At 28.2% G+C, this 57,671-nt stretch carries 41 protein-coding genes (2 of these 41 only partly in view); 20 read left to right on the forward strand and 21 right to left on the reverse strand.

Going from position 1 to position 57,671, the window contains the following annotated elements; translation table 4 throughout:
* Positions 1–274 carry the final stretch of a hypothetical protein gene (locus JM47_RS00635; RefSeq protein WP_208895092.1) on the forward strand. 1,436 nt of this gene lie to the left of the window's left edge, so 274 of the gene's 1,710 nt are visible here — the last part of the coding sequence; the start codon falls outside the window, past its left edge; its stop codon occupies positions 272–274.
* 70 nt (positions 275–344) lie between these two features.
* On the opposite strand, the gene JM47_RS00640 is transcribed toward JM47_RS00635, so the two are convergent.
* Positions 345–1,763: an IS3 family transposase gene (locus tag JM47_RS00640; protein ID WP_318023472.1), complete on the reverse strand. Its 1,419-nt coding sequence runs from the start codon at positions 1,761–1,763 to the stop codon at positions 345–347.
* 188 nt (positions 1,764–1,951) lie between these two features.
* Here JM47_RS00640 and JM47_RS00645 point away from each other — a divergent pair, with 188 nt between their 5' ends.
* Positions 1,952–3,145 (forward strand): hypothetical protein, encoded by a 1,194-nt coding sequence (locus JM47_RS00645; protein ID WP_208895093.1) that lies wholly within the window; start codon positions 1,952–1,954, stop codon positions 3,143–3,145.
* 53 nt (positions 3,146–3,198) lie between these two features.
* On the opposite strand, the gene JM47_RS00650 is transcribed toward JM47_RS00645, so the two are convergent.
* The 7 genes from JM47_RS00650 to eno form a co-directional block, all read right to left on the reverse strand.
* Positions 3,199–4,077: a hypothetical protein gene (locus JM47_RS00650; RefSeq protein ID WP_208895094.1), complete on the reverse strand. Its 879-nt coding sequence runs from the start codon at positions 4,075–4,077 to the stop codon at positions 3,199–3,201.
* Positions 4,078–4,212: 135 nt separating this feature from the next.
* Positions 4,213–4,689 (reverse strand): hypothetical protein, encoded by a 477-nt coding sequence (locus JM47_RS00655; protein ID WP_208895095.1) that lies wholly within the window; start codon positions 4,687–4,689, stop codon positions 4,213–4,215.
* Between the two features lie 9 nt (positions 4,690–4,698).
* Entirely contained in the window at positions 4,699–8,607 is a 3,909-nt protein-coding gene (gene rpoC, locus JM47_RS00660; protein ID WP_208895096.1) for a DNA-directed RNA polymerase subunit beta', read from the reverse strand.
* Positions 8,608–8,626: 19 nt separating this feature from the next.
* Entirely contained in the window at positions 8,627–12,907 is a 4,281-nt protein-coding gene (rpoB, locus tag JM47_RS00665; RefSeq protein WP_208895097.1) for a DNA-directed RNA polymerase subunit beta, read from the reverse strand.
* A 97-nt stretch (positions 12,908–13,004) separates the two neighbouring features.
* A complete protein-coding gene (gene pyk, locus JM47_RS00670) occupies positions 13,005–14,447 on the reverse strand; it encodes a pyruvate kinase (RefSeq protein ID WP_208895098.1) in 1,443 nt (480 codons plus the stop codon).
* A gap of 8 nt (positions 14,448–14,455) precedes the next feature.
* Entirely contained in the window at positions 14,456–15,400 is a 945-nt protein-coding gene (locus JM47_RS00675) for a 6-phosphofructokinase (RefSeq protein WP_208895099.1), read from the reverse strand.
* Entirely contained in the window at positions 15,384–16,670 is a 1,287-nt protein-coding gene (gene eno / locus JM47_RS00680; RefSeq protein ID WP_208895100.1) for a phosphopyruvate hydratase, read from the reverse strand. The genes JM47_RS00675 and eno overlap by 17 nt, the downstream gene beginning before the upstream one ends.
* Positions 16,671–16,841: 171 nt before the next feature.
* On the opposite strand from eno, the gene JM47_RS00685 reads away from it, so the two are divergent.
* The 3 genes from JM47_RS00685 (at position 16,842) to JM47_RS00695 (ending at position 21,314) form a co-directional block, all read left to right on the forward strand.
* Complete coding sequence (locus JM47_RS00685) at positions 16,842–18,857, forward strand: DUF2779 domain-containing protein (RefSeq protein WP_208895101.1); 2,016 nt, start codon at positions 16,842–16,844, stop codon at positions 18,855–18,857.
* The gene (locus JM47_RS00690) at positions 18,850–20,301 is read left to right on the forward strand and encodes a DUF2130 domain-containing protein (protein ID WP_208895102.1); all 1,452 of its coding nucleotides are present in this window, start codon (positions 18,850–18,852) and stop codon (positions 20,299–20,301) included. Before JM47_RS00685 ends, JM47_RS00690 begins: the two co-directional genes overlap by 8 nt.
* A gap of 344 nt (positions 20,302–20,645) precedes the next feature.
* The gene (locus JM47_RS00695) at positions 20,646–21,314 is read left to right on the forward strand and encodes a hypothetical protein (RefSeq protein WP_038103756.1); all 669 of its coding nucleotides are present in this window, start codon (positions 20,646–20,648) and stop codon (positions 21,312–21,314) included.
* A gap of 162 nt (positions 21,315–21,476) precedes the next feature.
* On the opposite strand, the gene JM47_RS00700 is transcribed toward JM47_RS00695, so the two are convergent.
* Positions 21,477–22,172, reverse strand: a complete 696-nt coding sequence (locus JM47_RS00700; protein ID WP_208895103.1) for a restriction endonuclease subunit S — start codon at positions 22,170–22,172, stop codon at positions 21,477–21,479.
* 111 nt (positions 22,173–22,283) lie between these two features.
* On the opposite strand from JM47_RS00700, the gene xerA reads away from it, so the two are divergent.
* Positions 22,284–23,261, forward strand: coding sequence for a site-specific tyrosine recombinase/integron integrase (xerA, locus tag JM47_RS00705; protein WP_208895104.1), 978 nt, complete (start codon positions 22,284–22,286; stop codon positions 23,259–23,261).
* 12 nt (positions 23,262–23,273) lie between these two features.
* Positions 23,274–23,813 carry a restriction endonuclease subunit S gene (locus tag JM47_RS00710; RefSeq protein ID WP_208895105.1) on the forward strand — a complete coding sequence of 180 codons (540 nt, stop codon included), beginning with the start codon at positions 23,274–23,276 and terminating at the stop codon, positions 23,811–23,813.
* Here JM47_RS00710 and JM47_RS00715 read toward each other — a convergent pair.
* The 5 genes from JM47_RS00715 to JM47_RS00735 are packed head-to-tail and all read right to left on the reverse strand — an operon-like array spanning position 23,810 to position 30,318.
* The gene (locus tag JM47_RS00715; RefSeq protein ID WP_208895106.1) at positions 23,810–25,009 is read right to left on the reverse strand and encodes a restriction endonuclease subunit S; all 1,200 of its coding nucleotides are present in this window, start codon (positions 25,007–25,009) and stop codon (positions 23,810–23,812) included. The genes JM47_RS00710 and JM47_RS00715 overlap by 4 nt on opposite strands.
* Positions 24,999–25,340, reverse strand: coding sequence for an N-6 DNA methylase (locus tag JM47_RS00720; protein WP_222702329.1), 342 nt, complete (start codon positions 25,338–25,340; stop codon positions 24,999–25,001). The genes JM47_RS00715 and JM47_RS00720 overlap by 11 nt, the downstream gene beginning before the upstream one ends.
* Positions 25,333–25,548, reverse strand: a complete 216-nt coding sequence (locus JM47_RS00725; RefSeq protein WP_208895107.1) for a restriction endonuclease subunit S domain-containing protein — start codon at positions 25,546–25,548, stop codon at positions 25,333–25,335. Before JM47_RS00725 ends, JM47_RS00720 begins: the two co-directional genes overlap by 8 nt.
* Positions 25,535–27,172, reverse strand: coding sequence for an HsdM family class I SAM-dependent methyltransferase (locus JM47_RS00730; RefSeq protein WP_208895108.1), 1,638 nt, complete (start codon positions 27,170–27,172; stop codon positions 25,535–25,537). Before JM47_RS00730 ends, JM47_RS00725 begins: the two co-directional genes overlap by 14 nt.
* 29 nt (positions 27,173–27,201) lie before the next feature.
* On the reverse strand, positions 27,202–30,318 hold the full coding sequence (locus JM47_RS00735; RefSeq protein WP_208895109.1) for a type I restriction endonuclease: 3,117 nt from the start codon (positions 30,316–30,318) through the stop codon (positions 27,202–27,204).
* A 669-nt stretch (positions 30,319–30,987) separates the two neighbouring features.
* Between JM47_RS00735 and JM47_RS00740 the strand changes: the two genes are divergently transcribed.
* The 6 genes from JM47_RS00740 (at position 30,988) to mip (ending at position 41,578) form a co-directional block, all read left to right on the forward strand.
* Positions 30,988–32,406 carry an IS3 family transposase gene (locus JM47_RS00740; protein WP_318023472.1) on the forward strand — a complete coding sequence of 473 codons (1,419 nt, stop codon included), beginning with the start codon at positions 30,988–30,990 and terminating at the stop codon, positions 32,404–32,406.
* 184 nt (positions 32,407–32,590) lie between these two features.
* Positions 32,591–34,402: a GA module-containing protein gene (locus tag JM47_RS00745; protein WP_208895110.1), complete on the forward strand. Its 1,812-nt coding sequence runs from the start codon at positions 32,591–32,593 to the stop codon at positions 34,400–34,402.
* 656 nt (positions 34,403–35,058) lie between these two features.
* On the forward strand, positions 35,059–35,469 hold the full coding sequence (locus JM47_RS00750) for a Vmc-like lipoprotein signal peptide domain-containing protein (protein ID WP_208895111.1): 411 nt from the start codon (positions 35,059–35,061) through the stop codon (positions 35,467–35,469).
* A 340-nt stretch (positions 35,470–35,809) separates the two neighbouring features.
* The gene (locus JM47_RS00755; RefSeq protein WP_208895112.1) at positions 35,810–36,391 is read left to right on the forward strand and encodes a hypothetical protein; all 582 of its coding nucleotides are present in this window, start codon (positions 35,810–35,812) and stop codon (positions 36,389–36,391) included.
* Positions 36,392–36,657: 266 nt separating this feature from the next.
* Positions 36,658–39,141, forward strand: coding sequence for a putative immunoglobulin-blocking virulence protein (locus JM47_RS00760; RefSeq protein ID WP_208895113.1), 2,484 nt, complete (start codon positions 36,658–36,660; stop codon positions 39,139–39,141).
* Positions 39,142–39,178: 37 nt separating this feature from the next.
* Positions 39,179–41,578 (forward strand): Ig-specific serine endopeptidase MIP, encoded by a 2,400-nt coding sequence (gene mip, locus JM47_RS00765; RefSeq protein WP_208895114.1) that lies wholly within the window; start codon positions 39,179–39,181, stop codon positions 41,576–41,578.
* Positions 41,579–41,664: 86 nt separating this feature from the next.
* Here mip and JM47_RS00770 read toward each other — a convergent pair whose 3' ends face one another.
* From JM47_RS00770 to efp, 7 genes are all read right to left on the reverse strand, one after another.
* Positions 41,665–45,222, reverse strand: coding sequence for an MGA_1079 family surface serine endopeptidase (locus tag JM47_RS00770; RefSeq protein ID WP_208895115.1), 3,558 nt, complete (start codon positions 45,220–45,222; stop codon positions 41,665–41,667).
* A 98-nt stretch (positions 45,223–45,320) separates the two neighbouring features.
* Positions 45,321–46,163 carry a hypothetical protein gene (locus tag JM47_RS00775; protein ID WP_208895116.1) on the reverse strand — a complete coding sequence of 281 codons (843 nt, stop codon included), beginning with the start codon at positions 46,161–46,163 and terminating at the stop codon, positions 45,321–45,323.
* Positions 46,164–46,350: 187 nt separating this feature from the next.
* Positions 46,351–47,358: a hypothetical protein gene (locus tag JM47_RS00780; RefSeq protein WP_208895117.1), complete on the reverse strand. Its 1,008-nt coding sequence runs from the start codon at positions 47,356–47,358 to the stop codon at positions 46,351–46,353.
* Between the two features lie 11 nt (positions 47,359–47,369).
* Positions 47,370–48,074 carry an RsmE family RNA methyltransferase gene (locus JM47_RS00785; RefSeq protein ID WP_208895118.1) on the reverse strand — a complete coding sequence of 235 codons (705 nt, stop codon included), beginning with the start codon at positions 48,072–48,074 and terminating at the stop codon, positions 47,370–47,372.
* Positions 48,074–48,457 (reverse strand): transcription antitermination protein NusB, encoded by a 384-nt coding sequence (locus JM47_RS00790; RefSeq protein WP_208895119.1) that lies wholly within the window; start codon positions 48,455–48,457, stop codon positions 48,074–48,076. The genes JM47_RS00785 and JM47_RS00790 overlap by 1 nt, the downstream gene beginning before the upstream one ends.
* Positions 48,458–48,760, reverse strand: a complete 303-nt coding sequence (locus tag JM47_RS00795; RefSeq protein WP_038101646.1) for a hypothetical protein — start codon at positions 48,758–48,760, stop codon at positions 48,458–48,460.
* Between the two features lie 2 nt (positions 48,761–48,762).
* Positions 48,763–49,329, reverse strand: coding sequence for an elongation factor P (gene efp, locus JM47_RS00800; protein ID WP_038101649.1), 567 nt, complete (start codon positions 49,327–49,329; stop codon positions 48,763–48,765).
* Positions 49,330–49,475: 146 nt separating this feature from the next.
* Here efp and JM47_RS00805 point away from each other — a divergent pair, with 146 nt between their 5' ends.
* The 7 genes from JM47_RS00805 to lon all read left to right on the forward strand — a co-directional run.
* On the forward strand, positions 49,476–49,976 hold the full coding sequence (locus JM47_RS00805; RefSeq protein WP_208895120.1) for a Holliday junction resolvase RecU: 501 nt from the start codon (positions 49,476–49,478) through the stop codon (positions 49,974–49,976).
* A gap of 46 nt (positions 49,977–50,022) precedes the next feature.
* Positions 50,023–51,702 carry a hypothetical protein gene (locus JM47_RS00810; RefSeq protein WP_208895121.1) on the forward strand — a complete coding sequence of 560 codons (1,680 nt, stop codon included), beginning with the start codon at positions 50,023–50,025 and terminating at the stop codon, positions 51,700–51,702.
* Between the two features lie 106 nt (positions 51,703–51,808).
* Complete coding sequence (locus tag JM47_RS00815; protein WP_208895122.1) at positions 51,809–52,618, forward strand: lysophospholipid acyltransferase family protein; 810 nt, start codon at positions 51,809–51,811, stop codon at positions 52,616–52,618.
* A 14-nt stretch (positions 52,619–52,632) separates the two neighbouring features.
* Positions 52,633–53,529: a segregation and condensation protein A gene (locus tag JM47_RS00820; RefSeq protein ID WP_208895123.1), complete on the forward strand. Its 897-nt coding sequence runs from the start codon at positions 52,633–52,635 to the stop codon at positions 53,527–53,529.
* Positions 53,522–54,718 (forward strand): SMC-Scp complex subunit ScpB, long form, encoded by a 1,197-nt coding sequence (locus JM47_RS00825; RefSeq protein WP_208895124.1) that lies wholly within the window; start codon positions 53,522–53,524, stop codon positions 54,716–54,718. Before JM47_RS00820 ends, JM47_RS00825 begins: the two co-directional genes overlap by 8 nt.
* Before the next feature lie 91 nt (positions 54,719–54,809).
* Positions 54,810–56,291, forward strand: a complete 1,482-nt coding sequence (gene tig, locus JM47_RS00830; protein WP_208895125.1) for a trigger factor — start codon at positions 54,810–54,812, stop codon at positions 56,289–56,291.
* A 275-nt stretch (positions 56,292–56,566) separates the two neighbouring features.
* Positions 56,567–57,671, forward strand: partial view of an endopeptidase La gene (gene lon, locus JM47_RS00835; protein ID WP_208895126.1) — the 5' end (the start) only. 1,340 nt of this gene lie beyond the right edge of the window; only the first 1,105 of its 2,445 coding nucleotides appear in the window; it begins with the start codon at positions 56,567–56,569; its stop codon lies off the right edge, out of view.

Below are 57,671 nucleotides of genomic sequence, written 5' to 3' on the forward strand. Positions count from 1 at the left end.
TAATCATCGGGTTTGTGAATTAATTAATCAACGATTTAGTATGATTATTAATTTAATTCATTACCAAACCCATTTATATAAACGGTTTTATAATGAATTAATCAATGCTTTAATAATAGCTGGATCTGATTTAGATTACATTAAAAATAAATATCCTATTAATAATTGATCTGAACTAATTAATGTTCAAGCAACATTAGTTAAAATGGCTGATGATCTATTTTATGATAAATCAAAGAAACAACAAACTAAAGTTTTTAGTTCATCAAATTAATTAAAAAACAACCAAGCATGATAGTATGTAGTGAACCCGATTTTTTGGACAAATTAATTCTTGTCTATTGTTATAAGGATTGATGCCTGTATTGTACAGGAGTCAATCCTTTTAATTTTACTTGTATTCTTTCGTTATTATAGTAATGAATGTAGTTTGTTATAGCTTGGATTAATTCTTCAACCGTTTTAAATTCAGATTCATGACCATAAAACATTTCGTTTTTTAGTTTACCGAAGAAATTTTCCATAGGCGAATTATCAAGACAATTACCTTTTCGCGACATTGATTGAATAATATTTTTCTCAGCTAGCATTTGGCGGTATTGGCGCATTTGATATTGTCAGCCTTGATCTGAATGCAATATTAACCCACTTAAGTCTTCAAACTTTTGAAAAGCTTCACCAATCATCTTAACTGTCTGTTGAAAGTTAGGGCTTGTTGAAATATTAAAAGCAATAATTTCTCTATTGTGCATATCCATAATTGGTGATAAGTATACTTTGCTATTAGTGATGCGAAATTCAGTAACATCAGTTGTTCATTTTTGATTACAAGAAGTGGTTGAAAAATCTCGTTGATAATAAGTTTTATGAGCAACTTGATCTTGAATCTTGATTAATAGATGACTCTTCACTACCCCATTTAAATCGCCTTTGTATGATCGATATTTAGCTTTAGGAGTTAGAGCAAATAATCCCATTAGTTTCATTAAACGTTTCACTTTTTTATGATTAATTAAAATCCCTCTATTTGCTAATTCTAGTGTGATTCTACGGTATCCATAGCGTTTTTTGTGGTGGTAATAAATTTCAGTGATAAGGCTCATTATTTCCTTGTTTTTCAGATCCTTACTTACCTTTTTAAGGTGGTAATAATAATCACTTCTTGAAATGCCTGGACAATTTGGATTGCTATTAATTACTTCTAAAATGAATCTCAAACTACATAACAATTCTTGCCTTAGTTCTGTGATAGCTTGAGCTATTTCTTCTTTTGTTGGTTTTCTCTTTTCTGAACTAAGGCATCTAATTTTTTTAAGTATTCGTTCTCTATGGTAAGGCGTAAATTCTGCTTTCGTAAAAGTTCATTTTCTTGCTTCAATGAGATGTTCGTCTTGTTTTCTTGCTTTTTGTTCATATGGTTTACGGCCCCTCTTTTTCTCTACAACATTATACCCGTTTTCAAGAAAAGATTTAATTCATGAGTGTAATAAACCAACATTAGATAATCCTAATTCTATCGATACCCTTACATAAGTTTCACCGTTAAGCAAAACACGATCAATTGCTGCTTTTTTGAATTCTTTAGAATATTTTTTATTCCTAGAACGATAAACAATCTTAGTTCCATGCCTTTCTATTAACCGAATAATGTATCAAACAACGGTTCTGTTTAAATTGTATTTCTTTGCAATTTTATTAAATGAAAAATCTTTTTCTTTGTACAAAGAGTAGATCTCTAACTTATCTTTGTATGTTAATTTCATGAAAAATGAATCCTTTCGTTGGTTGTCCAACTTTTAGGGTTCATTTCAACATCCAACTCCAAAAGTCTTTTTTTTTTTTTTTTTTGCAAAAGAAGAAAAAGTTTTTAAAATCACTCCATATTTCAAATAAATCCAAGCTTTGATAAAAGGAATTTTAGACATAATTTACTATCAAAGGATTTATAAATATGAGTAAATTCAAAAACAAAAAAGCACTAGCTTTATCAGTTAGTGCTATTATGGCAGGGGTTAGTGTTATTGGAGTGGTTGCAGCTTGTGCACCAACAAAGGCGAAACCAAATAAACCTTCTCAGGGTACTCAAAACCCATCTCAATCTACAAACCCAGGAAGTGGTTCTACAACAAATCCAAGTGGTCAAGGTTCGGAAAATAATACAACTAATCCATCTAATCCTGATTCATCAACTCAAAAAGACCCTAAAGGAACTGATCAAACTAACCAAACTCAACCAGGAAATCCTAATAATTCTGGTGGTGAAGCCAATTCTAAACAAAATGGGGAAGGCGAACAAAATAAACCAAATGTAGGTTCTGGTGCTAACCCTGATTCTGAAAAGAAAAATGATGATGGTACAACTCAACAAGGTAATACAGAATCGCCAGGCTCAGGTGATGGAGCTGGTAAAGAAGCAGAGAAAAAAGATCAAGCAGCACCAAATGTAGAAAAACAAGGTGGCGGATCTGGCGAGCAAGCTGAACAACCAATGAAAAAAGAAGGAGAAACACCATCAGATACTGATAAGACTTCTGAAGATCAGAATAAAAATAAAATGGATGAAAATAAGGATGGCGATTCTGCCGGCGGACAAAATTCTATGTCAGAAGATATGAAAAAAGATGGATCTGATAAGAAAGCAGAAGGATCTGATAATTTAGCTGGAAGTGGCGAATCGTCAGGTTCATCTAGCCAAACTGAAAATGGTTCTGCTCAAGGTATGACATCTCCACAAACACAAACTCAACCTACAACTAAAGAAGATGAAAAAGTTGTTAAATTTAGTAGTGTTCAAACTATTGTACCTAACAATGAAAACTATGTAGTTCTTCGTGTTAAAACAACTCCAAAGAATTATGAAAAAGTTAAAGATAAGAAATTTGTCTTTGAAGTTTATGAACCAAACAATAGCTATATTCCAGCAGAAAGTACTCCAATACAGGTTAACAAAAAATGGGTAGCAACTGCTGAAATCTCAAAAACTAATGAAGAAGTTATTTTTGATATTTATAGTCTAGATACATTCCCAAATAATACATACAGAATCAAAACTCTTTGAACAAAAGATGATCAAAAAAATAATCTTCTTCCTGTAAGTGAAGTTACATTTAAAATAAACAAAACAGCAGCACCTAAAGCAGCTTAACATCATTTTATCAAACCAAAAAAACCAGTGGACGCCCGCTGGTTTTTTTGTCTCTATAAATCCAACTCTCTGAAAATAACTTCTAAGCTTGGGTCAGGAGCTACAATTTCCTGTTTCTTATTTTTCTTAGATCGATCAATGTTTAAATCTTTTTTACGCGGTTTAATCTTGATCTTTCAATTATCATTAACAATCATTGATAATTGGATACAAATTATTAAATAATAAATAAAAGTAATAATAAATACTAAACTAGCAAAAGTAATGGTTCAATAAATTAATCCATACTTATTAAAGTTTACATAATCATAACTATAACTTAAATTAAAACGAACATTACTTAAAGGAATATTATGTTCACTAACATATAATAAAGTTAAACTTTTATCTTCAGCATTAATAATATTAAAATGATTAATATAAGGTAATAATAAATCAACTTTTTGATTAGTGCTTAAAGCACTATTAGCTAATACTTGACTCTTTAAATAACTATAATAACTGTTTTCTATAATTGTTGATGCATTTAATCCAGCAAAGATAATAATGAATAAATAAACAATACAAATAGCTATCACACTATTAATAATGATGTTAGTCATACTTCCTTTTCAAAACTTAAGCATTCCTACCATTATTAAGTAATAAATTCATGAAATGATTCAAGCACCTAAAACTGCAATTGATCCAATCCCATTTGCACTAAGTACAATTTCATAAACTAATTGATAGTTTAAATAGTCAAAGACATTTGGATCAATATAGTATTGATATGCAAAACTTAAAGGAGCAAATCTTTCAGTATGATTAGCTAAAAAACCAACTTGTGATGGTGTAGTTATACTACCAATAAAGAAATAACATAAGCTAACTGCACTCATTACAAATAATAAAATTAAAGCTGTATGATAACTAATAAGTTTTTTATTCATATTTATCCCTTATGATTAATATCTTTATATTTTAACATTATTAAAAAGTTATAGATGATAATATAAATATTTATTTATCTGTTAATTAAGATCAAAACAAAAACTAGCCATTGAAGCTAGTTTTATTGTTTTTAATTAACTGTTCTTTTTATTACATCCACAAGGAACATCTTCTAGTATTTGATTAGCTAAGAATTGTTCATTTATTACAAAATTAATGCTTGAAATAGTGTGTTCAAAATTAATATTAATTGTGTAATTAAGTTTTAAATAATCTTTATTAACTCTAACAAATAAGATGTTATTGTTTTGATCATAAACATTATAAACACTTCTTGCTTGCATAATTGGTTTACTTTTATCATCTAAAACAGTTAAACGAACAACCATCTTATTTAATTTAGTTTGATTCTTATCACTTAATATAGATGGATCTAATTTAAGAGCTAAGAATTCTTGTTTAAATTGATCTTGGTGTAATTGTTCTAAAACCGTTGGTTTGATTTTATATTGATAATTAGTTGCTGCAGCAACACTAATAAAGGTTGCTGTTAGTGCAATTGTTGTTAAACTTAAAGCAATAAAGCGTTTTGATTTTCATCATTTAAACATAACTTAATACTAGTATTGTTTAGCGTACATTTCTTCCCCATAAGCAATTACTTCAGCTGGATCTTTTAATCCTGTACCTGCAGGAATTAAACTTCCTACGATTACATTTTCTTTTAATCCAAGTAATAAATCTTTTTGAGAACGAGCAGCAGCATCTGTTAATGTTTTCTTTGTGTCTTGGAATGAAGCAGCTGATAAGAATGAACCAGATTTAGCTGGAGCTTGGTCTAATCCAAATACTTGATTAATTGCAATTGGTGGTTTTTTGTTTGCAATTAACATATCATGAGAAGCTTTAGTAAACTCATTAATACTAATTGTTTCACCCACAAATAAGTTTGAATCACCAGGGTTAGTAATTGTAACTTTGTTTGTTAATTGAGAGATAATAACTTCAATATATTTATCTGAAATTTCAATACCTTGTAAACGATAAACTTTTTGAACTTCTTTAATGATGTAGTGACGAACTTTTTCAATACCAGCTCATTTCAATAATTCGTTGATATCGATTGAACCTTCTGTAATCTTTTGACCAGGTTCAACATTATCACCTTTTTTAATACGAAGTACAGAGTTTGCTCTAATTGGATAAGTTATTTCATTATCTTCGCCATAACTAATAGTTACACTAATACTGTTGTTAAGGTCTTTATCAATTGATTTAACTTTACCTTTAACTTGTGAAATTGTTGCTTTTTCATTATCTTGTGGTTGGATACAGTCAAATAATTGTTTGATCCGTTCAAAACCTTGAGTAATGTTAGTATCCCCAGCAACACCCCCTGTATGGAATGTACGCATGGTTAGCTGAGTACCAGGTTCACCAATTGATTGAGCAGCAATAACTCCAATTGCAGTTCCTGTTTCAATTAATTTGTTTGTTGATAGATCAATACCAAAACATTTTTGACATAGACCATGAGTTCGTTTACAGTGAAGTGGACTACGAACTTCAACTTCTTTAATGCCAGCATTTTGAATACTTTCTGCTTTTTCAGCAGTAATTAATTCATCAGCTTCACAATAAACTTTATTAGAACTATCAACAATTGGGTTTAATGTATAACGACCAACGATACGATCTTTTAAAGCCTCAATTGAAGTGTTGTCTTTTGTGTTACGAATTTCACGAACAACAATTCCTGTATTTGTATTACAGTCATTACCATGAATAACAACACTTTGAGTTGAATCAACAAGCTTACGAGTCATGTAACCAGATTTAGCTGTTTTCATCGCTGTATCGGTCATCCCTTTACGAGCACCGAATGATGAGTTGAAGTATTCGAAGTTTGATAACCCTTCTCTAAATGAGTGGATAATTGGAGTTTCAATTGTATCACGAATAACATTTGATTGACGTTTTTGGTCATAGTTATATGACTTACTCATTAACCCACGCATCCCTGCTAACTGTGTAAAGTTAGAAGTATTACCACGAGCTCCTGATTTAGCCATAATCACAATTGGATTATCGTTATATTCTTCTGAATTAATTAATTCTTCAATATCTTGAGTAACTTTATCTTTAGTTTCGGATCATGCACGAATTACTTTTGTATATCGTTCATCATCAGTTAATTTACCATCAAGATAGAATTCTTTATACATTGCAACTTTTTCATCAGTTTCTCTAAAGTATTCATATTTCTTTTCATATAAAGGAATATCAAAAGCAGAAATACTTGTTGCTGAAATTGTTGAGTATTTAAAACCTAATTCTTTAATATTATCCATTGTCGCTGGCACTACTTCAATTTCTGAAGTCTTATATAAGTGATCAATTACATTAGATAACATCTTTTTATTTAATGGTGCATTTAAGTTATAAGCATTTAAGAATTTAGCTAATGATTCATGATATTCAACAATATCGTTGAAGTTATTATCATATAAATTCTTAACTGTATTAATGTAAGGGAAATTATCTGGGAATGCTTGGTTGAAAATAATCTTTCCAACTGTTGTAATTAATAACCCTTCTTTAGCAAATTGTTTGTTTGCAAAAGCTCTTGTTGTAATTGCAATTAAGTCATTAATTCGAACAGATTTTAATTTATAAGCACGAATTGCTTCTTCTTGTGTTCTAAAGATGTGGAAATTAGCTATTAATTCCTCACGAGCTTTACTTGGATCTGTTTTCATTAAAGCTTCTGCTTTTTCATTAAATCGTTCTTTTGTTAAATAATAAATCCCTAAAATCATATCCTGTGTAGGAGTAATGATTGGTTTTCCATCTTTAGGTCCAAGAATGTGTCATGAAGCTAATAAAATTGAACGAGCTTCAGCAACCGCTTCTTTTGATAAAGGAATATGCACAGCCATTTGGTCCCCGTCAAAGTCCGCGTTAAACGCAGTGGTTACTAATGGGTGTAATTTAATCGCTTTTCCATCAACCATTTTTGGTTCAAAAGCTTGAATCCCTAAACGGTGAAGTGTAGGAGCACGGTTTAGAATAACTGGTCTTTGTTTAATAACTTTTTCAATTACTGGTCAAATATCTTTGTGTTGAGCAATAATCTTTTGTTCAGCCACTTTAATGTTTGAACACATTGGTTGAATTTCATTACCATTATCATCATATTTACGAATCAATTCAGCAATAATAAATGGCCTGAATAATTTTAAAATCATTAAAGCTGGAATCCCGACTTCATACATTTTAAGTTCAGGACCAACAACAATTACTGAACGACCAGAATAGTCAACACGCTTACCTAAAAGGTTTTGACGGAATAGTCCTTGTTTACCTTTTAAGTGGTTAGATAATGATTTAAGTGGACGCTTATCTTTACCAGTAACTGGTTTTTTACGTGAGTTATTATCAATTAATGAGTCAACAGCTTCTTGAAGTAGACGCTTTTCATTATCTAACATAATTTCAGGAGCATCTGTTTCCTTCATTTGTTTTAAACGTTCATTACGGATAATAATTTTACGGTAGAAGTTATTGATATCTGAAGTTGTAAATCTTCCCCCATCAAGTGAGATAATTGGACGAATTTCACTTGGTGTAACCGGAATTCTTTTTAGTACCATTCATTCTGGTTTAGAACCAGAATCTTTGATTCATCTTACACATTCTAAACGACGTAATAATCTTCTTGTTTTTTGATCATAAGCGTTCTGTGAGCTTTGGATTTCTTCTTTGATTTTACGGTGTTCTTCTTCAAGATCAAGGTTTTGAAGTAATTCGCGAATCGCTCCAGCCCCAATTCCAAATCTAACTCCAGTGTGTTTGTTAATAAAGTCCATCACATCTTTTACAGAGAAAGGAATGTTTGAATCTTTTAACATTTGATCATAAGTCACAGCTAATCTAAACTCATAGTTTTGCATTAACTCTTCACGACTTAAACCCTCAGCTAATTTGTCTTGAATATTTCTAAGTGTTCGACGTAATTTGTTTCTTGAACGAATTGAATTCTTCTGTGAAGTTAAATCAAGTACTTCTTTTTTATTAAAGATAGATTTTCCTTCATAAGTGTTATCCCCTTCATCAAGTACAATGTAGTTAACATAATAAACTACTTGATCAACTTCTTTATATGTAACATCTAATAATAAAGAAATTTTAGAAGGTGATGGAAGTTCTTTAGTAAATCAGATATGAGCAACAGGTGAAGTTAATTCAATGTGTCCCATTCGTTCTCTACGAACGATTGATTCAGTAATTTCAACCCCACACTTTTCACAAATTTTACCTTTGTGTTTAACTTTACGATACTTACCACAGTAACATTCATAATCTTTTGATGGACCAAAGATTTTTTCATCAAATAAACCATCTGGTTCTGGCTTAAATGATTTATAGTTGATTGTTTCAGGTTTAGTAATTTCCCCTTTTGATCAACTTAGAATTTGTTCAGGTGATGCAATCCCCAATTTTAGTGATTTAATACCTTTATGTTTCATAAATGTTCACCTTTACTTTCTAGAAATTCTCTTCATCTTCATCATAGTATTGACTAGTGAATGTTTGAGTAATAGTTGGTTGATCAACATCTTCTTGATCTTTTTCAAGTTGTTCTTTCATCTTGTAGTCATTAATTGTGTAGTCGTTGATATCAACTTCTTCACCATCAGTTGTTTCTACAGTGATACATAAACCTAAACCTTGAATTTGTTTTGTTAATAACTTGAATGATTCAGGCATTCCGCTTGTAATAATTTCTTTGTTTTTGATAATTGCATTATAAGCTTGGTTACGCCCTTGAACATCATCAGATTTAATCGTTAAAATTTCTAATAAGTTATAAGCAGCACCATAAGCTTCAAGTGCTCAAACTTCCATTTCCCCAAAACGTTGACCCCCATTTTGTGACTTACCACCTAATGGTTGTTGAGTAATCTTAGAGTATGGACCAACTGAACGGCTGTGGATCTTATCATCAACCATGTGGTCAAGTTTTAACATATATGATTTACCAACAGAAATTAAACCATCAAATGGTTCGCCAGTTCTTCCATCATATAAAACTTGTTTTCCTTTAAGTGTTTGAGTATCAATACCAGCTTCATCCATAATTGATACTAAATCGTTATGGTTAACCCCATCGAACACAGGTGTTGAAACCTTAATACTAATATCATCAAAACTTAAACCTAATCGGTTAAGAATAATTGAAATATCAATTAAATCAACTTGATCATTGCTTGTAATATTCTTTTCTTTAATTAAGTCTTGAACATATTTATATAATTGTTCAGCTACATTAAGATCTAAACCATAAAGGCTTACATATTCAGAAGCATCTTTATTATCAAGTACAATTTGAATTAATTGTTTCTTACCAATTTCAGAAGCTGCATATCCTAAGTGAAGTTCAAGAATTTGTCCAATGTTCATACGGCTAGGTACACCAAGTGGGTTTAACATAATATCAATTGGTGTTCCATCTTTTAAGAATGGCATATCTTGAATTGGAACAACTTTAGAAACAATACCTTTGTTTCCGTGACGTCCAGCCATCTTATCACCGACTTGGATTTTACGTTTTTGAACAATATATACTTTAATGATTTCTAATACATCATCTGGTAATTCGTTTCCGCTCTTATCAGCTGATGTAATTCTTTTAACTGCAGCAACAATCCCTTCTTGTCCATGACGAACTTTAAGTGAAGAATCTTTAACAGTTTTTGCTTTATCTCCAAAAATTGTTTGAAGTAATTTATCTTCAGGAATCGCATCAACATTACCACGTGGAGTTGTTTTACCAACTAATACATCACCTTCACGAACTTCAGCTCCTACTAAAACAATTCCATCTGCATCTAAGAATCGTTTAGCATTATCTGATACGTTTGGCATATCACGAGTAATTTCTTCGTCTCCATTTTTAGTTTTCATACATTGAACAGTATGTTCATCAATATGAATAGAAGTAAATACATCTTGGTGAACAAGACGCTCTGAAATAATGATGGCGTCTTCAAAGTTGTATCCACGTCATGTTGTATAAGCAGCTAAAATGTTTCTACCTAAAGCTAACTCACCATTGTTCATCGCAGGACCATCAGCTAATGTTTGATTAGCTTTAACTTGTTCATTTAATTTAACAATTGGTGTTTGGTTATTACATGTATCTTGGTTTGATTTACGATATTTGATTAATTTATATTGATCTTTTTTACCATCATCTGTTGTAACTTCGATTTTTTCAGAGTCAACATAACTTACAACCCCATCATTTTTAGAAACTACTGCCATTCCAGAGTCATGAGCAATTTTATATTCAGTTCCTGTACCAACAATTGGTGCGTAAGGTTTGATTAATGGTGTTGCTTGACGTTGCATGTTTGATCCCATTAAAGCACGCGCCCCATCATCGTTTTCAATGAATGGGATTGCTGATGCTGCAATCGATACAATTTGTTTTGGATCAATATCAATGTAATCAAGTTCTTGTGGACTAAAGATCCCTGTTGAACCACGATAACGTGCTACTACTTGATCATTTAAAATCTTTTTATTTTCATCAACAGTTACACTTGATTCAGAAATAATAAAGTTGTCATCTTCATGAGCTGTTAAGTAATGGTATTCATCTGTAATCACACCATCTTTAACAACAAAATATGGGGCTGTAATAAATCCATTATCATCAACTTTAGCAAGTGTAGCTAAAGACATAATTAACCCAATGTTCATACCTTCTGGTGTTTCAATTGGACAAATACGAGAGTAGTGAGAGTGGTGAACGTCCCGGATATCTAAGTTAGGGTCTTCACGACTAATCCCGCCAGGTCCCATCGCTGAAATACGACGTTTGTTTGTTAATTCAGCAAGTGGGTTTTGTTGGTCAATGAATTGAATTAATTGGTGTGAGTTGAAGAAATCTTTAATTAGCATTTGGAATTGTTTTGTATTAACAATTGACTTAACACTAATTGCTTTTCTTTTTTCTTCTTCACTTAAATCAGATTCTTCTAATTCTTTATCTAATTCAGGGTCGATGTTTTTATCATTTATATTTGTGATGTTATTGTTTGAACCATCAGAAATCGCTAATTTTTCATTAATGAATTTTTCGATTCGTGCCATACTTGTACTTACACGAGCACGTAACAATTCATGAATTAATTTAAGACGCTTGTTACCGATATGATCAATATCATCAAAGTCTCCAATATCATGAATTAAGTTATAGATATAACTAGTTGTTGCAACTAAATCAGCAACTGTTAAAGTTTCAAGCTTACATCCAGGTTTAGTACCAATAATACGAGTTGTTTCAGTTCTAATATCATTATCTTTATAAACTGAAATTGCTTCAATTTCTAAATGTTGTTCTAATTCATCATTAATTGCATTTGAATTTAATCTGATTGTATCATTTCAATCAATGTTATCAGCTTCTGAATGTTTCTTAATTAATTCTAAGTCTTCTTTAGTAATTAAAGTACCTTCAGGAAGTAAAACTTCTTTGTTTTTAAGAACAATATCTTCAGCTAATACACGTTGTAATAAACGTTCAGTTAATAATAATTTCTTTTCGAACTTATAACGTCCAGCACTACTAATATCATATGAACGTTTATTAAAGAAGTGTTGTTGTAAAGCTAATTGGAATGACACAAAACCATAGTGTTTTAATGCATCAACATTCTTGATGTTAATTCCTAATAAGTCAACAACATCTCTTGCTGCTTTTTCAGAAATAATTTCATCTAAAATTTGGTTAATTTCATTAATTAAGTCTTGGTTTTTAGCAATAAATTCATCATTATAAACATCGCCATTTTCGTGCAACAATAAATCTAATTGTTCACTCTTTTCAACATAACTAAATAATAGTTTCTTTAGTGTTGATAATAATGGTGAGTTTCCAATAATGTATTCTTCTCTAATTTTATTAATATCTTTTCGATCTGCTTTTTCATTAATTTCATGAATTTCAGATAAGATCTTAATAATGATTTCGTTTTGTTCAGTATTTAATAAAATACTTTCACGATCATAATTTTCACTTCTTAATGATTCAACAACTTCGTATTCATTAGCAAAGACTCTTAAAATTTCACCTTCACTTAAACCAAAAGCTTTTAGTAATGTTGTAATAGATAAAGTTTGAGCATTATCACCAGATGAATCACGAGCAACAACTTGAATAACTTCTTTATCCTTAGGAATGTATCCAAGCATTAAAGTACCTTTTGAAGGATAGATTTCACAAATTTTTCCTTCAAATAAACGTTTACGTGAACCGTTTAATTTAATGTTTGATTTACTTAAAACATAAATCCCAGGTGATCGAACAATTTGTGATACAACAAATTTTTCAATCCCATTAATGATGAAAGTCCCTTTTTCAGTCATTTTAGGAACTGCACCTAAATAAATACCATCTTCACCAGTTTTAGAGTTCTTTTGAGCTCGTTTAACTTCTCCTGTGAAGTTATCAACAAGTTCTAAGTCGATATAAACTGGTGTTTCATATGTCTTAGCTTCATCTCGACATAATTCTTCAGTTTTAGCAGGTTCTTTAATTCTTAACCCTTTAAAGTGAAGTGAGTATTTACCTTGTGGAGATTTAAGCGGAAAAATACCACCAACAGCTTCTTTTAAGTCACGATCAATAAAACGTTTGAATGACTCAACTTGTACTTCTAATAAGTTTGGTCCTTCAAATTCTGTTTTAATTTTAGAGTAATCTCGTCTTGTAACTTTTTTAGTAATTTGTTTTATTCGAAAGTTGTTGCTATTTTGCATCCAAAAATTACCTCATTAATGTAAAAATGTCTATTTTATAGCGACAAGGGCTTAAATAGACATAATAATTTTAATTATAACATTTTTCTTAGTTAATTTATAAATATATCACAATCGGTTCAATTTCATCAACTTTTTTAAATAAAAGCTGTGCAACTTCTTCTTTTGTTTTAATTGGATGTTCTCGATATACAACATTACATCCCCTTTGAAGTAGTGGGACAGTTGATTCTTTTGGAATTACAAAAATAATTGTTAAGCCAATATCAATTTTAGATATTTCAATTAATGTTTTAGGGTCAGGGTTAATTGTATTTATAATTAATACTTTATGTTTTGTTGTTTTAGTAGATGATAATTCTAAAATTGCTTTTTTCTGTTCTCTTCCTTGTTCTAGTAAATTAAGATCTTTTTGTAGAAAATTAAGCTCATAATTTGTCGCTTCTACTTCTAAAATAATCTTCTTCATTACTTGAACAGCATTCACTGGATTAACTCCAGCTGCAGTTTCTCCAGACAACATTAAAGAGCTTACTTTACTACGAGTAGCATAGTAAACATCACTAACTTCTGCTCTTGTTGGCATTAAACTTCTTTCTAAAGAATCTAGCATTTGTGTTGCGACAATTACATACTTTTGTTTGTCATTACAAGTGTTGATAATTAGCTCTTGGTATTTAGGAATTTTAGCATAATCAACTTCTAATCCTAGATCCCCTCTTGCTATCATTACACCATCACTTTTATCAACAATTTCTTGGATGTTATTAATAGCTTCTTGGGTTTCGATTTTAGGAATTAATAAGGTGTTTGATTTAGGACTTATTTGTTTAATTAGTTTTTTAACTTCATTTAATTGTTTAATGTTGCTTAAAAATGAAAGAGCAATATATGGGATTTTCATTTTAAGAGCAAGTTTGATATCTTCTTCGTCCTTTTTAGAAAGAAAAGGAATTGAATAAGATTTACAATCTGGTAAATTAATTCTTTTATTTGTTGTTATTGTATGACTATTTTGAGCAATAGCATAAATCACCCCAGCATTTTGGTTTGATTCTTTAACTTTTAATACTAACTTACCATCATCAATAAAGATTCGATCATCTTCTTTAGTATCAAATGCCATATTGTATTCACCACTAGCATCAGATACACTAAACTCATTGTTAGCACCAATAATAGTTCTTGTACAATAAATTTTGATCTCACTATCTTTTTGAATTAACATTGGTTTTTCAAGTTCTGAAATTCTGATTTCAGGGCCTTTAGTGTCAAATAAAATATCAACCTTAGTTGCTACTTCTTTAGCAACTTGTCTAATTAATTCGACTCAAAAAATATTTGAACTAGCAGAGTTGTGGCTTAAATTAATTCTAAAAATATTAACTCCACTATAAATTAAATTCTTAATAGTATCAGCTACTTCATCAGCTGCTTTTTTATTTTCTTCTGATTTGAATTCTTCTCAGGAATGGAATTCTTTCATAATAGCAGGACCAACGGTTGCTATAATTCGTGTTTTAGAAAAAATAGTAGTCACCCCTCTCTTTAATAGATTGATCGATTTCTTATTTTAATATTTTCTTTTTCATCGATGATTACAATGTGCATTGAATCATCACCTGGATTTTTAATATATCAATCAATTACTGCATTAGACATCTTTTTAGCTAATATTAAGTCTTGTTCACAAACAGGTGCTCCTCTTTGCAAATAACCTAATCTAGTAATTCTTAAAGGAATATTTAACTCAAGAGCTAATTGTTCTTTAGCTCATCTATAAGATTCATCACTATATAGATTTTCTTGAACCATAATAACTGGATCATATCGACCCTTTTCAGCAAGTGCTTTCTTAATTAATTTAACAAGACCGGTTCGGTTTCTTCTAAAGTTTTGGTTATCAATTACTAATAAAGGATCTAAGTTTTCAACAGAAGCATGAGTTAATCAAGGACATAAACGACCCATTGCTTCAACTAAGTTAATTGCATCATGAGTTTTAGCTGTTAAGTTAAGATCATAAATTAATCGTTGATTATTTTCTTTAGCTGATAATGCTCCAATTGTAAGTTCAGTAATTGAATAATCATTATCTATACTACAAGGGATTATTGTTACTTGTAAATCAAGCTTAGATAAAACTTCTCCCCCAATAGCACTCCCATCTCCACCTAAAATAATTAATCGTCTAATATCTCTTTTAAATAAGTTATCTCTAATTCTTTTAGTATGTTCTTCATGAATGTTTAATTTATGAAAACGAGATGAACCAATGATCGAACCAGCATCATTTTGCCTTTTTTCATATTCACTTAAATCTGTGACTTCACTAATTAAATCATCATGTAAACCAGCAAAACCTTTTTTACCTACAAAAACCGTAAAGTTTTCTTTTAGTCCTTTAGCTAGTAGATAAATTAATTTATTCATCCCTGGACTATCACCACCTGATGAGATGATACAGATGTTTTTATTATTTTTTAAATTCATAAATTAATTTCCCTTCTAGTTCTTGTTCGATTTCAAGGATACGGTTATATTTAGCTACTCGTTCTGATCGAGAAAGTGAACCTGTTTTTATTTGTTTACTACTTGTACCAATTGCTAAATCAGCAATGAAATCATCTTCTGTATCTCCTGAACGGTGTGAGATGATTGTTTTTATGTTGTTATTATGAGCTAGTTTAATGGTTTGGATTGTTTCAGAAATAGTTCCGATTTGGTTTGGTTTAATTAAGATTGCATTAGTAGCTGAAGATTCAATTCCTTTTTTTAAATATAAAGGATTTGTGCAATATAAATCATCCCCAACAGTTTGAATATTTACTTCTTGATTGAATTTTCTAAATCCATCTCAATCTTCTTCATCAAATCCATCTTCAATTGAGATTATTGGATATTGATCAATTAATGATTTTAAGTAAGAAGTTCATTCAGCTTTATTAAATTCTTTAAGCGGACTTTGTTTTTTAAAAACATATTTATCATTATTAAATAGTTCAGAAGCTGCAACATCTAAAGCAATTCCTACACCATTTGTTTTAGATGGAGTGAAATTAGCTCTTTTTATTGCTTCTATTAATAAATCTAAAGCTTGTTGGTGATCTTTTAGATCTGGAGCAAAACCACCTTCATCACCTTTATTTGTTGATAGCTTCTTTTCTTTTAAAATTTGTTCTAAACTATAGAAAACTTTTGCACTTATAATAATTGCTTCACTAAAGTTTTTAGCTTGTGTTGGCACAATCATAAACTCTTGAAAATCTAATAAATTATTAGCATGAGCTCCACCATTAATTAAATTCATTAAAGGTATTGGAGCATAATAAACAGGTTCATGATCATTCATTAATTCTTCTTTAATGAATTGATATAAAGGTTTACTAAAAGCAAGTGCACACGCTTTAACTAAAGCAATTGATACTCCTAATAAAGCATTAGCACCTAGTTTTTCTTTATTTAATGTTGGATCTAGATCTTTTAGTTTTTGATCTAGTTCATAAAAGTTAGAAAGTTCTGAATTTAAGAAACAAGGACGGATAATTTCATTTATATTAGCTATAGCTTTAAAAACTGATTTCCCATTAAAAAGATTTAAATCATTATCTCTTAATTCTAAAGCTTCTTTACTACCTGTAGAAGCTCCTGATGGTACTTTAGCTAATACTGATTGGTTGTTGTTTAGTGTAATCTTAACAGCTACTGTCGGGTTTCCTCTTGAATCTAGAATTTGAAAACCAACTAAATCTTTTATATACATACCTCTTTTTCCTTGCTGTATAAATTAATTCTTCTTATACAAATTCCTATAGTATATATTATATAAATAATATAAATTTATTCCAATTTTAACTATTTTATAGTGATATTTAACCAGAATTTAATCCATAATTATTTTAAAATATTCTTAAAGAAATTGTAAGGAGAATTTATGCGGACAGGTAAATATATCACTAAGTATGATTACATTGCTTACTATACAAAACAAAAAGCAATGTGGTTTTTTTCAAATGCTGAAGTTAAAGCTAAAATGGAACAAATGTTAAATGGAAAATTTAATGAAGATGATAATGATGATATAGATGAAGAGAATGAAATAGATAATTATAGTTTTTATAAAGAATTAAAAGCTTATAAAGAGTTTTCAGAAACTGTTGAAGAACTAAAAGAAATTGATAAAAATAATCCAAAAATTGCTGAAGGTATTATTTTAGATCAAAAAAGTCAATTAGCTGTTAGAGAAAAATTCAGCTCAATTGAATTAGTTGTTAATTTTGAGGACAATAAATACAAAAATTGAACTAATGAACAGCTTGCTGATGAAACTAAAAAATATTGTTTAGAACATGATCAATTTATTTTATTTCAGCCAACATTTATTACAAGTTATATAACTTTAGATAATAAAGAAGTAGGGTTAATTACTAAACCAGATGCTTTTGTTAAATATAATAATGAATATTATGTTATTGAAACAAAAGGTACTAGTACAATTAAAAAACATCATTTCTTAGACTTGTTTTATCAATTTAAAGTAATTCAACAACAAGAATTCTTAGATACTAAAAATACTGTTGTTCAATACAACATTTGTATAGTAGATTTTGTTAGATTAAACAAATATGATGTTAGTTTTGCTATCTCTCCTTATATAAACCCACAAAAAAGCGGTCCTTCTTTTACTATATCTAAAAAGAATGAAAATAAACCCAGATCTGTTATTGAAAAAGAAAAAAGAAATGCTAAGCAAGGAATAAAGTTAATTGAAGGAGAAAATTGATCAATAACAATTGATGAAATGGTTTATGGTAGTTTTGAAACTATTGATTCATTGTTAGAAGAAAAAGAACTATCTAAACAATTTTCTTTTAAAACAATTCAAAACTTTAAAGAAGAAGCTATACAAGTACAAAACGATTTCTTAAAAGCTTTATATGAACTTCAAACCCATAAAGATCAATTATTAAGTAAAGATAAAACATTAAGAATTCCTGGTGATTTTATTTTTGGTCCGTCTGATAAAAATAGTTTTAAAGACACAGATATGTGATTAGAATTAAGACAAGTATATAGTCATATTAATCAATTAGTTCCTCAATATAGTGGTAAGGTATTTAAAACTTCTAACTTTATTAGAGATATTAAAAAAGATGATAATCCATTTAAAGAAGAAAATAAAGGATATTGATTTTATAATGAATATATTGATTTCTATAAAAATAAAGAAATTCTTATTGGACCAAAAGCTAGAGAGCTATTAAATACTTTAAAACCTAAACGCGTTTATTTTGACTTTGAATCAATCAACTCAGCTATTAGATCTATTGATAATTCTCTTCCTTTTACTCAAGTAGTAACACAAAACTCTGTTATAGTTGATGATAATTCAAAACCTTTATCTGAACTTAAATCTAATAATATGATTATTGATCCTAAGCTTGTAGATATTCAATGATTTAAAGATGTTATTGATAGTATTTATCAAGAAGATGATAGTTCTTATGTAGTTTATAACAAATCATTTGAAGCAACTAGATTAAAAGAAATGGCTGGATTTATTAATGAAGTCCAATATACTAATAAAGTTTCAAAAATAGTTAAAGATATGTTTGATATAGCAGATTTTTTCACTGTTAAAAAACACCCCAACTATCTTATTGTTATTCCTGATTTAAAAGGGTTTTATTCTATTAAAAAGGTTTTGCCATTAATAGCAAGAGATTATCCTACTTTTTTCACATTAGCAGGTTGTAAGGATTATAAAAAATTAACAGTAGGTAACGGGGCTGTTTGTATGAATGAAACTACAAAACGGTTTTTCAATAATTTCAGTGATCATGAATGAGAAGTATTTAAAGAAGCAGCAAAAGAATATTGTGAAAACGATGTTCGAGCAATGATTGCTGTAGAATTATATGTAAGAAAGTTGATAGAAGATTATGAATAAAAACGCTAGACAAAAAATTAAAATAATAAATACTGAAACGATGGAATTTGAAGTTTTAGAAACTTTGAATAAAGGTGAAAAAATTCGTTTCACAAACGAAGAAACAGATATTTTTACTGCTTTAAGTAATGAAATTGAAAAATCAAAACAAGAAATATTAGAAAAACTTAAAGAAGACCAAAAAATTATTATTATCAATGAATTTAAAGCTAATGATAAAGAATATAAAACTTTACAAGCATCTAGGGTTGAATTAGAAACCTTTTTAAAAAATAAAGCAGAAGAAGCTAAAAACAACAAGCTGCTTGGAGTAAAAGAATATAAAGAAAGTAAAGAGTTTCTTGAAATGGAAAAGAATATAGAAACTCTTAAATCAAAACTCAATAAAACCGAATCTGATTTATCTGTAATGCAAGAAAGAGAAAAGATTTCAAAAGAAGCAATTATCTCAGCATTTAAAGAAAGCATTGAATACAAAAAACTACAAAATGAAATTCACAACAAAGAAACAGAAATTACTAAGCTAACAGAACAAAATAAACTTGCAGCAACAACCGCTGTTAATAACTATCGATTATCTGAAGAATTTAAAAAAGAATATACCGATGTTATTAATAATAAAGATTTAGAAATAAATAATTTAAGAAACGAGCTTGGAAAGAAAGATAGAGAAAAAGCGGATGCTGTCCATCAAAAAGAAAAAGAACTAGAAGCATTCAAATCACGAAACCGTTGAACTTCAACTAAAGCTATGGGGCAAGAGTTTGAAGATTGATTTAAAAATCAATTTGAAAGACAATTTTCTTTTAATGAAAGAATTGTTTTAAAACCTGTTACTAAATCTAAAAAAGATAGTAGTGATGAAAAAGCAACAAAAGGTGACTTCTTATTAGAAATTTTTGAAAACGATAATCGAAAACCAGATGAATTATTATTAAATGTTCTTTTTGAACTTAAAACTCAGGATGATCATTCAGAAAACAAAAAGAAAAACAAAGACCATATTGATAAGCTTGATAAAGATCGTAAAAAAGAAAAAGCACAATTTGCTATTCTTGTTTCAGAACTAGAACCCGAAGATGATTTTATTTTTAAAAAAGTAAAAGAACATGATGATATGTACATCATTAGACCAGCATATGTTGTTCCTTTTATAGATGTTTTAATGTATCTAGCTAAAAAAGAATTACAAGTAAGACAAATAGGTTTACAATCATTTAAAGAAAAAGAACAAATAGAAGATGAAATAAAAGATTTTAAAAGTAAAGCAGATGATTTACTTGCAAAAACTAGTAATGACTTCATTAATATTTCTAAATATTGTGACAGTATAGATGAAACTACAAAAAAAATTAAGAGCATAGTAACTGCTAATATTAACTTGCGTTTTGAAAAAATTAAAACTGCTCTTGATAAGATTAGTCTTCTTAATTACAAAAAATAACTTTTCTAAACTTTTTAAAGATAATAAAAAAGCACCCGTAAAGGTGCTTGCTCGATTGCAAGATCAACTGCAACATTATTAAAGTAAAATTTAATGATGGCAGTTGATCTTTTTTCTACTAAATAAAAAATAAAGATTAGTTAGTTAGTTAGTTAGTTAGTTAGTTAGTTAGTTATATTATTATTATTATTATTATTATTATTATTATTTCTATTTTTAGTAAATAATTAAGGTTTATTTGCTTAATTTATAGAAGACAGAAAATTTCAAATGTAATTTTGTTAATGCTATATTTTTAAGTGGGTCAAATTTAATTCGGTTTGACCCTTTAAAAGGAATAAATTATGAAAGGTAATAATGACAAACAAAATAATAATTATGAAACTAACTATTATGAACTAATTGTTAATGATCAAACTTATCTAGAAGCTAAAGCTGGTAATAAGTATGCTTTCTATCTTGTTTATGAAACTAACTTGCACTACTTTAAGCGTTTCTTTTTAAAAGAAGTAAGAGATCGATTTCATAGTTCAGAAATCAGTTTTGATGAAATTAAATATGATTTATTTAAAAATACATTTAATATTTTAAAAACGATTAATGGAACTAATTTACAGATCCAATATCGGGCATTAATGAAAAATAAGATTAAACACCTTTTAGTTGAAGAATTAAGAAGGTTTAAAACTAAAAAGGAACAAATCTTATATAATAGTATTCCACTTGAAGTAGCTGAAGAAAAAGGGTTGATTATAAATGATAATCAAACCCCCGATCTAGTTTTTATTAGAGATAAAAATGATCAATTGGTTATTAAAATCATTGAGCTAATTAAAAACAAGTTACCAGAGTGATGTTATAACATTGCTTATTTGTTGCACAAGAACAAAGAAGTCAAAGAAATTTCACAAATTATTAAGATTCCAACACAAAGGGTATATTATGGAATCAGAAAGATTAAAAGATTAATTGCTGATAGTGAACAAGAACTAGAAACTTTTGAAATTTTTTAATCAACCATACATTCTTATCAAAATAAACAGATTAATAACAAAACAAAAACAAAACAAGAAATAACCGTAAAACAACCATTTAGTAATCAACTAAGTGGTTGTTTGTTTTTAATAGATAGGGGATTTGATGGGTTTAAGGGAGTTAAACGATAATTTAGTTTACTAGTCTTTTATAGTTGCTTGTCCATTCATAAGTAATGGGAGAAGAAAATCACGAAGTTTCGCTAGTTCCCTATTTTCGTTTGCTATATACATTAATTTTTGAAAAATATGGATTGTAGCTTGTCCAAATTGCTTTACAACTTCTTCCGAGTAAGCAAAATTGAAGTCATCTATATGGGCATTATTTATAACTTTTTGTATAGAACCAGTTGAAATTATAGTCATTTTTTTATTAAGTGTACATAGTGTCAAATAAATAAAAGGAAGTTCAATATGTGAATTTGCAGTATATGCCATTGCAGCTCTACCTAAAGAAATAGTGTGATCTACCACACATATATCTCCGATTTTCCCTGCTATTGAAATAAGAATATCATTTTTATGAGAAAGACGCTTGCTGTTATCTGTTTTAGCTTGACAATCAACAACAAAGCCACCCTTCATATCTCCAGCACCAGAACAGTAATCAAGAAGATTCTGTCCTTGTGTCGTTTTGTCTAAAATGTTTTTTCCATCAGGGCATTGTCCCCAAGTGATAGATGAAATCTCTTTGATGTTCTTATTCATCCAGTTTGCTGGAATATGACGTTTTAATATCTTATTTCATACCATCTGACCACCAACTGATTTATATGGTTTACCACCTTCATTTGGAAAATCAAATTGTAAAAAATAGTAGTCATACAAAAATTTCATTTGTTCGTATAAATTATCGTTTACTTAAGTATTTTATGTAATTCCATAATAATAAAATCAAAAGAAGCAAATAAGAATCATTTAATATTATTTTTATTTATAGGAGTAATAATGAAAGATAAATTTATAAATAATGTTATGCAAAAAATGCAAACATCCTTAAATAATAAACAAATGCAACAATTAGAAACAATCTTGAATTTTGAGCTATCAAATCTATTAAATGAACACCAAGAACTAGATAAAAATGATGATGAAATTGTTGGATTGTTTATTGATGCTAAAAAATTAGAGGGGTGTTCACATAACACTATGAAATACTATATTTCAACAATTGATTTGCTATTAAAACACCTTAACAAACCTATTAATGAAATTGACACAAAAGACTTAAGGAATTATTTATCAACATACCAAGAACAAAGAAATTCGACAAAAACAACGATCGACAACATAAGAAGAATATTATCAAGTTTCTTCTCTTGATTAGAAGATGAAAATTACATCATTAAAAGTCCAGTACGAAGAATTAAAAAAGTAAAAACCCCAATTACAATTAAAGAAACTTATTCTGATGAAGAATTAGAAATAATGCGTGATAATGTAGATAACAGTAGAGATTTAGCTATGATTGACATGTTAGCATCTACTGGAATGAGAGTGGGAGAATTGGTAAAATTAAATATTGAAGATATTGATTTTAATGAAAGAGAATGTATAGTTTTAGGAAAAGGAAATAAACAAAGAATAGTCTATTTTGATGCTAGAACTAAAATACATTTAAAGAACTATTTAAACTCACGAAATGATCAAAATAAAGCACTTTTTGTAACATTAAAAGCTCCATATAATAGAATTAGTATAAGTGGTGTAGAGTCAAAACTAAGAAAAATTGGAGAAAAACTTAATATTAAAAAAGTCCATCCTCATAAGTTCAGAAGAACACTTGCAACAATTGCAATAGACAAAGGGATGCCGATCGAACAAGTTCAAAGATTGCTAGGACATGAAAAGGTAGACACTACACTAAAATATGCAATGGTAAAACAAAACAATGTTAAATTAGCTCATCAAAAATATATAGGATAAAAAGGGAATTATATGAGTGAATGAAAAAAAGTAAATATTGGTAATCTCGGAAGAATAGTTACTGGAAAAACCCCTAAAACAGAAATTGATTCTTATTATGGTGGCGATATGCCATTCTTAACACCATCTGATGATTGAACATTTAAGTATGTTAACAACACAAAGAAATATATAACTGAAGAAGGTAAAAACAGTGTAAAAGGATCTCTTTTACCACCTAATGCAGTTTGTGTTAGTTGTATTGGTATAATAGGAAAAGTTTTGATAACAACACAAGAAACTGTTACAAATCAACAAATAAATTCAATCATTGTTGATGAAGAAAGATACGATGTTGATTTTATATATTATGCTATGGTTCAATATTCAAAAATATTAGAATCTTGCAATCAAAGTTCAACAGTAGTACCAATTATAAATAAGAGTACATTTTCAGAATTTGAGATTTTATGCCCAGCACTAAGTGAGCAAAAGAAAATTAGCAAGATTTTATCTATTATTGATCAGAAAATAAACCTAAATAATCAAATAAACGATAATTTAGTTTACTAGTCTTTTATAGTTGCTTGTCCATTCATAAGTAATGGGAGAAGAAAATCACGGAGTTTTATTAATTCTTGGTTTTTAAGAGCATTATTTGAAATATTTTCATATAGCGGTATAACTAATTGATAGTATTCCTGCAGAATCCTATGTTTAGGAATTAATATCAGAGCTTCTTCTATTACAGCTTTGTTTATATGTTTTTGACAGTTTCCGCTTGAAATAGTTGTAAAGTTTGAAATTAATCGAGATAAATATTGATGTATAAATGCACATTTGATTTGATTATTTTCCAAAATACCAACTATGGATTGGTTTGCACAAGAATTAATAGCTAAATAGCTAATTCTAATATTGCCAGTAATTGAAATTACAGTTGTCCCTTTTGTCATTAATTTAGTTGATGAGTTGACCTGCCCTTCTGAGGTAATCTTTTTAGCAGATGCTACAACAGGAAACTGAGAGATCTCGCCAGAATTAAGTCAATTAATATGTCCATTTCAGTATTGAGAATTTGTAGTACTAGGAGTGCCGCCTAACACAATATCACACAATTCTGACAAATGTTTAACTCCCCATTCTTTTGGAATATTTTTCTTTAGTGCAATGTTTCAAACCATTTCCCCACCAGATGATTTATATGGTTTACCATTTTCATCAGGGAAATCAAATTGGGTAAATCAATAATCATAAAGAAGCTTAATGTACTTCTCTAAATTATCGTTTATCGCATTGTTTAGCTCAATCTTATCGTCTATCATTTCCAAATATCGAGCAATTTTCTTTTGTTCTTCTACATCCTCTGGAATATCAACTTCCAAGTTGTTAATATCATTCTTGTTTACAGAACCAAATACTGTACCACTCTCCATTTTAATCAAGTGTGAAACATAATATTTCATTATATAAAACAAAAAACTCTGATTTCCGTTCTTCATTCTTAATGAACAAACGCCGCGCCCTAAGCACATATCCACCGGAGTAATATTAAGAGCTCCAACAGGTGCTCTAACGCTCATTATCACATCTCCAGCTTTTGCAAATTTTGTCATTACTCTTGTATAAGTATCAAAAGTAGGATATTTAGATCCAAATGTTCTATTTCCTTGCAAAAAAGGATAGCCATTCTTTTCTGTATTATAGTATTCAGATTTAGGTGATTGACCCATTGTTACATCTACAATTTCTTCAAGCTTACACTTCATACCCAATTGTCCCCAGTTTCTTCCTGATCTCCTCTTCCAGTTCATGAGATTTCTCAAACATATTCGAATGCTCTAAAGTCAATATTGCCATCTTTTCCTCAAAAGGCTCTCCGTCATCTTCTTGTTCATCAATACCTACATATCGTCCTTGAGTTAAGATATAGTCTTGTTTTGCTACATCTTCTATTGTAGCTATGGCAGAAAATCCTATTTTCTCTTCCAATATTCCATTTTGGAAATCCTCAAAGGTTTTTGCTAATAAGTCAATATCTCCAAGGCTTCCATCTTCCTGTATCAATTCTGTAAAATATCTATGTTTTCTATTAACCATATATCCCATTTTTCTGGCATCAATTATTCAATCCCAAACTTGTTATCATTCTCTCTCCTCTATTAATAAATATAGATTTATTATCAATCAAATCTTTAGGAGTTATCCAAGCGATGTTTCCGTTATAGTATTCTACTTTATTAGTATTAGGTGTTCCACCCCCAACAATCGTTCCTAGGTCTGAGATTTTACGCTTATTTTTTTTCATATTTAACCTTTTTAAGCTCTTTTAATATCTCCTGTTGAAGTCGTTCACTTTCTTTAAAATATTCTTCTAACTGAGTTTTATATTCATTCATCTTGGCTTCAAATTCTTCAGCAGTAATGTCAACATAATCAATCTTAATATCAAAATATTGACCAGCAGAAAGTGAATAGTTTTTCTCTTTTATTTCATCATAGCTAACAGCAATTGAAAAATCATCAATTGATTCTTTATTTTTAAAAGTGTTGATAATTAAATCAATATCTTCATTTAAAAGCCTTCTCTTTTTGTTTTTTCCATCGTTATAATCTTCACCTAGTTTTGAAGCATCTATTAAGATGACTTTATCATGATCTCTTGCATTATCAAAAAATAAAACAGAAACATTAGTACCTGTATTTGCAAAAACATTAGATGGCATACTTACACATCCATAGATTATTTTATCTTCAACAATCTTTTTAAGAATTTTTGATTCTATCCCAGATTTAGAAGTAATAAACCCAGTTGGAATAACAATAGCTCCCTTTCCAACTTTAGGCTTTAAAGAGTTAATAACGTGTTGAATAAATAAAGTGTAAATAGCCATACTTTCTTTCTTCTTAGCAGGTATATTTGGTACTCCTGCTCAAAATCTAGTAGGCATTGCTGCTATCTTCTCTCTTGTTTCTGAAAAATCCATTTTAAATGGTGGGTTTGAAACAACAAAATCAAACGTTCTTAAATCATTTCCATTATCATTTTTGTGATATGGAGCAATTAAAGTATCTCCTTGAATTATATTATCTAATGAAGATATCAATCCATTTAAAATAAGATTTAACTTAAGCATTTTGTTACTTCGTTGTGAAATGTCTTGAGCAAAAATTGAACATTTGTTTTCACCAATTTGGTGTGAAAGGGCCATAATTAATGTCCCAGTTCCAGCTGATGGGTCATAAATTTCAATACTATGATAATCAGCATTTTCATCAACCAATAATCTAGCCATAATTTTAGCTATTGATTGAGGGGTATAATATTCAGCATATTTACCACCACTATTTGTATTATAATCCTTAATTAAATACTCGAAAATTTCAGCAAAAAAATCATAATGTTCATTAAACACTTCTTCAAATGAAAAATTAACTAATTTATCAATCAATGCTCTTGCAAAATTAGAGCGTTCATTCTCATCTGTGACATAATTCGTTAATTTTTCAAAAATTGGAATTCTTGTATTTTGGACTGTTTGAGTTGCAAAAATATCTTGGTTTTTAGAAGCAATATCAACCATTGTCTGATCAAAAATCTTTGCAAAATCAGCTTTATTTTGTTGATTTCATAAATTTGAAATAAGATGTTCTGGGTTGAGATGAGGAACATTTGGACCTAGTTCATCTAATAAATCCGATCGTTGATCTAAATCCATTTGGATGTATGTTTCTTCTCATTTTTCTGCATTTCGTAATTCATTTGAAATTTGTTTTATTTCATACCCAAATTTATCATTTAAAAATTTATATAAGAAAACTTGAGTAATTATTTTATATTCATTACCATCATTACCAAGACCATAAACTTGACAAGTAGATTTTAATTCGTCAATTAACTTAGTTGTTTTTTCTTTAACACCAAGATTCATTATTGTTCTCCTGTATATTTGTTATTTGTTTAGTTATAGTTAAGTCTGTTGTATTCATTGATGTATTCGGTTTTGATTTTGGTTTCAATAAATTTCCGGTCTTCACGCTTAATATCTAAATTATGTTTTTTAACAGCTTTAACCACAATTTGTGATACCAATTGCTCAAAGTAATATTCATTTTTCAAAAGATCATTTTTATAGTAGACATTTTTATCTACTTCTTCTTTGATATTCTTTAATAAAAGGTGAATTTGTGTGTCTTTTAAAGATAAGTTATCTTTAATTCTTTTATGAATAGGAGGATACTTATAATCGTTGTTATATTTCTTGGCTAAAACTTCATTCCTATTTTGAATTTTTTCTAATTGTTTCAATAAAAAATCAAAAGTATTATTTAATTCATGATAATCTTGTTTATTAGAAACAGAAAATCCCTTTTTGTTTAATAATTCTATAAAAGCTTTCCAAAGACTAATAAATTCCGGATCCTCTTTATCTTCATTTTTATTAAATATAGAGATTATTTTTTGATGTTTTTCGTTTAAAACTTCTTCAGAAAGCATAGTGAGCTCATATTCGTTTGATTTTTGAAATTTAAAGCCAATACCAGACATCAGTTCATTAACAAAATACTTTACATCATTACTATTTTCAATTGCTTTTTTTTGATTAATAATATCAATTCGTTTTGAGATTATAGATATCATTTGTGCTAGATTATCAATTCTAATTGTGTTGAACTGCTTCTTAAGTTGATCGTTTCCGAATGTTTTTACAATATTAAAAGAATCTCTAGCATTTAATAATGATTTCTTTAATTCCAACAACTCTTCTTTTTCTTCAACTCTTGATATTTCTTTTGAAAAATCTTCTAGATTATCTGTTGTATATTTAAATACAAGTTCACGAGAGTTTTCAATATTCGCTATTAGTTTACTAGGATCTTCTAATATATCATTATATGTATCAATTGAGATATTAATATCAGCATCATTAAATCGATTTAATTCTTGCAGATAAGCAGCATTTGTTTGTTCGAAATTTTCTTTAATATCAGCAAAATCAATAATATAACCATATCTATTATCTTTGTATGGCCGATTAACACGCGTAATTGCCTGTAATAAGTTATGATCTTTTAGTTTTCGTCCTAAATATAAACGTTTAAGTCTAGGGGCATCAAAACCTGTTAAAAGCATATTATAAACAATCAATATATCGACTGTCATATTCTTTTTAAAGTCGTTTATAATTCGTTTTCTTGTTTCTTTATCATAAACATTATGTAGTATCAAATCAACTTTAAGATTTGATTTTCTAGTAGATTGATTATTTAATTCTGTTTGTGATTGTTCGAAAAGATTGAACAACGTTTGTGCTTGTGCAGCAGTTTCACAAATGATCATCGCTCCAATAGTATTATCGTTATTTCGAATTCTGAAATCATTTAAATCATTAATAATATATTTAGTCAACTCTTTTATATATGATTGATGCTCAATGATATAAGACTTTTTTATGTCCTTCTTTTGAACCAATCGATCTAATTCATTATATATTTTTGTTAATTTCTCTTTATAAAAAGTTTGAATATCTTCTATTATTATTTTTAAAGTATACCCATCTTTAACTGATTTATCATAGTAGTATGTATGGATATAATCTCCGAATATTTTTCATGACGCTTTTTCTTCTTTTAAAAGGGGCGTACCTGTTAGTGCAATCTTAATTGCATTTGGGTCGGCGTTGAATAAATTAGATAGAAAACTACCTTCTGGTTTATATCCGCGGTGGGCTTCATCAATAATAAAAACGCGTTGAAGGTTGGTTGCATATTTTGGCAATTCAACTCTAGTGTTATCTTCAGCAAATCTTTGGATATTAACGACCGTTATTTCTAAATTACCACTATTCCCTTCCTTTGAATTATAATTTCTGAATTGTTGCATTAACTCTTCTCTAGTGTTAGCTGTTTTAACTAATAATCCCCTAGATTCAAACTCTTGTTTAGCTTGCTCAAGTAAATCAATCCGGTCAACGATGAAATAAAATTTAGTAACTTTATTTCTAAATGCAAAATAATCATTGATATATCTAGTTAAAAAATATGATAAAGCAGTTTTCCCGCTTCCTTGCGTATGTCAAATTATCCCGGATTTTATGTTTTTATCTAACTTTTCTTTAATTGCTAAAGTAGCGAACATCTGTTGATATCGCATTATATGTTTTTGATTAATTGTAACTATTGAACCATCTACTTCTTTTGTTGAATTAATATAAGCTATGCCATATTTAATTAAGAATAATAATCGTCCAAAACTACATAAAGAAGTGATGATTCTATTTGTTGGTGTTGTTATGTCTAAATTACTTTGATATTCTTTAGTTTTATGTAAAGAGTGGTAATTAGAATTACTTAAAATTAATTTTTCTATTTCAGGATCGATGTCTTTGTAAGAATAATTTTCATAAAAATGAAATTCATTATTGTTTATTGGTTCTTCTCTGAAGCAATTAAAGAAGGCTTTCTTTTTGTCTATTGTTGAATAAAAAGCTCCCTCAATTGGAACAACCCCATCATTTGATGCATATTCCATATTATTAGAGAAAATCATTAACTGAGTAATGTTTAAGAATCTTCTGAATTTTTTATTTGGCAATCTTTCATTATTCATTCGTTCACTTTCTGCAACTATTCCACCTGGATTATTTGGGATTTTAACTTCGATGAAAGCAAGTGGCAATCCGTTAATAAATAATGTAATATCAGGTCTAAAAGATTCTCCTCCATTTTCACACGAAAATTCTGTTGTACAATGAAAAACATTGTTTTCTATATTTTCAAAATCAATTAGTCTTGTTTCAATAGAAAGTAGTCTTTGATAAAAACTTTGACCTAAATCATCATTATTTAATTCCATCTTTATTTCGGATAAAATTTGTTTAGGGTCATTTTTATGATTAGGATTTAGTTTTTTGAATTGTTGCTCAAAAACTTGAAGCAAAATATTAGTATCAGGATCATAAAGATCATTAGCTTGATCTTTATGAATAATTGGTAGATATTCATATCCTAATCTTGTTAAATGAACTAATGCAGGTAATTTAACCCTTGTATCTTCATTAAATTTATTTTCTGCCATATGAAAAGATGTGCTTTTTACAAAGCTCCTATTCAATTATTATAAAAGATATTTAAAAAATATGTTGAGTTTTAATAGATACTTTTAATACTAATTTATGATGTCTAATAATTAGTATGAATACCAATAGAAAATTGATCAATATAAACTTTATAAATAAATTATTTAGATGTGATTTAAGTATAAATACTTATATTTGAAGTTAGAAAAGAAGTATACATTTTATCTATTATTTAGAGAATTATCTACTCTTCTTATGTTTATGTTCGAATGTATTTGTTTTAATTTAATAATTAATGTATAGCAAATTTAAAAATATTTAGTTTATATTGGTTTTTAGATAAGGGGGCAAATTAATGTTTTTGTCTTATGGTAATTTGCTTTTATTGATTAGCTTATAGGTTTATTTGTTATTAAGACTTAGATATTTTTGAGTGATTGATATTTCCTTTTCTTAATCATTCGATTTTTAGAATAGGTGGGTTTCAAATTTTTTATGTTGCTTTTTACTCTTGTTTAGATGATAAAGAACATTAGTATTTGTGTTTAAGTAAAAGAATGTCTCTAACACAATCCCTAAAATTAGATAACAACAAAACAATACAAACCGGAACAACCAAATGAAATGAACCCTAAAAGTTGGACAACCAACGAAAGGATTCATTTTTCATGAAATTAACATACAAAGATAAGTTAGAGATCTACTCTTTGTACAAAGAAAAAGATTTTTCATTTAATAAAATTGCAAAGAAATACAATTTAAACAGAACCGTTGTTTGATACATTATTCGGTTAATAGAAAGGCATGGAACTAAGATTGTTTATCGTTCTAGGAATAAAAAATATTCTAAAGAATTCAAAAAAGCAGCAATTGATCGTGTTTTGCTTAACGGTGAAACTTATGTAAGGGTATCGATAGAATTAGGATTATCTAATGTTGGTTTATTACACTCATGAATTAAATCTTTTCTTGAAAACGGGTATAATGTTGTAGAGAAAAAGAGGGGCCGTAAACCATATGAACAAAAAGCAAGAAAACAAGACGAACATCTCATTGAAGCAAGAAAATGAACTTTTACGAAAGCAGAATTTACGCCTTACCATAGAGAACGAATACTTAAAAAAATTAGATGCCTTAGTTCAGAAAAGAGAAAACCAACAAAAGAAGAAATAGCTCAAGCTATCACAGAACTAAGGCAAGAATTGTTATGTAGTTTGAGATTCATTTTAGAAGTAATTAATAGCAATCCAAATTGTCCAGGCATTTCAAGAAGTGATTATTATTACCACCTTAAAAAGGTAAGTAAGGATCTGAAAAACAAGGAAATAATGAGCCTTATCACTGAAATTTATTACCACCACAAAAAACGCTATGGATACCGTAGAATCACACTAGAATTAGCAAATAGAGGGATTTTAATTAATCATAAAAAAGTGAAACGTTTAATGAAACTAATGGGATTATTTGCTCTAACTCCTAAAGCTAAATATCGATCATACAAAGGCGATTTAAATGGGGTAGTGAAGAGTCATCTATTAATCAAGATTCAAGATCAAGTTGCTCATAAAACTTATTATCAACGAGATTTTTCAACCACTTCTTGTAATCAAAAATGAACAACTGATGTTACTGAATTTCGCATCACTAATAGCAAAGTATACTTATCACCAATTATGGATATGCACAATAGAGAAATTATTGCTTTTAATATTTCAACAAGCCCTAACTTTCAACAGACAGTTAAGATGATTGGTGAAGCTTTTCAAAAGTTTGAAGACTTAAGTGGGTTAATATTGCATTCAGATCAAGGCTGACAATATCAAATGCGCCAATACCGCCAAATGCTAGCTGAGAAAAATATTATTCAATCAATGTCGCGAAAAGGTAATTGTCTTGATAATTCGCCTATGGAAAATTTCTTCGGTAAACTAAAAAACGAAATGTTTTATGGTCATGAATCTGAATTTAAAACGGTTGAAGAATTAATCCAAGCTATAACAAACTACATTCATTACTATAATAACGAAAGAATACAAGTAAAATTAAAAGGATTGACTCCTGTACAATACAGGCATCAATCCTTATAACAATAGACAAGAATTAATTTGTCCAAAAAATCGGGTTCACTACAAAATCTTAACCTCCTTTTTTTTTTTTTTTTTTTTTGCAAAAAAAACAATGAAGTTTCTATAATTCAAAAAGCTTTTTAAACTCTTTAAATTAAGGGTTAAAACTATCACATTACAATAACGTATTTAAAAGGTTTTTGATATGAGTAAACTAAACAACAAATCAAAAAAGGGAATTATTATCGGAGTAGTTGGTTTTATTACTGCTTCTACTATAATAGGACTTGCATCTGGAGTTACTGTAAGTAAACAAAACAACGATAAAAAACAATCATCTGAACTTTTAGCTAAGAAAACTGAAACAATCACTAAAATTAACCAATTACCAGAATTAAAAAACGAGCAAATAACAAAGTACACTAATGATGTAAACAATGCTAAAACTATAAATCAAGTTGATCAGGTTTTAGCTAATGCTATTGCTTCTAATAATGCTAACAAAACAACTAAAGCAGCGAATTCTTTATTAGATAAGAAACAAACAGTAAAAAATGAAGTTGATGCTTTAGTTGATTTGACTAATCAACAAAAGCAAATATTTAAGAATCTAATTGATCAAGCAGATTCAAAACAAAAAGTAGATTCGATACTAAACGATGCTAAAAATCAACAGCAATCTAACAAAGCCTTAGAAGAATTAAAAAAAGCAAAAAGCCAAGTGATTGAACAAATCAACGCACTTACTAATTTAACAAATGAACAAAAAACAAACTTTAAAACACAAATAAATCAAGCTAAAACAATTGATATGGCACAATCGCTTTTAAAAGAAGCTAATCGATTAAATGAAACTAATGAACAAGCTAAAATTCAAGAAACTGAAGAACTTAAAAATAAGAAGAATCAAGCAACAAACACTATAAATCAATTAACTGATTTAACATCTGATCAAAAAACAAATTATATAAACCAAATTAACTCTGCTAATTCAATTCAAAATATTGATTTAGTTTTAGAAAATGCTAATAAACAAAATGAAGATAATAGAACTAAACAATTAAACAATAGCGGTTCATCTAATGCTGATCAAAATACTCAATCTCAGAATAACACATCACAAGGTCAAAATAACAACAAGCCTATCTTAAATAACAAAAGTCCAAATGATCAAGATCTTGAAAAACAAAAGTTAGAGCAAGAGAGAAAAGAAATTTTAAATAGATATAACGACTTTGTAAAAACTATAGAAGATTATATTGAAAAGGAGCTATCTGATCAGAAATATAATGAATTAAAAACAAATCTTGAAAAAGTTATTGCAGAAACCCAACCAATTGTAAGTAATTCATCAACAACTAAAGAACAATTAGAGCAAGCTATTGAAAAATTAACAACAGTTAAAAAAGATGTTGAAAATAAGAAACTTGATATAGTAAAAGAAAATGCTAAAGAAAGTATTGAGCAGTTATCTAATTTAGAAAAAGCAAAGAAAGATGAATATAAACAAAGAGTTGTCGATGCTAACTCAGAGAATGATATAAATCTAATTTTAGAAGAAACAAAAAGCGATGATGAAAAGTCAAAAGCATTAAAAATACAAGCTGAAAAAGAGAAAGAAGAACAAGCAAAATTAAATAAGAAAAAAGATGATGCTATTAATAAAATCAATATGTTTTTAAGCTTAGATAAAACAAAACAAGAAACATTCATCAAAGAAATTCAAAAGATCAATGATACTAAACAAGCAGAACAAATCAAGAATATTCTCAAGGAAGCTGAACAAGAAAATCAAAAAGCCGAAACTTTGAATCAACAAAAAGAGACAGCTAAAAACAAAATAAGTGGATTTTCTTCATTAGATACTAAAAAACAAGAAGAATATAAACAACAAATTTCATCAGTATCTGATGAAGCGAAAGTTGATGAAATTCTAAAAAGAGCTGAAGCAGAAAACAAGAATGAAGAAAGTAAAATATTAAACCAAAAAAAGAAGAAGCAAAAAATAAAGTTTTAGAATTTGGTACCGAGGAACCAACATTCTTCAACAAAGCGTTTGAATATTATGAAAAAATAGGGAATGCTAAAACATTAAACGATGTTGAAAAAATACTAACTCAAGCACAGGAAGAATACAATGCTGTTAAAAGTAAGGTGAGTTAATATAATTAATTTATACAATTTATTGATAGAACAACAAAACTTCAATATTTAACATATGCTTAGTCATAAATATTTAAAATAATTTCTTAAAAACCTTAAACAAAGGCGCATCTCTTTTAAAAACATAAGGTTTTTTATTATTAGACATTAATAATCTTATTGCAAAACAATAAAAGAAACCAACCAAACTCTTTTGCGGAAATAAAGAAGATATAGTTCAAATATAGTTTTAATTTTACATACTTGTTAATTATGAAACGATGGACTAAATAACTTGAATTTTCTAAAATGAATTTATATCTACTACACCATTAGATATTTAATACTTTAGTTAGGAATCATCAATAAGTATTTAAGCTACATATTTTGAGATGTTATTAAAAATACTCTAAATAAAACTTGATTTTTATTGGTATAAAATGTGCTTGTTATTTATTTACTAGTATTAAAATTAATAGATTTTTGCTTTGTGCATAAGTCAATTTTTTATTCTAGAAAGTACTTTAATATATGAGCAAATTTATAAATAAGAAAGGTCTTATCTTAATGGTAAGCACGATCCTTATTGGATCATCAATTGTAGCAGTTGCTGCTGCATGTAATGATAAAACACCTAATCCATCAAAGAACAAAGAAACTAACACTCAACAATCTTCAAGTTCAACACCAAAAATTATGACTGGACAAGAAGATAAAATGAAACCTAAGGCACAAGCCAAACAAACAAACAAACAAACAAACAATAATCCCAACACAAGTCATAATCATAACAACTCAACAATGGAACCAAACTCAAAATCAGGTGATGAAATAAAGAATGGTTCAAAAACTGATGAGAATAAAAATAACTTAGGCAACTCTACTACAAACGATAGTACTAAAAAGCAAAATGCTAACCCACCTGTTGTAAAAAAACGGTAATCAAGCACCTATTCAACCAAAAACAGAAGCAGAAACAACACCTAAAAATCCAGATCAAACCAATGGAAATAAAGTTGATAAAAACTCAGCTGAAATTGAATCTGCTAGAAACGAATACAATAAAACAAAAGAACAACTAGACACTCTTCTTGAATCGTTAGATGAAAGTTCAGATTTTACTGCAATAAAAGAAAAATTAACACAAGAATCTGCAAAGATTGATGCGAATACAAAAGCCAATCAAACAAAAGATGGATATTTAAAAGCTAAGGATGAATTAGAAAAAGCTATTTCTGAAGCTACTAAATCAAAAAAAGCAAAAGAAAATGAAATTAACAAATTGAAGGATGAGACGAAAGAACAATTTGTTCCAATTGCAGCGAACCAACCAGAAATTCTTAACAGCAAGCAATTGACTGATTTCTTTAAGAAGTTAAAAGAAGCAAAGAGTACAAAAGAAATCAACGATTCAAAAGAAGAATTTAAAAAATATATAAACGCTTTTGAAGAAGAAAGTAACAAATACGAAGCTGGTAAAAAAGAAATTGATACTTGGATCGAACAAAATTTGAAAGACAATAAACACAGTGAAATAAAAAACAATCTTTTAAGTGAAATAGAAAGAATTCATAAAGTTATATTAGTTCCTGATTTCGATAAAGATAAATTTGCAAAAGCGTTAAAGGAATTAAAAGAAAAGAAACAAGAAGCTGAGTCTATGAAGAAGGAGTTAGAAGATCGACGTCAAAAAGCATTAGAAGAGATAGGGAAAATACCATCTTCGTATGAGAACGGAATTTTATTTGAAATAGAAGATAAAGAAGGATTTACTAAGCAAATTAATGATGCTAAAAACACATCTGAAATTGAAAAAATTATTGAAATTGCAAGAAATAAAGCAAAATCTTATGGTAGTAAATAAAACTATCTAGAACCTAAATAATCTATAAACTCAACAAATTATACTTCTCTTTATAAAGGGGAAGTTTTTGTTTTGATCACACCTTAATCCTTATAAATTAGCAAAAAAGACCCATTTTTGATTAAATATCAAACAGCCAAAAGCTTACCAAAGTAGGTTTTTTATAGATGAAATAATTTTTTGTTATAATAGTCTTCCAAGGTTAATTAATATATTTAATTAGATATTGGCACAAGATTTATTGGCTTAATATAATAGGTATTCTTATGAAATTAAAACAGAAAATTATAATTGGAATCGCGGTTGCAACTAGTATTGCAGCTACTGCTATAGCTTTAGGGGTTGCTTTTGGAGCAACTGGTTTTGAAAACAACACAAATGTTAAAACTGTTGTTTATAAAACAAAAGTTGATGAGAAACAAAAAGAAACTGACGATTTACCTCCTGAAATCGAAGAACCTAAAAAAGAAGAGAAAAAACCAGAACTTAAGCCAGAACAACCAAAAGAAGAAATTATTGAAGAAAAGCCAAAGGAAGAAAAACCTAAGGAAGTAAAGCCAGAACCAAAGGAAGAGCCGAAAGAAGAACCTAAAAAAGAACCAGAACCAGTTCCTGAACCAACGCCTGAACCTAAAAAGATAGAAGAGGAAGATATCAAAAAGAAATTCCCTGATCTTATTGAATCTGATACACCGATTGAACCTCCAAAAATTGAATTTAAACCAGATACGTCAAAAGAACCACTTTTAGCAGATGATCCTGAAAAACCAGTTATTGAACAAAAGATTCCATCTCCGCGAAAAACAAAAGTTCAATTTGAAGGTGTTGATATTGATGTAATTGTTCGAGACAAACCAAATAGAAAGTACTACCAATCAGATATCGACAAGGGACTAGTAGGTCCAGATCCATTTATTGCTGACACTACACCAGACATTGAACATGTGTTTGTAACTGAACAATTTAGACAAGCAGGAATTAAACATACTAAAAGTCGTTTTAAAGAATTTATTGGTAGTGCAGGAACAAGTGGACTAAATAAAGAGTTTAGAACAAGAAAAGCAGATGGTGACTTATCTTTATTAATTAGTCAAAACGAACAATATTGACAAAGACAAATTGAAAGATTCATTCGTTTATTTCAAACGGATCGTGTTAGAGATTTCTTAACTCCAGAAGGTTATGAACAATACCCAAATTGAACTGTTGATAAATTCAAAGAAGAGCTTGAAAAATTCGAACTACCACGACATCCATATGCTAGTGATGAATCGCACGCAAACGAAGTTAGAAAATGAAAAGCACAAATTCCTAAACGTGCTGAACAAATGCGATATGTTAAATTGCTTGCTCACTTAGATGAAAGCAAATTCAAAATTTATTCACCAGAAGCAGAAGAACAACTTAAAAAAGGGTATATTCCAGACGATCGAAACCTTTACATTAACGAACGTGGTGAAATCGATTCAAACGCTTATTCACCATTACCTGGTTATAATAAAGTTGTAAATTCAATTAAAAGACAAAACAAAGAACGTCGTGCTATTCCTTATGATTCTGAATACACAAGAACACCAGACCAAATTGTTCAAGGAAGTTATCCTGGTTGAACAAGAGAAGATGCTAAAGGTGATTCTAGATTCACTAAGTATAATATAAACAACATTCAAGGAATTGGCGTTTATAAATTAACACGTCCTCAACAAAGTGATGGTAGTATTAATGAAGCTTTAGTAGTTGAATTTGATTTTAATGATAATTTAGCTTATGAGAAATCTCGACAATTAGTTAGAGATCTTAAAAATGACGGTATCACTATTAATTCTTATCGATTTAAGAATGTTGGTAAGAAATCAAATGATCAAAAGATGATTGATATCTTAAAAGAATTACCTGAAACTTTAGATCAATTAGAAATCTTCTTTGAGAACCAAAATACTTCTTCATTATTAGCATTAAGAAGTAAGAAGTTAATTAAAGAATTAAGTTTATATACAACATCTAATGCTTTGGCTGAAGAATGATCAATTAACCCATTAGCTTTAATGAATGTTAGATGGATAAACAGTTTAGATTACAATGTTCCAGTTGATGCTCCACAAGGAGTTAGATACCCTTCTCGGATTGTATTTAATAATTTAGCTTTTGATGAAGAGAATATTGATACAAATTACACAACCGATTGAAAACGACGTTACAGACACATTAACAATGGATTAAGAATGGCTTATTGAGTTCGTAACAATGAAGGGATTTTCCAAACTATGGGTTCTGGACTAAATCCTGATCATAATGAAAAAGGAAATAGTTATCCAACAGGTTTAGATTTATCTAGAACAAGTCTTAAATCATTAAGAGGTTTATTGTTTGAAGATAAGAAGAATCCAGCAAATGGTAAACGATTATTAAGAAGATTAGTGTTAAAGAATAATAATTCAGAATTTGAAATTGATGCATCTGAACTAAATGAAGCACAATTTGATGTAATGGATCGAAGTCCAATGCTAATGCCACCAACTAAAATCCTTTTCTCAAACGGGAAAACAACTACTCATATAAGAATTACAGATACTAGCGGAGTTGGTTTAAACTCAACTGGTTTTGAAAACTTAAGTATCTTAAAACAATTAGCAGTAGATAATTTCGGAAACAATGAAATCAAAGTTGATAATCAATATGCTAATTTATCTAAATCACTAACTGAACGTGGTTATAAAGTATCTGGTGATCAACATCTAGAAATTACATAATAAATACAAATAGCTTAAAATATAAGTGAGGTGCTATATGAAAAAAGTAATTAATAAAAAATGATTAGGATTAATTGTTGGTTCTGTATTTGTTTTATCTGCAACAGCAGCTGTAGCTGCTTCATGTAATAATGAAAAGAAAGATGATAATCCTCAACTTAATCAACAATCTCAAACTAACTCAGTAACTACACCACTTCTTGATCCAAAAGATACATCTAAAGAAAGTTATAAACCATCTAATGAAGATTTAGCTAAAATTAGTAAAGCTGCAAATGATTTAAATGTTACATTTACTCAATTAGCAAACCGACCAAACTTAAAATCATCAGATATAATGTTTGATCAAATTGAACAAGAATCAATTAAGTTTGAAATCAAAGGTAATTATGCTAACGAATTTGAAGGTAAGGTAGCAAATATTGCTCCAGATCTTGATGAACATAACAATAATGTTTCATTCCGTACAGGTAAAGCAAAAATTATTCTTGAACTTAAGCATATTCCAACTAGTACTAGTGTAACTAAAACAGTATTAATTGATGACTTAAAAAGTAATCCCGCTAATGCTAACTCTAAAGGTCAAATTCAACATATTGCTAGAGCTCCATCTAAGAGTGAGGTTAATAACTATTTAACTACATATACTCAATTACAAAGATTTGAAAAAGATAATAACCCTTATGTTGAGAGTTTAAGAAGATACCGAGCTACAAGCCAAGGACTTCCAGCTGATGCTCCTTTATCTGATGTAATCAAAAATGTTAAGGTTACAGAAAATCAAAAAGCAGAATTTGATAAAAAAGCAAAAGCACTTAACTTAGATACATATGATAATCAAGCTGTTAAAGCTTGAACTATACCTAGTTATGATGAAACAGGAAAAGTTATTGGTTTAAATATTCAAGATAATCCTGGTCAACAAGCAAGTTGAGTTGATTATTACAATAGACTAGCTTATAGATCAAGTGGTCTTGCTAGAACATTAACCAACCAAACTTATAAAGATATAGCATTACAAACTTATATCATTAAATTCACTAATCAAGATCCAGAACATCCACATGATGAGCTTAAAAGTGTTATAAATGGTGGTACTGCTTGAATTCTTGACTATGAAAAACCAACGAATGGTAGTAAATACCCAACTAAATGGTATTTAGCAACTAACATTCACGTTGCTAATGATTTAACTGATGAAACTAAAAATTTATCTTTAACTAGAATAAATAATGATGTTGGTATTGGTAAAACATTAAGAATTGATGGTTTAGATGATAACTTTAGTACTTTCATATTTGATATGAAAAAAATGAAAAAGAAACCAAAAGTTGTTTATAAAGCTGTTGACTTCTTAAATAAAGATCCAAGTGATTACTTAGTTGAAGAACAAAAGCAAAAGTATAAAGATTACAAAGAATATGCAGATTTTGCTGTTATTGAAATTGATCTAAGTGGTGTTGAAGAAAATGCTTTAGATTATGGTAGAAATCCACTTTCTAATTTCCCTAGAGAAGATTTAAAAGACGGAGAAAAATTTGCTAGACATATGACAGATGGCTATGCAGAAAAGCCTGAAGAAAAGAAAATTAAATTCTTAAAAGAGTCATATTTAAAGAATTATAAAAAAATTGATGTTCCTTTAGCTGATCTTAGCAAGGATGCTAATAAAGATAAATATGATTTCTTATATGCTTTAGGATATCCATCATCAGTTGGTGATTACTTCTTAAAACAATATGTTGATGACGATCAGAAATTAGTTGCTAAATGACATAGAAGTCTTTGAATTAATCAAAATGAAAAATTCTATGAAAAGATTTCTGTTAATGAATTAACTAATGAATCAACATTTAGTAAAGAAGAATTAGAACGTGGTAACATTATGTCTTATCAAATTGGCCTAAGAACCTTTATTGATAAACCAGGGTTATCTGATGCGTTTATTGGAGTTCCGTTTATTACAAAAGAACCGCTAGAAACTAAAGTTACTGATGACCAAAATAATGAAAAATCAGTCAAATTAATTCAAATGGGATTACAATACTTACCTCGTCACTACGAACCAACAGGTGGTGCTTCTGGTAGTTCGATCAGAAACCAAAAGAATGAACTTGTTTCAATTTTCCACTCTTCTTTCTTAAATACAATTACTGGATTATCAGCAGCATTTAGATCTGAAGGATTTAATTATAACGGTTTATATGGTGATTACAATCTTCCGCAATATGATTTAATTTATGGTGGCGGACAAGATCAGAAAAAAGATAAATATGGATCATTTAAAGATGCATTAAAAGCGATGTATCCAAATAGTAATATGAAAACAGCTTTATTCCCTGAAGGTGTAGATCATGAATATCAAGAATTTAAATTTACTGAACTTGCCAAGCCATCATCATCATCATCATCATCATCATCATCATCAAACAACTAATTAATAATCATTTAAATAAAGTTAAAAAAACATTAGGTTATCACACAAGAAACCTAATGTTTTTTATTAACTATTTAATCAAAATACTATTTCTTAATCGCTTTATAAAATCAAGGAACAGAATATTTGAATGGATGATTTAAAGCTTGTCTTAAAATCATATGTCCTACAGAGTTTTTAAATGATTTAGAATCAATTGGATTTTCATTTTCTCAATTAATCCCAAAGAAGTTATTGGTTTGATTATCATAAAAATAACCAAAACTTTCACCACCCCTATTTCCGCCCCGTCATGTTGCTACATAATCACCATCACCAGCTCAAACAGCTGTTCCTGAGTTTCCTTGTCCAAATTTCATCGGTGAATAGTTTGGATATTGTTCGAATGAGAATTTTTCATCAAGGATTTTAGGTCTAAAATCAACATAACCTGTCATAAAACCTCAATTAGGGAAACCAATATGAGCAAATGGATTTAATACTGGCACAACATTATTGTAGTGATCAATTGATTGATTCATTTTAGTTGGTTTTTGATTTAAAAGGTTTTCAAACTTTTTAATTAAATCAGATTTAAAGTTTATTTTAGCGTCCATTAAAGCTTTATCATAAGTACTATGAGTTAATTGAATATCATAAGATGAGTTTGATGCATTTCCTTGTTTATTAACTAATTCGTTTACTGAACTATGGTTATAATTACTTGATCTATTATTTCCAACATAAAGTAATTTAGTTCATTTTTCTTTTTCTCTACTATCAGTAAATTGTAATGGTGTTGTGTTACTGAATTGTTCAAATTTATAACCATTATATAGTCAAGAATCTCACTTATTTAAAGGTAAACCAAATCATAATCAATCACCACCATGAATTTCAAGTGGTTCTTTTGAATTCTTTGGATAAACACCACTATCATTAGCATTGTTGTTAGCAGCAAATTTACCAACATGATAATTAGAAATGTAATATAAGCTTAAGTCACTTGGATCATCATTTACTTTAGACACAAACCCACCAGACCCATGTCCACCAACTCTTGTAACATATTTAAATGAGTTATCTCTTACCTTATTTATTAACTCTCAGTCTCGATTTGTAGTTCCTCAATCATCTCTTATCCATTGAACATCTGGAATGAAACCATCATGGTGTTTTCAATAAACGTTTTGGTTAGGGTTGTAGATTGTTTTATTTGCATAATATGATGCATCGTTGTAAAGTAAATGTAGATCATCTTTAGCAGATGTGTTAACTTTATTGTAATCATATAAATTAGTTTCACCTAATCCAAAATCAGATTCATTTTGAATTGAGTTAGTATATGACATACTAATTTTCATTGGAACATAAGGGATAATAACCGCTCTAGTTTGATCAAACATACTATTACCATTAGGATATTGGTTTTGTGGTAAACCTAACTTAATACCATATGGTGAATCAATTTTAAAACTAAAGTTAATGTTATTTTCTTGATCATAACTTATTGTTAATAAATAATTAATATTGATTTGTTTGTTATCTACTATTTCAGAGAAAGTGCCAGAGTGTTTAAATGGTGTTTTAATTAATTCTTCAAAATCAACTTTAACTTTTATTTTGTTATCTTCAGATAATAAAACTCTTATTGTCTTCTTATGATCAAAAACAAGCATATTAGCGTATAGTTCTAAATCAAGAGAGCGGTTGGTTGATTCCTTGCTTAATAATGTGTGTTTGATATATTTATTATTCATTGTTCAAACAGCTTCATTACTTTGTTTTAAGCTTCATCTTGCATCATGAATATGAGGTTCTAATTCTCTTATTCTTTTTACTTGTTGATTATCATAATAAACAGTTTTTAATTTATCATTGATATCTCAATTTAATTCTTCTTCTAAATTACTTGAATCTTGTTTAGTGTTGCCAACCAAATACCAGTTTTTAGCAGTTATTCATTGTTTGTTGTAATTAAGAACTTTAAAACGAACAAACATTTTATCAGCTTTATATTGTTTAACTTCAGCAATTTTAAAATAGTCTTTCTTTAATTTAAAATCTTTATAAATAATGAAACTATCATCAATTAATAAATCTTTGTTTAGATCGCTATTCTTTAAAGTTATTGCTTGGTTTAGTTCTTCCAGATTATTTTTTCATTCTTGTGCTGTTTTAGAAGCAAGAAGTTCCTTGTTAAATGATAAATTATCATATGTAATATTATTTAACATTATTTCTGGATATAGATTCTGTTCATAATCATTGATTATGTTATTTAAAGTAAAGACTTTATTTGGGCTATATCTTTTTGTTCTATCTTTTTTGTCAACGAACCCTATTCTAAAACTTATCTTATAGTCTTCTAATTCTTTTATATCATAGAAATAGTAGAATGTTTGAGATATTAAATAATTAGTGTCAGCGTTGGATAGTGATATGTTTGGTGGTGTTGAACTTCGGTATTGATCAATATATTCGCCTGGTTTTTGGTTTTCACTAGTTTGTCCAGTTCTTTCATGTTTTCATTTTAATGTTAAAAAGTAATTAGCTTTAATACTTGCTTTTTGGGCAAGTAATTTTTTGATGTTTAGATTTCTGTAAAGAGTAAAGCTTTTTTCATTAACAGCTCTACCTTGCACTTTTCTAAAATCAATGTCTGCTTCATTTAGTTGATTGGCAGCTTCTATGATTATTTGATCTAATTGATTAGTCGATTTAAAATCATCAGCTACAAAGAACTCATTATTTTTTGGCTTGATAAAATCTTCATATTGATATCTTTTAAAGTGTTCAATTTTATGAGTTATTACAACCGCATTATCAACTCATTTATATTCATTATTTTCATCTTTTTGTTGAATCGATCATTCGATTTCAGCAGCTCCACCAAATTGATCGCCAGCATCATAAGCCTTAATAAGTTTTTTAGGAGCAATTCTATATTTACCAAAGGTTGGTAAATCATATAACTGCTCTAATTTTTCAATAGCTTGATCTGGATAAATATCACTATGAGTTATTTTTGAATTTCGCTTAAGAAATATTCTCAATAAGATTTCAGTTTTTGATTTAATTATTTCTTCTGCTTTTTTATAATCAATTTCATCAGGATTATCAGTTGCTAAGAAATCAAAAGTTTGTTTAGTAGTTAATTCTTTTTCAAACAACACATTACCATTAAATAAGAATTGAACAGTTGCTACTAGTTTTTGATCTTTATATTCTAATATAGCTTTAATTTTGTATTCAAAACTCTCTTGTAAATATTTATGCTTTCTTGAAACAAACGGGTGTTTTTGATCACTATAAAAAACAAACTCTTGTGGTTTATTTACTTTATCAAGATCAAAAGCTGTTTTAAATTCATCAGCCTTTAAACGAGATAGTTCATAATAATCAACATCAAAAATCTGATCTAATTCACTAATTGCTTGTAATTTATTAATTTGTTCAACAACTTGTGAATATTCTAATTTAAAGTTAATAGTTTTTGATGATGTTAATGATTCGTTTATTTTATGAGTAATTTTATATGTAATGATTGATTCACTATAATCATTGTTTAGTTTAATGTTATCAACTTTAAAATCTAAGTCTAGGGTGTTTAAATTTTTAAGTAATATAGAAGCTGTTTGATTATTTAAAGATGTTACTTTCATAAACCTTTTTAAATCTAAAGCTTCTCATTTTTTAAGATTCTCATCAACTATATTATTTGCATTAAATTGGTTGTTAACGTGATTAGTAAATACAGAATTTAAACTTGAACTATCATTAGTTGTTTTCTCTCATTCACTAATTTCTTTATTAAGTTGATTAATTTGTTGATCAGAAGATAGCGATCAGAAATGATATTATTGTTTGTTAATAAGATTTTATAAAAAGCAAAAGCTTTGTTTCCACCATATTTATTTTTTACAATATTGTCTTTAATCTCTTTTATAGTTGCATTTAATTTAACATAGTTAGGATTAGTGTTTGATTGTTGTTTTAAGTTGTCTTTATTAATTGGTTTAGATTCTGGGGTTGTTTGGTTTTTGTTAATTGATTCTAATTGTTTGTTTTCTTTGTTTTCATTGTTTAATTGATTAGGATTATTTACTTTGTCTGTTTTGTTGGTAGTGTTATCTTTTTTATCTTTTTTATCTTTATCTTCTTTAGAGTTGTTGTTGTTGTTGTTGTTGTTGTTGTTGGTTGTCTTAATCAACTTCTCTAAATCTAAATGAAGTTGATTTTTAATGAATGATTGTAACTCTATCACTTTGATGTAATAAGAATCTAAAAAAGATGGATCATTAAGTTTAGATAAGTTTTCTGATTTTAGTAAGTCATCAATTTTTGGTTTTAGTTGTTGTCTTTGATCGTTTGATAATTTAGCTAAATCAACTTGCTGTAGAAGTTTAATGAATGCATCAATCTGTTGTCTAATTTTTTCTTTATTAACATCATTACTTTTATTTAATTGTTTTGTTTGTTGATCCTTCTTAGGTTCTTGTATTGGTTTAGAATCTTCTTTTGAACAAGCAATCAAAATAGATGCAGGAACTGAACCTACTACTAACCCAGCAATTAAGCTATAAACCACTTTTTTCTTAGTCATATTATTACCTTAAATCAATATGTTATTTAACATATTTACTAATCAATTAACAATTAATAACTAATTATAAACCATTATTTTAATAGCTAAAACTAAATTGGTTTTGAACATTTTAACAGTTATTCTTTTAATCATAGACAAATAAAAATCCCACTAGTTTTAGTGGGATCAATATTAATAACTTTATTTAAAAACTACCTGATGAAACAGAACTAAATGGCTTGTTCTTATCATCTTCTTTTTGTTCAATCTTCCGATTAAACTCTTCTTGTTCTTTTGTGTTCGTTTGGTGTGTGGCTAATACAAGTTCTGTTGCTTTGTTTCGATAAGCTAATTTTTCTTCAATTGTTAAATCAACAAATTTCTTTTGATCAGCTTCTATTAGTTCATTTTCTTTTGTTGTAATATTATCAAATAAATAACTAGATAAAGATTGTTTTTGAGTTATTACAAAATGATCATATTGGTTCATAATCTCATTGAGATTATTTAAATAGTATTCACTTCTTGGATCATCTTTTTCTTGTTCTAATTTAGCTATACTTGCTTTTGTTGATTGTTCTAATGAAATCTTAAGTGAATAGAAATTCATAAATCCAACAACAATAGTAGCAAATAAAATAACAACTACAAATAAAGCAATATACATATTTTTCTTTGCATTAAATGCAGCTACTAAATTAGTATGATAAGCTATAAATACTTGATCTGTTTTATAGGCATTAAAACTAGATGGAGCAATAGCATTTGCTACAGTATCACTACTTGCAAAATCTACTCCAATACCAATATAAGAGAGCATAAAAGCAGCTAAAGCAAAACCAGATGCTAAATACATTGTAGTAAACATATTATGTTTTAAGAACTTAGGGCTTATTGGATATTCTAATTTAGCTTTGATTTTTTTATTTGCAAAATAATATCCAACAATAATTCCTGCACTTAACATTAATAAGACAATAGGAACAATATATCCAGCAAGTGAGTATTCATTAAAAGGTTTTAAGCTTTCAATAAAATACCCATTATTATGATTAAATAATTTTTCTATATCATTTGTTTGTAATTGTTCTAAGTTGTTAATATCAATGTAAGGTTTGAATTGGTTATATCAAACACCAAAACCAACAGCAATACTAACAACTCCTAAAATTCCAACTAAAACAATTAGATAATTAACTAAGCGTTGTTGCATACTACTCCTTTCTAAATACAAGTATTAATCAGATTAGCTAATAAATATAAACTAGCAGTTTCAGATCGTAAAATCGTTTTTGTTAATTTAATAAATATTGTGTTTGTTAATTGTTTAAGTTCATCTATTTCTTCTTTAGCAAAACCACCTTGTGGTCCAACTACACAAGCGATTTTAGTAGCTATTTTAATATTTGTTAAATAATCATTAAAATAGTTAACTTGTTCATTCTCATAAGCAACAATGATTAAATCAAAATCAGATGCTATTTTAATCAATTGGCTAAAACTAGTTTGTTCATAATAATTCATTAAATTAGTTCTAGCTGATTGTTCACTTGCTTCTTTAATGATTTTTAAGACACGATTAGTTTTAATTAATTGTGAATCATTAACATACTTAGTTATTAATTGATAAAAGTTAACAATACCAAGCTCTGTTGCTTTTTGCACACTTCATTCAAAATTAGAAGGTTTAATACTTGCTTGAAATAAACTAATTTCTTTATTTAATTCACTATTAGTATTTAAAACAGAAATAGTATTAACTTGAAGTGGATCAAGATTAATGATTTCAGCTAAATATTTTTGGTTATTGTAAACAACATTAATTTGTGATCCAACTTTCATTCGCATCACATTAACTATATGATGTTTATCTTCTGTCTGTAAATAAACACGCTTGTTTTTAATTTTATTAACAAAGTAAGTTTGCATTATTTAATTAAACGATCTAAAATAGCATTAATATATTGAAATGAAATAGCATCACCAAAGTTTTTAGCAGTAATAATTGTTTGATCAATTAAAACATCTTTTGGTGTTTTAATAATGATTGATTCCGCATAAGCAGCAATTAATAATGATCGATCAACTAATGATAAACGTTCTCATGATCAGTTAGTATTTAAGAATGGTTTAATTAAGTTAATGATTTGATCACATTCTGCAATAACAAACTCAGCAGCTTTTAATCATTCATCACTAAAATCAAAATGTAATAAAGCATTTTCAACCATTTTTAATGGATCATTTTTGTTTTGTAAAAAAGCGTAACTAAATTGAAATAACTTAACCCTTTTTTGTCATTGTGTACGCATCTATAAATCAGCCCCTAAACTAATACGTTTAGTATAAATTCCTAAATTAGAATGAATAAAAGCTGATAGATGGTTTTGGATATTTCTAATTTCTGCTAAATCAATTAATTGGTTTTGTTTTGGTTTAATCATGACATTAATATCTAATTCATTATCATCAGCTAAGCTAACTTGTAATTGATTTAATTCTCAAGAACCATTTAAGAAGACAGATAAGTTTTGTTTGATGTATTGTTGTAAATCATCACAACTGATTTTAATGCTACCTTGCTTTGAATTATTAATTACAATTAATTTCTTCATTACTATTTAGCTCTTCCCACATACTGTCCATCAGCTGAGTTAATAACTACTTTTTCGTTTGATTTAATAAATTGAGGAACTTGGAATTCTCATCCTGAATTTAATCAAGCACGCTTTGTAGCCATTTGTACAGAGTTACCTTGAACAGCTTCTTCAGCTTCTTTAATTGTTACTGTTAATTGATCTGGTAATGAAACACCCATGATTTCATTTTCATAACGCATAATTGAAACTTCTGTTTCTTCTTCAATGAAGTTTTTTTCTCATTGAATTTGATCATAAGGAATTGAAATTTGTTCATATGTTTCATTATCCATAAACACATATCCAACTCCATCATCATAACTAAACATCATTTTTAGTTTTTCGATCATTGCTTGTTCAACTTTTTCACCAGTTAATACTTCAACTGTAATTGCCCCAGTTCTTAAGTTTTTAACTTTACATTTAACAATTCCTTCACGCATTGCTGTTTTGTTAAATGAGTTTTCTAATACTTGATAGATGTTATTTTTAAAATGAAAAGTGTGACCTGGTCTTAAATCTTTTGCATGAATAATAGTTGCCATTAGTCTTTACCTCGTTAAGAACACAATATATAAATTATACAAAATTAAGCATTATATATTTAGAATAAAAATAATAAACTAGTTGATTAAAAAAAGTAATTATTTAACGAATTAAGTAGTAGAGATAACTAAAGGAAAATATCATTATGATTTTTGCAAACAAAGGAATGTGCTTTGAAACCTTAATCAACCAATCAATCTATCGGTTTAATTACTCTTATAATGCTTTTTTTATTAAAAGAGATCTTAAAGTTAAAATCAATAAAATTGAAGACAATAAAGTAAGTGGGCAGTTAACTTCTAAATCACAAGCTGATTATTATGGTTTTTATCAAGGATATTATTTTGACTTTGAAGCTAAACAAACAGTTAATGATTATTTTGATTTAAACCAAATTAAAGATCATCAATTTAATCATTTAAAATTAATTGCTAATAATAAAGGAATCGCTTTTGTATTAGTTGGTTTTGTTAGTTATCAGAACTATTTTGCAATCAAAATTAATGACTTAATTAAGTATTATCAACAATACAAAAAGAAAAAGATCAGTTTAGAATGATTTCAAAATAATGCAATTACATTACATTTAATATTACCTGGCATCTTAGATTTTGCTGATTTAGTTAACCAATTAATAAGGATGTAGCTTTATAATATACAAATATAAATACTAAAATAAAGGAATAGATGAGATGGTTCTTAAAACTAAAAAACAAAAAATAATAACAGGATTATGTGCTGCTTTACTTATTCCTGCTTTAATATCAGTTCCTATTTTAGCTACTTATGTAAATCAAAAACAACCAAAAAAAGAAGTAAATAACCAAACACCAACTAGAATTAGTGAACTATCTGATTATGAACAACATATTGAAGAAACAGCTAATGATAATGCTGTTGATTTCTTCGTTAATGATTGATCATCTTCATTTGGGTATTTACACCAAATTAGTTTAATTTATGCTAAACAAGCAATTAATAAAACTAATAAAATAGCATCTAAGAAAACAATTGTTTTAGTACCTGATCCTGAATTTAGTCACTCTGATTATTATTTAAATCATAAGCGTGAAAACAAAGCAGCAACAAGAGCTAATTGAAACCAATTAGCAAATGATAATGTGTTTTTATACAATAGTTATAAAGATACTAAAGCTTATAAAGATAATCCACCAACAGTCCCAATTATTAGTGAGTTTAGTTCACAAACAATTGATTATCATCTAAGTTGGTTTGATCAAGATCAAAAATATAACTTCTATTTACATCATTTCTTTTTTGATCGATTAGTTGATCAAAATGAATGATATACAATTTTACGAATGATTAAACAAGCTAATAAGATTGTTTTAATACCAGATGGTAATGCTGAACTTAGATATAGTTATTACGATTATTTAAAACATATTAAAAACCTTAAACAAGCAAATATAGCTTTTGATAAACAAACACTTAATCAACATATAACTAATATTAAGAACTTAAAAACCGATCAAGAACTTAATAACTATTACAACAAACAGATGCAAGGTAACATTAGCTTACTAACAGCAATGTTTAATTCTGATTTATTTGTAGATATTGGAATTGAACCTGATTTTTATAAAACATCAGCTTTTAGTGAAATCTCTGATCATTTATATCCAATCATTAGAAGTAATTTAAACTTTAAATCAGTAGCTGATAAATTATTATTAACTGATGATGCTCGAACTCGATTCATTAACAAATATCAATCAAGTTTCTTTTTAAATGATAAAAAACTAACTGATTTTATTATTTCTAAAAATAAAACAATAGATATTAATAAACCAAATCTAGTTTTTGTTGGTTCATCACTTTTTTATAAAGAAGATCCTGAAAACATTGAACATGTTTACAAAGAACTAAGAGCATGAGTAGCTGAAATCAAAAAGAAATATCCTAATGCTAATTACATTTTTAAATTACATCCAATCTTTAATGTATTAGATCAAGAAGGATATATTAGAAGATTCTTTGATGAAGAGAATATCATTATCTTATCAAGTACCATTCCATTTGAAAACTTATTATTAGTTGATTATTATAATCATTTAAATAATAAAAATGATTTTAGTTTTTTAAATCAAAAAACTTATTTATGAGGTTTTCAACCAACAACTTCTTTAATTGTTACATCAACCTATATTCTCAACTCACTTGATTACAACAATAAAGCCTTAGATATGTTTGATTTAAATAATTTCTTAGTTGCTCAAACTTATGATGTAGTTAAAAGGGGAGATCATAAGATTGGAGTTAATTATAAACCAGTTAATATGAAACATATTGATACAAGCTATAAACCACTAGTTGAGCTTAAAAAACTAAAACCTTATAAATTAACTTAAAACATCTATAAAAAGCTTATTTTTTAAACTAGCAAAATGATTTGCTAAGTGTTAAAATATAAATAATGTAATATTTTGTATACAACAACGAAGTTAGGGATATTAAATGAAATTTTTTAGAAATTTGCTATGAGCAATTTCATTACCATTCGTTGCAGTTTATTTATTAGTTCTTATCGGGTTAGCTAGATTAACTGCCAAACGATATTTAAATGATAAAGATAGCGTTGATTTGTATGAACGTTATAACAAAGTGATGCGAATCGTTAATGGGATTTTATATTTAAAAAACATTAAAGTAGAAGTTCATAACACTGATTTTAAAATTGCTAATAAACCAATGTTATATGTTGGGAATCATAAATCAAATGGGGATGCACTAGTTTTATTAAAAGCTTTACATAAAAGAAGTATGCAATGCATTAGCTTTGTAGCTAAAGTAGAACTTAAAAAAAGCTTTTTAGCCCCATTGTTTGATTTATTAGATGTAGTTTATATTGATCGTAATAATTTAAGACAAATTATCACTACAATTCCAGATCAAGAAGCATTATTAAAAGATACTAATCGAGGACTTGTTATTTTCCCTGAAGGAACACGTAACTTTAGTGATGAGTTTAATGAGTTTAAAGCAGGAGCATTAACTGCTGCTTATATTACAAAAGCTACAATTCAACCATTTACTATCTTAAACTCAGCAGGTTCATTTGATAGTAAAGATCACAATAACAAACGATATAAAAAGTTATGATGAAACCAAAAGGTAATTGAAATCAAATTCTTAGATCCAATTAATGCTGTTAAATATATGAACATTAACAAAGAGAAAATGATCAAACAAGTTCAAAACAACATTAAATCAACATATGATGAACTAAAAAGCACACAAACTAAAAGCCTTAAAAGTAAAAAATAGTTAGGTTATAAAGTATGCAAGAAATTAAAAAAAGCATTTTTGAATATAAAACAATTGATTATAATGGTCCACTTGATACCTTATGTGTGTTAATTAAACAAAAACGAATGGACATTAATAATCTAGATATTGTCACCTTAGCTGATCAATATGTTGCATACATTAATGAATCAATTTTAAATACAGATCTTGATATATTAGCTGACCACTTAGCAATGGCTAGTTATTTAGTTGAACTTAAAACCCGATATCTTTTACCAAACCAAGATCCTGTTGATTTTAAAACAATTGAAGAAGATCGAAAAAACTTAATTGATCGATTGATTCAATATAATAGTTATAAAAAAGTAGCTGAACACTTATCTCAAAGGTTTGATTTTAGATCAACTATGTACGATCTCCCTCAACAAGACTATGAACCCTTTTATAGTGATCAATTTGTTTATAAACCACTTCCTAATAGTTTAAATCCAAACATCTTAAAAGAACTAATGGATAAAATTATTTTTGAATATGAACAAAGACAACAACAGATCATAAATGAAAAAGAAGTTGTTGAATATGATGTTAATTTAATAAGAAGTAGTTTAATTTATTATTTAAAGAAACAACCAGATTACACTAGTTCAATTATTAAATATTTTTTAGACCAACCATCAGTTAACAGAAATAGACGCTTTTTAGCAATTACTTTTTTAATTATTCTTGTTTTAATTAATTATGGTAATCTAACATATCAAGCACTTGAGAATGATTATTTAATTACTTATAATGAAGTTATTAATAATGATCAAAACACATCTAATGAAATTGATATAGAAGATAATGATTTAATTAAACAAGTTCAAGAAAGTACTGCTCTTTTAAGTGAAGCTGTTAATAAAAAATTAAGAGGTGATAGTGATGAATAATAATGATAAATTTAAAAATAAAAAAACTTCATTAGATGAAGATTTATCTAAATACACACTACATGCAAAAAATAAAATTGATGAAGATGATGATAATCAACAACTAGGGTTAAATAATGATGTTTATAATCATTTTGATGATTTCAATGATGAAACTGATAAAGAGTTATATTCATTATCTAAAACAAATAGAAACAAAAAAAGTAAAATTGTTATTAAAAACCAAACAGATGAAAGTTTAGATGATTCAACAGTTTTAGCTAATCAAGCTGTTGATAATAATTCAGTTAAAGTAAACTCAGGTGAAGAATTTTTAAAACTATTAAATTCAAAAGTAGCTAGAGATAAAGCGAATTTAGCAGCAAATAATACAGCTGAGCAACAAAAGCTTGAACAAGTTCAAAAAACAATTGAACAAACAGCTAAAAATTATGATAAAAATACTATTCGTAACAAACTAAAACCTACTAAAAACTTTGATCAACAAAAACAAGAGTTTGCATTAAACTATGATCAACAAGAAGATGATCTACAAAGTGAAGAAGTAACAATCACATTTAAAAATTCATACAAACAATCATCTTCTAAACCAAAAAGTAATCCTGTTAGTTTTAAAAATAGTTTTGAAATTAAACAGCTTAATCCTGATGAATTAATTAACTTAAAATCAGTAATTGAATCAACACTTTATTTAGCTGGTGAAACTGGTGCTTCAATGCACGATTTAAAAAGAACAACTCAACTTGAATCAAATCAAATCAAACTAATTCTTAACGAGTTACAAAAAGATTACGATCAACAAGAATCAGGGGTATTATTGGTTCAATTTGGTGAGAAGTTTAAAATTATTACACAATCAAAAAACAAAGAAGCTCTTGGTCGGTTTGTAACATCAACTCAAAAAAGTCCACTTAATCAAAGACTACTTGAAACTCTTACAATTATTGCTTACAACCAACCAACAACTCGTGGATTTATTGAATCAATTCGTGATAAAGATCCTAAACCTGCAATCGATTCTTTAATCAAATTAGGTTTAATTGTTGAAGCAGGACATGCTAAAACACCTGGTCATCCAATTTTATATGTTGTAACACAAAAGTTTTATGATATGTTTGGAATTAGAACAGTTGCAGACTTACCTAAATTAAATAAAGAAATCAAAGATTTCAATCCTTTAGAAGAATAAATCTAGCTTAATACAAATATTAATTAATCTAGTTTTACTTTAATGATAAAATATAAATTATGTGCGAAGAATAAGCATTTGGTGATAATAAATGAAATTAATAGAAAAGAATCAACTACTATCTAAAATTATTTTTCTTGTTCAAGCAACAGAGCAGGAATGAAAAGAAGCAAGTGATAAAGCGTTTGATAATGTTGCTAAAAAAGTTGCTCAAAAACTAAAATTACCTGGGTTTAGAAAAGGTAAAGTACCACTTACTGAAGCTAAGAAATATGTTGATAATATTGAAGTTTATAAAAGTGCTGTTAAATTAATTGCTCCAGATGTAATTAAATTTGTTGAACAAACTTCAGAATTCAAAGATGATGATTCAGAAACAATTGATGTTCCATCATTCGCTTTAGAAAATATTGATGATCCGCAAAACCCAATTTTTAGCGTTAGTTATGATATCTACCCAAGTGTGACAATTTCTAAATATGATGATTTAGTTTTATATTTACCTAACTTAGCTGTATCTGAAACTGAAATTGAAAATGAAATTACTCATGCTCAAAAACGATTGTCAAAAACTGTAGAAAAAGCTGAAGATGCAGTTATTGAAAAAGGGGATATTGCAACTTTTAGTTTCTTTGGTAAGATCGATAATGAACCATTTGAAGGTGGAGCTGCTGAAAGTTTTGATCTTGAAATTGGTTCAAACCAATTTATTCCTGGTTTTGAAGAACAAATGCTTGGACTTAAAAAAGGTGAAGAAAAATCATTAGATTTAGTATTCCCTAAAGACTACCATGTTGAATCATTAGCAAACAAGCCTGTTGTTTTTGATGTTAAGATCAGTAAGATCTCTACTGTTGTTGTTCCTGCTCTTGATGATGATTTTGCTAAACAACTTAATTTAAAGGATGTTGAAACTTATAATCAACTTAAAGCAAGAATTAGCGATTTAATTCTAAAAGCTAAAAAAGAAAACTACAATGAAATGGCTACACAACAAATTACAAGTGCATTACTTAGCCGTTCAACAATTACAGAAATTCCACAAACATTACTTGATCGAGAATTCACAACACTTGAACAACAAATCAAAATCCGTTTAAATGAAATGGGCGTAGATTTAAAGAAATATCTAGAAATCACAAACAAATCTGAAGAAGAATTCCGTACTGGTTTATATGAACAAGCTAAAGATACAATTAAATTAGCTTTAGTAATTAGTAAGATTGCTGATGAACAAAACATCGAAGTTTCTGATGAAGAAGCTAAAGAAAAAACTTTAGAAATGGCTCAATACTACGCAGGTGATCAAGAATTAACTAATAAGTACTTAGCTGAAAACTTAGAATTAGTAAAAGAATTCACTACTCACCGAAAAGTAATGGACTTTATTATTGAATTAAATAAAAACAACAAACCAGCTGAAGAAGAAATTGAAGCTAAAGAAGAAAAAGCAGCTAAACCAGCTAAAAAAGCCGCTGCTAAACCAAAAACAACTAAAGCTACTGAAAAATCAGAAAAATCAGAAACTAAAACAACTTCTAAACCAAAACCAAAACCAAAAGCAAAAAAATAATAGGTTAGTAAATATTAAGCTTTAAATATCAAACACCATTAAGTGCTTGATATTTTTTTTATCCAAGTTTCTATTTTAAATATTAGTAAAATTAAACATATCATAATTAGTTATCAATTAATACATAAAACAGTGATTACAATTAGCACTCTTTTATGCTATTTGCTAATTATTTATGTTATAATTTATGCTATATCCATAATAATCTACTCAGATTATAAAGGACAATGAGTTATTTATTATATAATAACTAATCATAATAAGGGAGGTCGTATATGAGCGAACTAAAACCAATTTTAATAACACGTGGAATTACAGTTTTACCATATGAAGAAGTTGAAGTAGATGTTGGTCGTCCTAAGTCTATTGAAGCAATTAAATTGGTAATGAAATCAACTGATCGTCAATTAATTATGATTACACAACGTAATTATGATCAAGATGAAGTCCATTTATTCCGTGATGTTTATGATGTCGGTACACTTGTTGAAATTGTTTCAATGATTGGTGATGATGAAGATGGTTATAAGATTGTTGTTAGAGGAATCAAACCAGTTGGAATTTTAGCTGATAGTCATAAAATTAGTGAGATTGAATATGAATATTATGATCTAATTGGTAATGAAACTTTATCATCTAAAGATTTAACTTTATTAGATCGTATTAATTCAGAAATTTTTGACATCGTTAATAACCGTGCTTATTCAAAAGACATCGTTATCCCTAATTTAATTGATCTCCTTCGTTTTGAAAAAGATCAATTCCCTTATTTAGTAGCTGCAAAGTATATTGTTGCAATTCGTCAAACTAAGGACGATATGATCAACTTTGAAGAAAAATCAGCTAAATATCGTTATGAAATCATTAATCAATCAAGTAGAGTTAATGCTGCAAAAGTTATTCGTTCTAAGTTATTTGATTTATTAGCTGATAAAGAAGCGATTAAGCGTAAAGTTGATGATGATATTAATGCTTTAATGAACGAAGCAATGCAAAAACAACAACGTGAATTCTTTTTACGTGAAAAACTAAAAACAGTTCGTGAACAACTTGGTGAACTTAGCTCTCGTGAAGATGAAGCTGATAAGATGCGTAAAAAACTAGAGAACAAGAAAATGCCAGCAGAAGTTAAAGAAAAAGCCTTAACTGAAATTTCACGTTTTGAATCAGCAATGTCAAGTAATGAATCTTCTGTAATCAAAGCTTATTTAGACTGAATCCTAGATTTACCTTGATCTGAAGAATCAACTGATAATACTGATTTAGAAAAAGTTAAAAAAGTATTGGATTCAAACCACTACGGTATTGAAAAAGTAAAAGAGAGAATTCTTGAATACATTAGTTTAAGAGTTCGTAACAACAACATTAAAGCCCCAATTA

The sequence above is a fragment of the Ureaplasma diversum genome (assembly GCF_000941095.1).
Lineage (GTDB): Bacteria > Bacillota_I > Bacilli_A > Mycoplasmatales > Mycoplasmoidaceae > Ureaplasma > Ureaplasma diversum.